At 53.5% G+C, this 57,671-nt stretch carries 44 protein-coding genes and 6 tRNA genes (2 of these 50 running past the window's edge); 33 read left to right on the top strand and 17 right to left on the bottom strand.

What is annotated here, in order from left to right:
- The 4 genes from B5G10_RS03740 to B5G10_RS03755 form a co-directional block, all read right to left on the bottom strand.
- Positions 1-304: the beginning of a peptide chain release factor 3 gene (locus B5G10_RS03740; RefSeq protein ID WP_087423416.1), read on the bottom strand. It extends 1,277 nt beyond the left edge of the window; only the first 304 of its 1,581 coding nucleotides appear in the window; the start codon lies at positions 302-304; its stop codon lies off the left edge, out of view.
- Between the two features lie 4 nt (positions 305-308).
- A complete protein-coding gene (rfbD, locus tag B5G10_RS03745) occupies positions 309-1,175 on the bottom strand; it encodes a dTDP-4-dehydrorhamnose reductase (RefSeq protein ID WP_087423417.1) in 867 nt (288 codons plus the stop codon).
- Between the two features lie 15 nt (positions 1,176-1,190).
- Entirely contained in the window at positions 1,191-1,742 is a 552-nt protein-coding gene (locus tag B5G10_RS03750; protein WP_087423418.1) for a DUF4924 family protein, read from the bottom strand.
- Positions 1,743-1,971: 229 nt separating this feature from the next.
- A complete protein-coding gene (locus B5G10_RS03755) occupies positions 1,972-2,463 on the bottom strand; it encodes a TlpA disulfide reductase family protein (protein ID WP_087423419.1) in 492 nt (163 codons plus the stop codon).
- Between the two features lie 526 nt (positions 2,464-2,989).
- On the opposite strand from B5G10_RS03755, the gene serB reads away from it, so the two are divergent.
- The 4 genes from serB to B5G10_RS03780 all read left to right on the top strand — a co-directional run bounded on the left by serB (position 2,990) and on the right by B5G10_RS03780 (position 6,879).
- Positions 2,990-4,216, top strand: a complete 1,227-nt coding sequence (serB, locus tag B5G10_RS03765; protein ID WP_087423421.1) for a phosphoserine phosphatase SerB — start codon at positions 2,990-2,992, stop codon at positions 4,214-4,216.
- Positions 4,217-4,258: 42 nt separating this feature from the next.
- A complete protein-coding gene (locus tag B5G10_RS03770; protein ID WP_087423497.1) occupies positions 4,259-6,547 on the top strand; it encodes a patatin-like phospholipase family protein in 2,289 nt (762 codons plus the stop codon).
- A 124-nt stretch (positions 6,548-6,671) separates the two neighbouring features.
- Positions 6,672-6,745 (top strand) — tRNA-Arg (locus B5G10_RS03775).
- 57 nt (positions 6,746-6,802) lie between these two features.
- Positions 6,803-6,879, top strand: a tRNA-Arg gene (locus B5G10_RS03780).
- A gap of 129 nt (positions 6,880-7,008) precedes the next feature.
- Here the strand turns inward: B5G10_RS03780 and B5G10_RS12895 are convergent.
- Positions 7,009-7,131: a hypothetical protein gene (locus B5G10_RS12895; protein WP_255375257.1), complete on the bottom strand. Its 123-nt coding sequence runs from the start codon at positions 7,129-7,131 to the stop codon at positions 7,009-7,011.
- Between the two features lie 222 nt (positions 7,132-7,353).
- Between B5G10_RS12895 and ung the strand changes: the two genes are divergently transcribed.
- Together ung and B5G10_RS03790 are read left to right on the top strand one after the other, a co-directional pair.
- Positions 7,354-8,016, top strand: a complete 663-nt coding sequence (gene ung, locus B5G10_RS03785) for a uracil-DNA glycosylase (RefSeq protein ID WP_087423422.1) — start codon at positions 7,354-7,356, stop codon at positions 8,014-8,016.
- A gap of 156 nt (positions 8,017-8,172) precedes the next feature.
- Positions 8,173-10,551 (top strand): TonB-dependent receptor, encoded by a 2,379-nt coding sequence (locus B5G10_RS03790; RefSeq protein ID WP_087423423.1) that lies wholly within the window; start codon positions 8,173-8,175, stop codon positions 10,549-10,551.
- Between the two features lie 7 nt (positions 10,552-10,558).
- Here the strand turns inward: B5G10_RS03790 and lpxK are convergent, their stop codons facing one another.
- From lpxK to B5G10_RS03805, 3 genes are all read right to left on the bottom strand, one after another.
- Entirely contained in the window at positions 10,559-11,668 is a 1,110-nt protein-coding gene (lpxK, locus tag B5G10_RS03795) for a tetraacyldisaccharide 4'-kinase (protein WP_087423424.1), read from the bottom strand.
- A gap of 13 nt (positions 11,669-11,681) precedes the next feature.
- Positions 11,682-13,427, bottom strand: coding sequence for a signal peptide peptidase SppA (gene sppA, locus B5G10_RS03800; protein ID WP_087423425.1), 1,746 nt, complete (start codon positions 13,425-13,427; stop codon positions 11,682-11,684).
- 277 nt (positions 13,428-13,704) lie between these two features.
- Entirely contained in the window at positions 13,705-16,587 is a 2,883-nt protein-coding gene (locus tag B5G10_RS03805) for a PD-(D/E)XK nuclease family protein (RefSeq protein ID WP_087423426.1), read from the bottom strand.
- Positions 16,588-16,967: 380 nt separating this feature from the next.
- Here B5G10_RS03805 and B5G10_RS03810 point away from each other — a divergent pair, with 380 nt between their 5' ends.
- Both B5G10_RS03810 and B5G10_RS03815 read left to right on the top strand, forming a co-directional pair.
- Positions 16,968-18,944 carry an ABC-F family ATP-binding cassette domain-containing protein gene (locus B5G10_RS03810; protein WP_087423427.1) on the top strand — a complete coding sequence of 659 codons (1,977 nt, stop codon included), beginning with the start codon at positions 16,968-16,970 and terminating at the stop codon, positions 18,942-18,944.
- Positions 18,945-18,967: 23 nt separating this feature from the next.
- The gene (locus B5G10_RS03815) at positions 18,968-20,998 is read left to right on the top strand and encodes a M13 family metallopeptidase (protein ID WP_087423428.1); all 2,031 of its coding nucleotides are present in this window, start codon (positions 18,968-18,970) and stop codon (positions 20,996-20,998) included.
- 674 nt (positions 20,999-21,672) lie between these two features.
- On the opposite strand, the gene B5G10_RS03820 is transcribed toward B5G10_RS03815, so the two are convergent.
- Together B5G10_RS03820 and B5G10_RS03825 are read right to left on the bottom strand one after the other, a co-directional pair.
- On the bottom strand, positions 21,673-22,497 hold the full coding sequence (locus tag B5G10_RS03820; RefSeq protein WP_087423429.1) for an META domain-containing protein: 825 nt from the start codon (positions 22,495-22,497) through the stop codon (positions 21,673-21,675).
- Between the two features lie 60 nt (positions 22,498-22,557).
- Complete coding sequence (locus B5G10_RS03825; protein WP_087423430.1) at positions 22,558-23,847, bottom strand: NAD(P)/FAD-dependent oxidoreductase; 1,290 nt, start codon at positions 23,845-23,847, stop codon at positions 22,558-22,560.
- A gap of 182 nt (positions 23,848-24,029) precedes the next feature.
- Here B5G10_RS03825 and B5G10_RS03830 point away from each other — a divergent pair, with 182 nt between their 5' ends.
- The 14 genes from B5G10_RS03830 to B5G10_RS03895 all read left to right on the top strand — a co-directional run bounded on the left by B5G10_RS03830 (position 24,030) and on the right by B5G10_RS03895 (position 34,720).
- On the top strand, positions 24,030-26,114 hold the full coding sequence (locus B5G10_RS03830; RefSeq protein WP_087423431.1) for a tetratricopeptide repeat protein: 2,085 nt from the start codon (positions 24,030-24,032) through the stop codon (positions 26,112-26,114).
- A 168-nt stretch (positions 26,115-26,282) separates the two neighbouring features.
- Complete coding sequence (gene thrS / locus B5G10_RS03835) at positions 26,283-28,223, top strand: threonine--tRNA ligase (RefSeq protein WP_087423432.1); 1,941 nt, start codon at positions 26,283-26,285, stop codon at positions 28,221-28,223.
- Between the two features lie 56 nt (positions 28,224-28,279).
- Positions 28,280-28,810, top strand: a complete 531-nt coding sequence (gene infC, locus B5G10_RS03840; protein ID WP_087409423.1) for a translation initiation factor IF-3 — start codon at positions 28,280-28,282, stop codon at positions 28,808-28,810.
- A gap of 60 nt (positions 28,811-28,870) precedes the next feature.
- A complete protein-coding gene (gene rpmI / locus B5G10_RS03845) occupies positions 28,871-29,068 on the top strand; it encodes a 50S ribosomal protein L35 (protein ID WP_087409424.1) in 198 nt (65 codons plus the stop codon).
- A 123-nt stretch (positions 29,069-29,191) separates the two neighbouring features.
- Positions 29,192-29,536, top strand: coding sequence for a 50S ribosomal protein L20 (rplT, locus tag B5G10_RS03850; RefSeq protein WP_008860709.1), 345 nt, complete (start codon positions 29,192-29,194; stop codon positions 29,534-29,536).
- A 610-nt stretch (positions 29,537-30,146) separates the two neighbouring features.
- Entirely contained in the window at positions 30,147-30,695 is a 549-nt protein-coding gene (locus B5G10_RS03855) for a DUF1599 domain-containing protein (protein WP_087423433.1), read from the top strand.
- Positions 30,679-32,187, top strand: coding sequence for a BT_3928 family protein (locus tag B5G10_RS03860; protein ID WP_206396545.1), 1,509 nt, complete (start codon positions 30,679-30,681; stop codon positions 32,185-32,187). The genes B5G10_RS03855 and B5G10_RS03860 overlap by 17 nt, the downstream gene beginning before the upstream one ends.
- 35 nt (positions 32,188-32,222) lie before the next feature.
- Positions 32,223-32,978, top strand: a complete 756-nt coding sequence (gene tpiA, locus B5G10_RS03865) for a triose-phosphate isomerase (RefSeq protein ID WP_087423434.1) — start codon at positions 32,223-32,225, stop codon at positions 32,976-32,978.
- A gap of 82 nt (positions 32,979-33,060) precedes the next feature.
- Positions 33,061-33,576 (top strand): SPOR domain-containing protein, encoded by a 516-nt coding sequence (locus B5G10_RS03870; protein ID WP_158098768.1) that lies wholly within the window; start codon positions 33,061-33,063, stop codon positions 33,574-33,576.
- A 27-nt stretch (positions 33,577-33,603) separates the two neighbouring features.
- Positions 33,604-34,191 (top strand): GTP cyclohydrolase I FolE, encoded by a 588-nt coding sequence (gene folE / locus B5G10_RS03875; RefSeq protein ID WP_087423498.1) that lies wholly within the window; start codon positions 33,604-33,606, stop codon positions 34,189-34,191.
- 111 nt (positions 34,192-34,302) lie between these two features.
- Positions 34,303-34,375: transfer RNA gene (locus tag B5G10_RS03880), tRNA-Gly, on the top strand.
- Between the two features lie 48 nt (positions 34,376-34,423).
- Positions 34,424-34,499: transfer RNA gene (locus B5G10_RS03885), tRNA-Gly, on the top strand.
- Between the two features lie 25 nt (positions 34,500-34,524).
- A tRNA-Leu gene (locus tag B5G10_RS03890) sits at positions 34,525-34,609 on the top strand.
- A 24-nt stretch (positions 34,610-34,633) separates the two neighbouring features.
- A tRNA-Leu gene (locus B5G10_RS03895) sits at positions 34,634-34,720 on the top strand.
- A gap of 499 nt (positions 34,721-35,219) precedes the next feature.
- Here the strand turns inward: B5G10_RS03895 and B5G10_RS03905 are convergent.
- Complete coding sequence (locus tag B5G10_RS03905; RefSeq protein WP_087423437.1) at positions 35,220-35,954, bottom strand: hypothetical protein; 735 nt, start codon at positions 35,952-35,954, stop codon at positions 35,220-35,222.
- 322 nt (positions 35,955-36,276) lie between these two features.
- Between B5G10_RS03905 and dnaN the strand changes: the two genes are divergently transcribed.
- The 8 genes from dnaN (at position 36,277) to B5G10_RS03945 (ending at position 46,377) form a co-directional block, all read left to right on the top strand.
- Positions 36,277-37,404 (top strand): DNA polymerase III subunit beta, encoded by a 1,128-nt coding sequence (gene dnaN, locus B5G10_RS03910; protein ID WP_087423438.1) that lies wholly within the window; start codon positions 36,277-36,279, stop codon positions 37,402-37,404.
- 28 nt (positions 37,405-37,432) lie between these two features.
- Positions 37,433-38,233 carry a 3'-5' exonuclease gene (locus B5G10_RS03915; protein WP_087423439.1) on the top strand — a complete coding sequence of 267 codons (801 nt, stop codon included), beginning with the start codon at positions 37,433-37,435 and terminating at the stop codon, positions 38,231-38,233.
- A gap of 31 nt (positions 38,234-38,264) precedes the next feature.
- On the top strand, positions 38,265-39,473 hold the full coding sequence (gene coaBC, locus B5G10_RS03920; RefSeq protein ID WP_087423440.1) for a bifunctional phosphopantothenoylcysteine decarboxylase/phosphopantothenate--cysteine ligase CoaBC: 1,209 nt from the start codon (positions 38,265-38,267) through the stop codon (positions 39,471-39,473).
- A 57-nt stretch (positions 39,474-39,530) separates the two neighbouring features.
- Positions 39,531-40,427, top strand: a complete 897-nt coding sequence (locus B5G10_RS03925) for a DUF4835 family protein (RefSeq protein ID WP_087423441.1) — start codon at positions 39,531-39,533, stop codon at positions 40,425-40,427.
- A gap of 10 nt (positions 40,428-40,437) precedes the next feature.
- The gene (gene recN / locus B5G10_RS03930; protein WP_087423442.1) at positions 40,438-42,120 is read left to right on the top strand and encodes a DNA repair protein RecN; all 1,683 of its coding nucleotides are present in this window, start codon (positions 40,438-40,440) and stop codon (positions 42,118-42,120) included.
- Positions 42,107-42,856 carry a 23S rRNA (guanosine(2251)-2'-O)-methyltransferase RlmB gene (gene rlmB / locus B5G10_RS03935; RefSeq protein WP_087423443.1) on the top strand — a complete coding sequence of 250 codons (750 nt, stop codon included), beginning with the start codon at positions 42,107-42,109 and terminating at the stop codon, positions 42,854-42,856. Before recN ends, rlmB begins: the two co-directional genes overlap by 14 nt.
- Before the next feature lie 126 nt (positions 42,857-42,982).
- Entirely contained in the window at positions 42,983-43,534 is a 552-nt protein-coding gene (locus B5G10_RS03940; RefSeq protein ID WP_158098769.1) for a Crp/Fnr family transcriptional regulator, read from the top strand.
- A 218-nt stretch (positions 43,535-43,752) separates the two neighbouring features.
- Positions 43,753-46,377: a hypothetical protein gene (locus B5G10_RS03945; protein ID WP_143241047.1), complete on the top strand. Its 2,625-nt coding sequence runs from the start codon at positions 43,753-43,755 to the stop codon at positions 46,375-46,377.
- 145 nt (positions 46,378-46,522) lie between these two features.
- Here B5G10_RS03945 and B5G10_RS03950 read toward each other — a convergent pair whose 3' ends face one another.
- Together B5G10_RS03950 and B5G10_RS03955 are read right to left on the bottom strand one after the other, a co-directional pair.
- Entirely contained in the window at positions 46,523-47,029 is a 507-nt protein-coding gene (locus tag B5G10_RS03950) for a copper resistance protein NlpE N-terminal domain-containing protein (protein WP_087423446.1), read from the bottom strand.
- A 49-nt stretch (positions 47,030-47,078) separates the two neighbouring features.
- The gene (locus tag B5G10_RS03955; protein ID WP_087423447.1) at positions 47,079-47,648 is read right to left on the bottom strand and encodes an N-acetylmuramoyl-L-alanine amidase; all 570 of its coding nucleotides are present in this window, start codon (positions 47,646-47,648) and stop codon (positions 47,079-47,081) included.
- 218 nt (positions 47,649-47,866) lie between these two features.
- On the opposite strand from B5G10_RS03955, the gene B5G10_RS03960 reads away from it, so the two are divergent.
- From B5G10_RS03960 to B5G10_RS03970, 3 genes are all read left to right on the top strand, one after another.
- Positions 47,867-48,562: a hemerythrin domain-containing protein gene (locus B5G10_RS03960; protein ID WP_087423448.1), complete on the top strand. Its 696-nt coding sequence runs from the start codon at positions 47,867-47,869 to the stop codon at positions 48,560-48,562.
- A complete protein-coding gene (locus B5G10_RS03965) occupies positions 48,559-49,176 on the top strand; it encodes a LuxR C-terminal-related transcriptional regulator (protein WP_087423449.1) in 618 nt (205 codons plus the stop codon). Before B5G10_RS03960 ends, B5G10_RS03965 begins: the two co-directional genes overlap by 4 nt.
- A 202-nt stretch (positions 49,177-49,378) precedes the next feature.
- A complete protein-coding gene (locus B5G10_RS03970) occupies positions 49,379-50,176 on the top strand; it encodes a Cof-type HAD-IIB family hydrolase (RefSeq protein ID WP_087423450.1) in 798 nt (265 codons plus the stop codon).
- 73 nt (positions 50,177-50,249) lie between these two features.
- On the opposite strand, the gene B5G10_RS03975 is transcribed toward B5G10_RS03970, so the two are convergent.
- The 4 genes from B5G10_RS03975 to B5G10_RS03990 all read right to left on the bottom strand — a co-directional run.
- The gene (locus B5G10_RS03975; RefSeq protein ID WP_087423451.1) at positions 50,250-53,015 is read right to left on the bottom strand and encodes a substrate-binding domain-containing protein; all 2,766 of its coding nucleotides are present in this window, start codon (positions 53,013-53,015) and stop codon (positions 50,250-50,252) included.
- Positions 53,016-53,291: 276 nt separating this feature from the next.
- Positions 53,292-54,188 (bottom strand): carbohydrate kinase, encoded by an 897-nt coding sequence (locus tag B5G10_RS03980; RefSeq protein ID WP_087423452.1) that lies wholly within the window; start codon positions 54,186-54,188, stop codon positions 53,292-53,294.
- A gap of 21 nt (positions 54,189-54,209) precedes the next feature.
- On the bottom strand, positions 54,210-55,373 hold the full coding sequence (locus B5G10_RS03985; RefSeq protein ID WP_087423453.1) for an MFS transporter: 1,164 nt from the start codon (positions 55,371-55,373) through the stop codon (positions 54,210-54,212).
- 104 nt (positions 55,374-55,477) lie between these two features.
- Positions 55,478-57,671: the 3' portion of an alpha-galactosidase gene (locus tag B5G10_RS03990; RefSeq protein WP_087423454.1), read on the bottom strand. It continues 2 nt past the right edge of the window; 2,194 of the gene's 2,196 nt are visible here — the last part of the coding sequence; its start codon straddles the right edge of the window (only 1 of its three bases is visible, at position 57,671); its stop codon occupies positions 55,478-55,480.

Raw genomic sequence — 57,671 nt, forward strand, 5'->3', positions numbered from 1 at the left:
TAAGGGTGCGGTAGGTATCCTCGGCAAAATCCTGGTGACCCGGGGTGTCGAGAATATTGATTTTGTAGTCGCCGTAGTTGAAGCCCATGACCGAGGTGGCTACCGAGATACCGCGTTGTTTCTCAATCTCCATCCAGTCGGATGTGGCTGTCTTTTTGATTTTATTCGATTTCACCGCCCCGGCAATGTGTATGGCGCCTCCGAAGAGAAGCAGCTTCTCGGTAAGAGTGGTCTTACCGGCATCGGGGTGGCTGATGATGGCAAATGTTCTGCGTTTACTGATTTCGTCTGTAAGTGTACTCACGATGTCAATGGGTTTCTTGTAAAATTTCGATGCAATGCGACAGGCTTTCGTACCAGTGGGGAATGGTGATGCCGTAGGTCTGTTTTATTTTGCTCTTGTCGAGCACGCTGTAGAAGGGACGGTGTGCCCGGCTGGGATATTCGTCGCTGCGGATGGGGTTCACTCGGCAGGAGATGCGGGCCAGTCGATGGATGGCAACCGTGAAGTCGTACCAGCTGCAGGCCCCTTCGTCGGAGAAGTGATAGATGCCCGGCACGAAGGTCTCGGCCGTGAGCACGGCGAGGATGGCGCGGGCCAGGTCGGCGGCGCAGGTGGGGGTACCTATCTGGTCGGCAACGACCGACAGCTCGTCGCGCTCGGTGCCCAGCCGCATCATGGTCTTCACGAAGTTGTTGCCGTAGGGCGAGTAGAGCCAGGCGGTGCGGATGATGACACTTTGCGGGCAGAGGCTTTGCAGGGCCTGTTCGCCCTCGAGCTTGGTCGATCCGTAAACCGACTGGGGCTCGGGAGTCATATCCTCGGTATAGGGGCGGTATCCCCGTCCGTTGAACACATAGTCGGTCGAGACGTGTATCATGCGGGCTCCGCACGAGGCGGCTGCCCGGGCCAGATTCTCAACGGCCCCGGCGTTGATCTTGCGGCACAGCTCCACGTTGTCTTCGGCTTTGTCCACCTGGGTATAGGCGGCACAGTTCACGATATAGTCCACCCGGTTCTCGGCCACGGCACGATTCACTGCGTCGGCATCGCAGATGTCGAGTTCGGCAACGTCGGTAAAGATACATTCAAAGCGGCTGTCGCCCTCCAGAATGTTACGCATCTCGTGGCCCAGTTGGCCGTTTGCGCCGGTGATAAGTATTTTCTTAGACATGGTTCTATATGTTTTTTATTCGTTTTCGAGTTTCAGTTCGCCCGCCTTGTCCTGCTTGTACTTCTCGGCCAGGAGCGAGAGGAACGACGATATTTGCTGGATGGCCTTCAGGGTATCGGGCTTGATCTCCTTTTTTTGCAGGCGCAACAACAGTACGCCGTAGAGGGCATTGAAGCAGGTCTCCAGTTCGCCCGCCTTTTCGTCGCCCGCCTTGGCCCGCAGCTCCACGATATAGGGCAGGGTCTTGAAAAATGCCGCGCCGTAGAACGGCTCGCGGGTCGATTTGAGCAGCCGCAGGTGCAGGTCGGTGAGGTCGATGAGCACGTTTTTGTTCAGTTGCAGGTGACCCTTCTGTTCCACCCCCTCGGCATGCATCATGTCGATGAGCGACTCGTACCACTCGCGCATTGCCTTCTTCTGCTCAGGCGAGATATCGTAGGGGTCGATAATCTGTTGCTGTATGCGGTCTATGTCCAGCCCGTAGGCCCGTATGAGGTCCTCGATTTGCCACATGTAAAGCAGGTATTCGGCGATATTCTCTTTTTTCTTTTGGCTGGCGATAATCATGTTGTTGCTTCCTTTCCTTGACGGTTGACCCTTCGGGAGCGTCGGCTCGCAGAACATAGCCGGGAGATGCCGTCCCCGAAATCGACCGCAAAGTTAATACAAATCGTTCGCTGTCGCAATGTTACCCGGCAAAAATAACAGCTGCCCGGTTGCCGGGGCAGAGCCGTTGCGGGACCGGCGAAAAAAAGAAAACCGCCGTTGAACAAAAATGGACAGCGGCGGTTTTTGATTATTGACGAATAAGTTTTGTCAAATGTTCTGGATTCGGGTTCTTGGCGATGATAACACCCTCGGGCGAAATCAGATAACTGGCGAATCCTTTGTTCAGACGGTAATCGGCGAATATCTCGGACCGTGAGCCGTCCTTGTCATAGAATTGGGTAGCGGCATCCAGTCCGTCTCGTTTGATAGTCTCTTCAAAGACTTTGCGGTTGGTATCGAACGATACCGATACGAGACTGATGTTTTCGAGTTCGTTCTTGTCGATCTCCCGGGCATATCGTATGTTCTCCATACGCGAGGGGGCATCGTAGCCAGCCCAGAAGTTCAACAGTACGTAGCGGCCTTTCAGCGACTCGAGCGAAACGCTATCTACAGCATTTTGCACGCTCAATTGCGGTGCTTGCTCTCCCTCTTTCAAACCTTTTTTTACCGGGTTGAAGGCCGACGAAAACAATAAAATCAGTGCCAGCATACCAATAACTGACTTTGTTTTCTTCATACTGAAGTGTTATGGTTCATACTAAATCTGACGTTGGGGCGTCACACCGAAACGGCAGACCCCGCTGATTTTCAGCGGTTAGTTCCTCTTGCGCGGGACGCTTCCTTTGCTACCGGGAACCCATAAATTCGACGGCAAAGTTGAGTGTTTTTAGGGAATTAACCAAATATATTTCTGTATTTAACATTGTGTAATTTATAATCGATTGATATACAGGATAATCTTTAAATGTTAATGCCAGAATCTCTCGCTTTTGCCCGAGTCTTGTAGGTGCCTGTTTTTGAGAAATGGGTTCGTGGAAGTTTTTGCTTGTGAACGGGGCCGGCCAGTGGAGGCTGTCGTCTCGGTTTCGAGGAGGGGCAAAGATGGCTCTTGGTTGCAAAGTAAGAAGGCAAATGCTTTGTTTCTGCCACCGATTGCATTATCTTTGTGGCTCTGATTGATGGCAGACGGCGCAGCCCGTGCAGGGTGTATGACTCTTGCCGGGCGGGGCTGGTTTGCGAGATTCGATAGATTCAATAACAACATGAAACCGAAGACCGAAATTATTCTTATCAACATATCGGGTGCCGATAAACCAGGTGTAACCACGGCGTTGACCGAGGTATTGGCGCGTTACGATGCCTTTATCCTGGATATCGGCCAGGCCGACATTCACCACACACTCTCGCTGGGTATTCTCTTCAAGACCGATGAAACCAAGTCGGGCGAGATTCTCAAAGACCTTTTGTTCAAGGCCTATGAGCTCGATGTGAATATCCGTTTCTCGCCCATTAGCGAAGAGGAATACAACAGTTGGGTAGGACTGCAGGGTAAGAACCGTTACATCATTACAATTTTGGGGCGTTGCATTACGGCCCGTCAGATAGGCGAGGTGACCCGTATCGTGGCCGAGCAGGGGCTTAATATCGATGCCATACAACGGCTCACGGGGCGTATCCCGCTCGACGAGAATGTGCGGCCGCCCAAGTCGTGTATCGAGCTTTCGGTGCGGGGTACTCCCAAGGACAAGGTGGCCATGCAGTCGTCGTTCATGCAACTCTCTTCCCAGTTGGGTATCGATATTTCGTTGCAGGAAGATAGCATCTACCGCCGTTGTCGCCGCCTGATCTGTTTCGATATGGATTCGACCCTCATCGAGACCGAGGTAATCGACGAGCTGGCCATGCGGGCCGGTGTAGGCGACGAGGTGAAAGCCATTACCGAGTCGGCCATGCGGGGTGAGATTGACTTCTGCGAGAGCTTTGCCCGTCGGGTGAGCCTGCTGAAGGGGCTGGACGAGTCGGTGATGAAAGAGATTGCCGAGTCGCTGCCGGTGACCGAGGGGGTCGATCGCCTCATGCAGGTGCTCAAGCGGGCCGGTTTCAAGATTGCCATCCTCTCGGGTGGATTTACCTATTTCGGCAACTATCTGAAACAGCGTTACGGCATCGATTATGTCTATGCCAACGAACTGGAGATTGTCGATGGAAAACTTACCGGTCGCTATGTGGGCGATATTGTCGATGGTCGGCGCAAGGCCGAGTTGCTGAAACTCATCGCCCAGGTCGAGAATGTGGATATAGCCCAGACCATTGCCGTGGGCGACGGCGCCAACGACCTGCCCATGCTCAGTGCCGCCGGGTTGGGCATAGCCTATCACGCCAAACCCAAGGTGAAAGAGAATGCCAGCCAGTCGATCTCGACCATCGGACTCGACGGTGTGCTCTACTTTATCGGATTCAAAGATTCGTTTATCTCTGAAACAAAATAACTTATAGTATTGTCGCATCCCTCTGAACTTGTTGCGATTGTTATGAAACGAATTTGGATGCTGCTGTTGGTCTCGTTGTGTGTCTGGACGCATTTGCCGGCCCAGACCGTGGGCTTGGTATTGAGCGGTGGCGGGGCCAAAGGTATAGCGCATATTGGCATCATCAAGGCACTTGAGGAGAACAATGTGCCCATAGATTATGTGGCCGGCACTTCGATGGGCGCTATCGTGGGGGCCTGGTATGCCATGGGATATACCCCCGACGAAATGCTTGATTTGATTCTCTCCGACGACTTCAGCCTGTGGTCACGGGGCATCTTCGACGAGCGGTATGTCTATTACTTCAAGAAACCCGATCCCTCGCCCGAGATTGTTTCGTTCAACGTGGCCCTGCAAGACTCTTCCAAGTTCGAGCCCCACTTTCTGCCCAACAGCCTCATCAATCCCTTCCCCATGAACTATGCGTTCATGAGTCTGTTTGCACCCTATTCGGCCCAGTGCGAGGGCGATTTTGACAAACTGTTCATCCCCTTCAGAGCCGTGGCCTCCGATGTCTATCACAAGCGCGAGGTGGTGTTGCGCGACGGCGATTTGGGCGATGCCGTGCGGGCGTCGATGAGTTTCCCCTTCGTGTTCAAGCCTATCGAAATCGACAGCGTGCTGGTTTACGACGGGGGCATCTACAACAATTTCCCGGTCGATGTGATGAAATCGGACTTCAACCCCGACATTATCATCGGGAGTATCGTAGCCGCCAAAATCGATAAGCCCAAGGAAGACGACCTCATCAACCAGATTGAGAACATGGTCATGCAAAAGAGCGACTATACCCTCGATCCAGAGGATGGAATCTTGATGCGCTTCAACCTGAGTGACGTGGGGCTGCTCGACTTCCCCAAGGCCCGGCAGATTGCCAAGATAGGCTATGACTATGCCATGGAGCTGATGGACTCGATCAAGAGCCGCATTCCCAGGGAGCTGTCGCAAGAGACCCGCCAGTTGCAGCGCATGGTGTTCAAGAGCCAGACTCCCGATCTGGTTTTTAACAGCGTTTCGGTCGAGGGGGGAAACCATCAGCAGCAGGAGTATATCAAGCGGCAATTCGATTCCGACGAGACCTTTACCGACGAGGATGCCAAGGCGGCCTACTACAAGACCATCTCCGACGGGAAGATATCCGACCTCATTCCCCATGCCCGCTACGACAAGGCTACCGGCATGTTCAACCTCGACATCAAAGCCAAGGTGCACGACCAGCTGGCTGTGGGTATGGGTGGCTTTATCTCATCGACCAGTTCAAACCAGATATGCATAGGGGCACACTACCGCACCGTGAGCCTCAACTCGCTCGACCTCGACCTCACCGGGCAAATAGGACAGTCCTACACCTCGGGCATATTTTCGGCGCGGTTCGACCTGAAGACCGCTATTCCCATGTATCTCAAGATGCAGGCAGTCGCTTCGAAACAGAAATTTTATCAAAACGAGACTCTCTTCTACTCCGACCGCATGCCCTCGTTCATCACCCAGTCCGAGCAGTATGTCAAGTTCAGGCTGGGGTTGCCGTTCCTCACCAGTTCGAAAGCCGTCGTGTCGGTTGGCTACGGGTCGATGACCGACAAGTATTATCAGTCCAACACGGTCGATTTCTCGTCCAATGAGCAGGATCGCAGCCGCTACAACCTGTTTATGGCCTCGATGAAGTTCGACCGCAACAACCTCAACAGCTATATGTACCCCACCGCCGGTACCGATTGTTCGGTATTGGGGCTGCTCGCCTACGGCAAGGAGCGTTTCTCTCCCTACGATACCTCTTTGCAAACGGGTCGGACACAGACTCTCTCGTGGCTGCAACTTGAGGGGAACATCCACACCTATATTCCCTTTGGCAACAAGTTCGTGTTGGGCCTCCGCGGCAAGGCTGTCGTCTCGAGCAAAGGGTTACTCAGCAACTACACCTCCACCCTGGCACAGGCTCCGGCATTTACCCCCACGCCTCATAGCCAAACCATCTTCAACCCGGCCTTCCGCTCCACGCAATATCTGGCTGCCGGGGTGATTCCTATCTGGAAAATCCTGAACAACCTGCAATTCCGAAACGAGTTCTACCTCTTCGCCCCCTTCAGGCAGATTTACGAAGGACCCAACTATGAGCCCTATTATGGAAAGGCCTTTACCAAATATCACTTCATGGGCGAGAGTTCGGTGGTGCTCAACCTCTCGTTTGCTTCGATAAGTCTGTATGCCAATTACTACGATTACCCCGCCCGCAACTGGAATTTTGGCATAAACATAGGTTTGTTGGTATTCAGTCCCAGGTTCCTCGAGTAAAAAAAATCTGAGTCTATGCATTTGAAAATAGGAGCGATAGCCATTTCTGTAAAAAAAGACGATAAAAAAACTCACAAAAAAGATACACACGAATAAAATAATTCCTATCTTTGCATCCGCAAACGGCTCCGTAGCTTAACTGAATAGAGCATCTGACTACGGATCAGAAGGTTACAGGTTTGAATCCTGTCGGAGTCACTCAATGCACAGTCGTCCAGGCGAGGACGGCCGATATGAAAAAACAAAATATGGATTGGCTCCGTAGCTTAACTGAATAGAGCATCTGACTACGGATCAGAAGGTTACAGGTTTGAATCCTGTCGGAGTCACCAAAAGAGATAGCCACTCAATCGAGTGGCTATCTCTTTTTTTATACGTGTGTGGGGGGAGGGGCTCAATGTAAAAATCGGCTCAACGTAAAAAACTGAGGGATTCGTTAGATTGAACATAAATTTTGTAGGTTAGGTCAAGAACCCGGCTGTCGAGAAGGAGGGTTGGTAGTTGTCGTTTCCCCAGGAGGGTAGAATCGAGAAAAATGCGGCCAAAAGCAGCAGAAGGGCAGTGCGTTTGAGGTTGTGTTTCATGGTCGTAATAAAAGGGTGGAATTGCCAGAACGACTAACCGTGAGTGGAGCATACTGGCTGTCCCGTTTGTTGAACGTCCAAAAATACATAGAAAGATTGTGGTATGAAACGAATGGACTGCTATTTTTAAGGAGAAAACAAATTTTGGCCGGTTTATATGCGAAGTGGGGAGGGATATTTTTATAATCGATGTGCTATCTTTGCTGTTACATAGTTGAAGCGATGAGAGTAAAAATCGAGGAGAGTTGGCGCCGACGGTTGCAGGATGAGTTTGACAAACCCTATTTCGAGCGTTTGGTTGCCTTCGTGCGGAGCGAGTACGCCCGGGCTCAGGTATTGCCGCCGGGGCATGAGATTTTCCAGGTGTTCAATACCTGTCCGTTCGAGGCGGTGAAGGTGGTCATTCTGGGGCAGGACCCCTATCCCAATCCGGGGCAATATTACGGAGTCTGTTTTTCGGTGCCCGAGGGGGTAGCCATTCCCGGTTCGCTGTATAATATTTTTCGGGAGATTGAGAGTGATTTGGGCAAGCCTGTTCCGTCGTCGGGCAATCTCGACCGCTGGGTGCGGCAGGGAGTATTCCCCATGAACTCGGTACTCACCGTGCGGGCCCACGAGACCGGTTCGCATCGCAACAGGGGGTGGGAGACCTTTACCGATGCCGTTATCGGCAAGTTGAGTGCCGAGCGCGAAAATCTCGTCTTTATGTTGTGGGGGAGCTATGCCCGGGCAAAAGCGTCGCTTATCGATACCCGCAAACATCTGGTGCTTACGGCGGCACATCCGTCGCCCCGCTCGGCCGACCATGGTTTTTTCGGCTGTCGCCACTTCAGTCGGGCCAACGCTTTTTTGCAAAGCCGGGGCATGACGCCCATCGACTGGTGAGGTCGTAGGTCTCATCTCCTTCCTCTCCTCTTTCCCTATTCCCGTTTCGGCCCATGAGGTTCGCTTGGTGTATGAACAAAAGGGGTGGCCCGTTTGTATATTTCCTGTGGTGGCTTGCGGTTTGGTCGTGAGCTCCTCATAGGGAATCGACGAGCTATGAAGCGATTGTATTTACTGATTGTGTGTTGTGTGTGTATGGTGGTTTGTGCCTGGGGGGCACAGACTTATGCCGTGAAGGGTAGGGTAGTCTCGCAGGCTACCGGCGAGGGTATCCCCTTTGTGAGTGTAGCTGTCTGGAACTCTTCGCGGGGAACGACTACCGATTCTTTGGGCAATTACCGCATGGGCAATTTGCCGCCGGGAGCCTACCGGGTGCAGGTCTCGTCGGTAGGATACAAGACCTACGTGTCGCCCGAGTTTCGTATTACCTCCTATGACTATACGCTCGATATCGCTCTCGACGAGTCGCAGGTGTCGCTTGGCGAGGTGAGTGTCGTGGCGGCCCCGTTCCGCAGCTCGGTCGAGAGCCCCATTGCCCGTCGGGTCATCGGGGTGCAGGAGATTGAGAAGAGTCCGGGGGCCAATCGCGACATTTCGAAGGTGGTCAATGCTTTTCCCGGGGTGGCTACCGTCGCGGGTGGCGGCTATCGCAACGACCTGATGATACGGGGTGGTGGCCCTGCCGAGAATAAGTTCTACCTCGACGGGGTGGAGATTCCCAACATCAACCACTTCAGCACGCAGGGGGCCTCGGGCGGTCCGGTAGGAATTATCGATGCCGACCTCATCCGCGAGGTCGATTTCTATACGGGTGCCTTTCCGGTGAGCCGGGGCAATGCGTTGAGCTCGGTTTTCGATTTCAAACTTCTCGACGGCACTCCCGACCGTTATACCTTCAAGGGCACTGTGGGAGCCTCGGAGCTGGCGTTGGGTTCCAAGGGGCATATCGGCAGCCGCACCACCTATGTGGTGTCGGTGCGGCAATCCTATCTGCAACTGCTCTTTTCGTTGCTCGATATGCCGTTTCTGCCCCAATATACCGATGCCCAGTTCAAGATAAAGACCCGTTTCTCGCCGGCGCACGAACTCACCGTGCTGGGGCTGGGCGCCATCGACGACATGAAACTCAATACCGAGACCGACCCTGCCGACGAGTCGAAACAGTATCTGCTCAACTACCTGCCTACTATCAAGCAGAATACCTATACGTTGGGGACCGTTTACCGGCACTATGCCGGCAATCACACCCAGACGGTGGTTCTGAGCCGCAGCTACATGAGCAACAGCAACGTGAAATATCGTGACAACGACGAGTCGGCGGCCGAGAACCTGACGCTGCGTCTCAAATCGACCGAGACCGAAAATCACCTGCGTTTTGAAAACCGATCGTTGCTGGGAGCTTTTGACATCACGGCCGGACTCAATCTCGATTATGCCGTCTATACCAACCGCACCTTCCAGCGGGCATTTACCCGGGAGCCTCGCGAGATACGCTATTCGACCGATTTGGGCCTGTTCCGATGGGGCCTCTTTGCCACGGCGGGATATAAGTCGCCCAACGAGCGGTTCACCGCTTCGTTGGGCTTCCGCCTCGATGGTTGCGACTACTCCTGGCGCACCGACAATCTGTGGGACCAGTTTTCGCCCCGGCTCTCGCTCTCCTACAACGTGGTGGGCAACCTCTATCTGAACGGGAGCATAGGCCGTTATTACCAGCTGCCCGCCTACACGACAATGGGGTATCAGGAAGACGGCGTGCTTGTGAATCGCCCGCGTCTTTCATACATCCGTTCCGACCAGGCGGTAGCCGGGGTGGAGTACTACATCAATCGCTGGGCCCGGCTCACGGTCGAGGGCTTTTACAAGAGCTATGCCCACTCGCCGCTCTCGCTCACCGACAGTATCCCGCTGGCCTGTAAGGGTACCGACTACGGGGTGTCGGGCAACGAGGCTGCCGCTTCGACGGCCTGGGGGCGGGCCTATGGTGTTGAGGTGATGCTTCGCTGGATGGGAATGGGGCGTTTCACGGCACTGGCCTCTTATACCTGGTATCGCAGCCAGTTCAAGAATCCGGTTACCGGTCGTTACCTCCCCTCGGCTTGGGACTACCGCCATCTCTTCACCCTGTCGGGTACCTACAAGTTGCCCAAGAACTGGGATATTGGCATGAAGGTGAGGCTGATGGGCGGGGCTCCCTACACGCCTTACGACGAATACATCTCGTCGCTTGTGCCGGCCTGGGATGCCACGGCACGGCCCTACTACGACTACGGCCGGTACAATACGGGGCGTCTCAAGACCTTTTACGAAATCGACTTGCGAGTCGATAAGTCGTTCTATTTCAAAGGGGTGATGTTGGGTTTCTATGTCGATTTACAGAATCTGCTGAATTTCAAGTACGACAACCAGCCGCTGCTCATCAGCACGGGCGAAACCTATGTCGATGAGGCCGGTGTGGAGCGTTACCGCATGAAATACATAGCCCAGCAGAGCGGGGTAATTCTGCCTACCTTGGGAATAACGGTCGAGTTTTAGACTCTTCTCATGCCGGTTTGCGGGGATGCTTTACCCGGCGGTTCTTGTAAATCGTGCCCAGTATTTTCTCGTCGAACGAGGTGCCGGCATACTGCATGAAGCGCACCCGTATGGGCAGGTAATAGAGCCTTTGTGCTACCGCGTCGTCGAGCGAAGCCGACCGCAACCGGGCCGCATCTTTTTCGGTCGTGATGAGGTAGTTTGTTTCGCCCTTCAGAGTCTGGAACCGACGGGCGATTTCGCGCAGGTCGTTGTCGGTAAAGTGGTGATGGTCGGGGTATTGCAATTCCTCCTGCGGGGTGCAGAACCGGGCGAGGTACTGCTGCATGGGGCGGGGATTGGCGATACCTGTGAGGGTCATCACTCCCGCTTGGGCAGGCAACTCGTTCAAATCGAGTTCGCGGGGAGTGCACTTCTCGGGAAATACCGCCTGCAACTTGCCATAGTCGAGGGTGGTGAAGTAGAGGTGCTGGTAGGGGAAGAGGTGCAGCCAGCGCGAGATAATGTTGTATTCGATGGGTTTCATGTCGGCCGGGCATTTGGTCACGATCACGATGTCGGCACGCGACAGTTCGTGACGCGACTCCCGCAGGCGGCCGGCCGGCAACAGCTTGTCGAGGTGCAGGGCCCGGTTGTAGTCGGTGAGTACGATCGAGGTCAGAGGCGATACATAGCGATGCTGAAAGGCATCGTCGAGCAGCACGACGTCGAGGTCGGGCAGCAGCTCTTTCAACCGCTTGATACCCCGGCGGCGGTTGGCATCGACAGCTACGGCTATGTCGGGGAATTTCCGTTTGATCTGGTAAGGCTCGTCGCCTATGTCGCGGGCCGTCGATGAAGCGTCGGCCAGGACGAATCCCCGGCTCTTGCGCTTGTATCCCCGGCTGAGTACGGCCACCCGGTATTTGTGCTGCAGCAACTCGATTAAATACTCGATATGGGGAGTCTTGCCGGTACCGCCCACTGCCAGGTTCCCCACCGATATGACAGGAATGTCGAACTCTTCGGCCGGGAGTATGCCCCAGTCGAAGAGTTTGTTCCTGATTCCCGTCCCGAGGCCGTAGAGCCAGCTGAGCGGGATGAGCCAACGGTTTATCTTAATCGATTTGCCGTACATGTGAAATCGGGTGTTAATAGAGTTCTATATCCTCCATGCGATATTGTATGGGGTCCATCTCTTTGCACTGCTCGATGGCTTGCAGGTATTTGTAGTTCTCGCCCAGATACGCAGCGGCGATGCGGGCCCGCACGTTTGTGTTCAGTGTCGAGAGCAGTTGTTCCATGGCCGTTTTCTGTTTGGGGTAGTCGAGTGTCTTGTAGTTCTCGAGGTTGGCCTTTTGGGCAGCCCAGGCGATGGCGGCATCGAGGTCGCCCAGTTCATCGACCAGACCTATCTTGAGGGCCGTTTGTCCATCCCATACGCGCCCTTCGGCAATCTTCTTGATGGCTTCGAGACTCATGCCACGGCCCTCGGCGCAACGGGTTGTGAAGAGTTCGTATCCCCGCTCGATATAGTGTTGCATCTGGTTGCGTTCGTCGGGGGTCATGGCGCGGTTGAAGCTCCCGAAGTTACCGTAGCGGTTGGTCTGCACCCCGTCGAAGGTGACACCCAGTTTGCCCGTTACCAGCCCTTCGAAGTTGGGAATCATGCCATAGATGCCAATCGAGCCGGTGAGTGTTGTGGGGTTGGCAAAGATGCGGTCGGCGTTGCACGAGATGTAGTATCCGCCCGAAGCGGCTACGTCGCCCATCGATACCACTACCGGTTTGCCGGCAGCCTTGATAGCCTCGATGGCGGCCCATACCTGCTCCGAACCGTAGGCGCTTCCACCCGGTGAGTTCACCCGCAGAACCACGGCTTTTATATCGTCGTCTTTCTCAATCTCGGTGAGGTCTTCGACCAGCTCGGCCGTTTGGATGCCCGAGGTTTTGTCGAGGTCTATGCCCCCTTCGGCATACACAACGGCAATGGCCTCTTTGGCCTTGTTTTTGGATTGCTTGATGGAAGCCACGTCGTTGGCCGAGGCGAAGATGAGGTCGTCGTCGGGGTCAATGCCGGCTTTGGCTTTGAGGAACTGATCCATCTGCGGACGGTACATGAGGCTATCGACCAGCCCTTTGGCTACCAAGTCCTTGGCATCGACGGTAATCAGCAGGGTGTCGGCCAGGCTGTTCAGTTGCTCTACGGTGAGGTTGCGGTCTTTCGACAGTTGCTCCAGCAGGTGATTCCAGATAGGCGTCATGTAGGCCATGGTCTGCTCGCGGTTGGCGTCGCTCATCTGCGTGTTGATATAGGGCTCGACGGCCGATTTGTAGGTGCCCACCTTGAGGACCTGCATTTCGATACCCAGCTTGTCGTAGAGTCCCTTCATGAACATTATCTGGCTGGCCAGACCTCTGAAGTCGATGGCCCCCACGGGGTTGAGCATCACGCTGTCGGCGGCGGCACTCAGCAAATACTCGCGTTGCGTGTAGGTGTCGGCATAGGCATAGACAAACTTACCGCTCTCTTTGAAGTCGAGCAGAGCCCGGTGTATGCGGTCGAGCGTGGCGATACCCATGTTCATGCCACCGGCATCGATATAGATACCGGCAATGTTTTTGTTCTCCTTGGCCGTTTCGATGGCTTTGATTATGTTGTTGAGCCCGTCGCTCTTTTGCGAGTTCCCCAGCAGAAATCCCACGACATCTTCCTGGCTGCGCTCGGTCACGGTGCCCAGGTCGAGTTTCAGTATGGTGTGAGGTTGCGGGGTATATGTGGTCTCGGTCGAGGCTACTATGCCGGCCAGGACTATGATCGAGAGGAACGACAGAACCACGCCGGCAATAAATACGCCCAATACACAGGCGAATGTCGTGATGAAAAATTTTTTCATTGTTTTATCTCTTTGTTTAATGGTTTTTGTTTCATTCGGTTTGACAAAGATAAACTCTTTTTCCAAAGAAAAAGCTCATGAGTCGTTTATCTTCGATTTTTAGATAGGGCAAACGTACGTATTAAATTTGAAATATCCAAGTAAATCAATAAAAAATTATCGTTTTTCGATAAAACAATTTTCCCGACAGACCTTCTGTTACGGTGTCGAAACTTTTGCCGGACACGACAGACGCTTGCATTGCGCGGGCTCTTGAGTCGGTTTCCGGGTTGGCCGGTTATCGTTTGCACAGCAGTTTGAAATCGCAGTATTGGCAATGCTTCTCTTCGGTCGTCTGTGTGAAGGGGCGGTCGAGGTCGAATATCTCCTTGAGGCAATCCGTGAGGCATTGGTCAAACTCCTCTTCGACCCGGGAAAAATCGGTGAAGGGTTCTTTTTCGTACCGAATGTTCCACTCGAATTTGTCGAACAGGTTGCGTATGATATAGATGGCCGGATAGACCGGTGAGCCCGGATGATACTTCATCTTGTACAGCTTGCAGTAGAGCAGCACTTGCAGAATGGCTTTGCGGCGCTCGGTGGCCGTGCTGTCGAAGAGCTCCTCGACCGATTTGAAGTCGAGCCGTTCTTTTCCCGTTTTGTAATCGACGATGCGTATGCGTCCGTTACACTCGTCCACCCGGTCGATAAAGCCCTTTAGCTGCACGGCCCGATTGTTGCCGATGGGGGCCTCGCCCGTGATGCGCAGCTCGGAGGCCCGATAGATGAACGGGGTGAGGGCCCGGTCCTTCTCGAGAGTCTTGTCGATGAGCTTGAGGATAATCTCGCCCGTGAGGTAGTCATACCCCGTGAGCACCTTGGGGTGCTGCGGGGTTTTGTAGTAGTCGCGGGCGAAGCACTCCTCGAGATATCGGGTGAGCAGCTGTCGGTCCTTGCGTATGGCCTCGATGTGGTCGGCCGTGACGGTCACCTGCTCGCGGTCGCCCTCGATGCGCTCGTAGATGCGTTGCATCATGCCGTGGTAAATGCTGCCGAAGGTACCGCTATCGACGCTCTCGGCCACTTCGTCGGGACGTTCGAGCCCCTCGATGTATTGCAGGTAGAATTGCAGCGGACAGTTCAGATAACGGTTGATGGCACTCGCCGACAGGGCACTGTTGCCTCCCGCGAGGAAATCGGCCAGTTTCTGCTCGATGCCATACTGGTGCTTATCGACCGTGATGGTTGTGGGAGAGAAGGTGGCGATGTCGCAGTTGACCTGAATCTCCCGTATGGGTATGCGGTAGTGATACTTCAGCTGGTAGATGTAACGGCTCACCTCGCCGCTCTTGAGCCCTTCGGCCCGACTGTCGTAGAGCAGGAACACCCGTTTGGCCCGACTTATCATGCGGTAGAAGTAGTAGGCATAGATACTGTCCTGGTGCTCGGTAGTGGCCATGCCGAACCCTCGTCGCAGGTTGTAGGGGATGAACGAGGCAGCCACCTTCTTCACCGGGAATACCCCCTCGTTCATCGAGAGGATGATGAGGTTTTCGAAGTCGAGTGCCCGGGTCTCGAGCACACCCATGATTTGCAGGCCCGAGAGTGGTTCGCCCCGGAAGGGTATCGAAATCGAAGCGGCCATCTTGCCCAGCAGGCGGAAGAAGGTATCGACTCCCATGGCGATGTGCTGCTCGGTCATGACGTCGCGCAATCGCTTGATGGTGATGTAGTAGTGGTACATGAACTCTCGCTCTACGGCCGAGAAACCCACGGGCGAGTTTTCGTCATCGGGGCTATCGGTCGCCTGCCCGGGAACGGCATCCTGTTGCAGATATTCGAGCAGCCGGGTAAGATAGTCGGCAGCCTCGTCGGCCGTGGCGGGGATGGTGAAGAGCAACTCGACCAGAGGGTGGTGTCCCAGTTCGCCTGGCGAGACAAAGGCCCGGTTGTTGCCGTTGATGAAGGCCGTGATGCGTTGGGCCTCGTCGCCCAGACGCGAAGCGATGAAGCGATGCCCCAGCAACTGCTTCACGTCGATGTGGTAGAAACGCGGCTCACCTTTTGCGAAGCGCACGTGACGCTGCATCTGGAATACCGCCTCCATGAGAGCTGCCACGGTAGTGTGTTGCAGCGTGTATCCCATGGTGATGTTGACTGTCGAAATCTCGGGCGGGATGGAGTAGAGCATGGGGAGCAGCAGCTCCTCGTCGGGCAGGACGATAGCTGTGTCGATGGCCCGTTCGGGCGACAACCGCTTCTCGTCGATGAGCTGTTGTAGAATATCGGCTGCCTGTTTGGCCTGGCCCACGGCCGAGGGAATCGAGATGAGCTCGATTTGGGGTGTCTCGTCGATGTGTTCGTCGATATCGATTTTCGAGGGGAACCGCCGTTTGTTGTCGTTCAGGAAGAAAGCCGCCTTGTTGTACGGGTCTTGCAGGGTAGGGGCGTAGTAGTCCCAGTAGAAGTCACCCAGCCCCGTGTCGCGCAGATACTCCATGAACACCCGTTCGGCCTCGGTAATGGCATTGAACCCCACGAAAACCACCTGCGTGTAGGGCAGGTCGAGCGATTCCTTGCGGCGACAGCGTTCGGCCACGTCGCGGAAAATCATTCCCTCATAAGCCTTGTTCTGTGCGGCCAGGTCGTTGCGCAGCCGGGTATAGAGGTCGAAGAGAATCTGCCACAGCTGGATGAACTGCTGCTTGTTCTCGCTCTCGGTCGAGGGGAAGAAGAGGTGCCCCCAGAAGCGTTTGATGATGGCAATCTGCTCGTCGGTGAGGTAGAACTCGTCGATCTCTTTCAGGTCGTGAATATTGGTATAGAGCTGTCGGGCATCGACCATGTATTTGTCCACGTCGTCGAAGTCGCCCAGCAGCATGTCGCCCCAAAAGACAAAATTGTCGAACGTCTCGTCGCTCTGCCGCAACTCGATGTATCGCTTGTAGAGCATCACCAGCAGGCTGATGCGGTCGATCGAGGTGTAGGGCGACAGTTCGGCCATGAGGTCGTTGATGGTCGTCACCCGGGGAGAGAAGAGCGGTTTGCCCGCCACCTCGGCCAGGTATTTCTGAAAGAAGATGCCGCTTCGTCGGTTGGGAAAGACGAAGGCCAGTTGCGATATCTCGGAGCCGTAGCGTTGGTAAAACGCCTGGGCTATGCGGTACAGGAAAGGAGTCATAAGGGAACGTGCGATTTACGCTTACAAGTTTACGGCTTTTTATCCACATTCCGAAATCTGAGTGGGAAAATGAGACTCGATATCGGCTTTTTCATATACCTCATTACCTCTCGTCGAGCAGGGTGACGGGGTCATTCCGCACCTCGATGCGGAATCCGGGGAGCTTTCTCTTTCACAATTTTTATGGGAAATAGGAGTCGGCTCGGTATCGTCCAACTTTGAAAACCTCATTTTTCGTTTGTCTCTGCTCTCACCTTTCACTATCTTTGCATGCTGCGAAAATAGGATGCGGTTCGGCAAAGTGAAGGTTGAAAACTTCGTTTCCCCTTTCCCTTTGCTCTCACCTTTCACTATCTTTGCACACCGATAAAACGAGAAATATGATATCGATAGAAGGACTTTCGGTTGCATTTGGCGGAAATACGTTGTTCGACAACATCACTTATGTCATCAATAAGCGGGATCGCATTGCCCTGGTCGGGAAGAACGGGGCCGGCAAATCGACCATGCTGAAGATTATTGCCGGTTTGCAGGCGCCTACATCGGGCAGTGTGAATATGCCGAAAGATCTCACCATCGGTTATCTGCCTCAGCAGATGAATCTCACCGACACTCGCACGGTGATGCAGGAGGCCGAGCAGGCTTTTGCCCACATCTTTGAACTACAGGCGCGCATCGAGCGCATGAACAACGAGCTGGCCGAGCGCACCGACTACGAGTCTCCCGAATATCAGGAGCTCATCGAGCGGGTATCCAATGCCAATGAGCAACTCTCTCTCATCGGGGCATCCAACTACCAGGCCGAGATTGAGAAGACCTTGATTGGTTTGGGATTCACCCGCGACGATTTCAATCGCGACACCTCGGAGTTCAGCGGTGGCTGGCGCATGCGTATCGAGCTGGCCAAACTGCTGTTGCAACGTCCCGACGTGCTGTTGCTCGACGAGCCCACCAACCACCTCGACATCGAGTCGATACAGTGGCTCGAGAATTTCCTGGCCACGCGGGCCAATGCCGTGGTGCTGGTTTCGCACGACCGTGCCTTTATCGACAATGTGACCACCCGCACTATCGAGATTTCGATGGGGCGCATCTATGACTACCAGGTCAACTACTCCCGCTACGTGGTGTTGCGGCAAGAGCGTCTCGAGCAGCAGCGCCGTGCCTATGAGAACCAACAGAAACAGATACAAGACACCGAGGCCTTTATCGAGCGATTCCGCTACAAGGCCACCAAATCGGTGCAGGTGCAGTCGCGCATCAAGCAACTGGCCAAACTCGAGCGGGTCGAGGTCGATGAGGTCGATACTTCGCACCTCAATCTCAAGTTCCCGCCCGCACCCCGTTCGGGCGACTATCCCGTCATTGCCGATGGGGTGAGCAAGAGTTATGGCGACCATCTGGTTTTTGCCAATGCCACCTTTACCATCAAGCGGGGCGAGAAGGTCGCTTTCGTAGGTAAGAATGGCGAGGGTAAATCGACGATGGTCAAGTGTATCATGGGTGAGATACCCTATACCGGTACCCTCAAGATAGGGCACAACGTGAAGATTGGCTATTTTGCCCAGAACCAGGCGAGTCTGCTCGACGAGTCGCTCACCGTTTTCGACACCATCGACCGGGTGGCCGTGGGCGATATACGCACCAAGATACGCGATATCCTGGGAGCCTTCATGTTTGGCGGCGAGGCCTCCGACAAGAAGGTGAAGGTGCTCTCGGGTGGCGAGCGCACCCGGTTGGCTATGATACGGTTGTTGCTCGAGCCGGTCAACCTGCTCATTCTCGACGAGCCCACCAACCACCTCGACATGCGCACCAAGGATGTGCTGAAACAGGCCATCCGCGACTTCAACGGCACGGTCATTGTCGTCTCGCACGACCGTGAGTTCCTCGACGGACTGGTATCGAAGGTTTATGAATTTGGAGGCGGACGAGTGCGGGAACACCTGGGTGGAATCTACGATTTTCTCGAGAGCCGCAAACTCGAGTCGTTGCGGGAACTCGAGCAAAGCACCACTACTCCCGCTTCCGACAAGAAGGTCGCCTCGCCGAAAGTCGAGGCTGCGCCTGCCATTTCGACCGCAAACGAGGGATCGAAGCTCTCGTATGAGGCTCAAAAGGAATTGGCACGTCGTTTGCGGAAAGCAGAAAAGGAGGTGGCCGATACCGAAAAGGCAGTGGCCGAACTCGAGAAACAGATCGCCGAACTCGAAGAGAAACTCTCTACCCCCGAGGGGGCTGCCGATACGGCACTCTATGAACAGCACGGGCAGTTGAAAAAGCAACTCGACGATACCATGTGGCGGTGGTCCGAGGCCTCCGAGGCATTGGAACGGTTGCAAAAACAGAGTAAATAAAGACACATATAATATATAGTAAAATGAAAAAAGTAATGATTTTATCGTTTGCAGCAGCCTTGATGGCAACAGGCTGTACGAGCAAATCGGTGACCAAAACGCCGGGTATCGACCTCTCCAACCTCGATACGACGGTAGCTTGTGGCGACGATTTCTATGAGTATGCCTGCGGCGGGTGGATGAAAAATAATCCGTTGAAACCCGAGTATGCCCGTTATGGCTCTTTCGATCAACTGCGTGAAAACAACCAGGAGCAGATACGTCTCCTCTTCGAAGACCTGGGCAAGCAGAAAGCCGAACCGGGTAGTGTCGCCCAAAAGATAGGCGACCTCTACAACATGGGGTTGGACAGTGTGCGACTGAACAAAGAGGGTGCCGCTCCTATTGCCGACGAACTCAAACGCATCCAGTCGCTCTCGGGCAAAGAGGCCGTGAGTGCCATGATCGGTGAGATGCACCGCACCATGTCGGCTCCGTTCTTTGCCATCTATGTCGATGCCGATGCCAAGAACAGCTCGATGAACATTGCCGGGTGGTATCAGGCCGGTATGAACATGGGCGACCGCGACTACTATGTATCCGACGACGAGAGCAGCCGCAAGATTCGCGACAGCTACACCAACTATATCAAGACTCTCTTTACCCTGGCCGGCTATAGCCAGGAGGCTGCCGAGCAGGCTGCCGCCACGGTGCTCAAGGTAGAGACGGCTATCGCCAAGGCTGCCTTCACCCGTGAAGAGCTGCGTGACCCTCAGGCCGGTTACAACGTGATGACTGTGGCCGATTTGAAGAAACAGTACGACGGCCTCGACTGGGATGTTTACTTCAAGACCGTAGGTCTCGACAGTGTACAGAAAATCAACATTGGTCAGCCCCGTACCCTCAAGGCCGTGAACGACCTGCTCAAGACGTTGAGCGAGCAAGAGATGCGCGACTATCTGGCCTTCAACTGCATCGATGGTGCCGCTCCCTATCTGAGCGACGACTTCGTAAACGCCCGCTTCGATTTCTATTCCAAGACTCTCTCGGGCAAAGAGCAGATCGAACCCCGCTGGAAACGGGCCCTCAACGTGCCGAACAGTCTCTTGTCTGAAGCCGTGGGCGAAATGTATGTAGCCAAATACTTCCCCCCCGAAGCCAAGGAGCGCATGGTACAACTCGTGGCCAATTTGCAGACCGCTCTGGGGCAGCACATCGACAGCCTCGAATGGATGAGTGCCGAGACCAAAGCCAAGGCTCACGAGAAACTCAATACCTTCTACGTAAAAATCGGTTACCCCGACAAATGGCGCGATTACAGTGGCCTGACTATTGACCCGAAAGAGAGCTACTACGCCAACGTGCGTCGTGCTGCCGAGTTTGAGACGCTCTACTCGCTCAAAGACGAGGGTAAACCTGTCGATAAGGCCAAATGGTACATGAGCCCGCAAACGGTGAATGCTTACTATAACCCCAGCTCCAACGAGATTTGCTTCCCGGCCGGTATTCTGCAACCGCCTTTCTTCAACTTCGATGCCGACGATGCCGTGAACTACGGTGCTATTGGTGTGGTTATCGGTCATGAGATGACTCACGGATTCGACGACCAGGGCCGTCAGTACGACAAGGATGGTAACCTCAACGACTGGTGGACGCCCGAAGATGCCGAGCAGTTCAACCAACGGGCCGAGATTCTGGCTAAACAGTACGACAATATCATCGTGCTCGACACGGTTCATGCCAACGGTCACTTCACACTGGGTGAGAACATAGCCGACCACGGTGGTCTGCGCATTGCCTACACGGCTTTCCGTAACTCGCTCAATGGGGTAGAACCTGCCTTGATCGATGGTTTCACAGCCGACCAACGCTTCTACCTGTCGTATGCCAACCTGTGGGCCGGCAACATCCGCGATGCCGAGATTCTGCGCTTGACCAAGATCGATCCCCACTCGCTGGGTCGCTGGCGTGTAAACGCTGCCTTGCGTAACATCGATACCTTCTTCAAGGCATTCAATATCAAAGAGGGCGATCCCATGTTCCTGGCACCCAAAGATCGGGTAGTCATCTGGTAATCGTCATCCCGCAAGTATAATCAAGAGGGCCAACCGACAATCGTCGGTTGGCCCTCTTTGTTGTGTGGTTGCTTTTCCCTTATTTCTCGGTGGCCGACTTTTTTTCGGTGGTGATGGACTGGCAGTAGAGTCTCATTACCTTTTTATAATCGGGTACAAAGATCGATAGCATTAGTTTGGAGAAGAACGATTTTGATTTTGTGGGTCGTGCAGATTTTTCCATAATTTTAGATGTCTATATAGATGAAACTTTTGCTCCCTGTCGGTCTCAAAAGTCTCTTTTGGGGAGTTACTATTGAATATAATATCTAAAGCGATTCAAAAGTAACGAATAGATTTGAATAAAAAGAGTTAATCGATTTACTTTTTTAAGAGATGATTTTTATTCTTTTTAATAATCTTATTTAAATAGTCTAATAAAACTATTTAAATAGTGTTTCCGCGATGCCTTTCTTCATTGGCACGATATCTTGGCCTGTGCGAGAGTGGCAGACTGTGATAACCTCGCTGTTCTGGAGGGGGCTCGATAGAGTGGGGCGGTTGTCGTCTGTCCCCCGTCGTTGTAGGGGATGGCAGAACCCGGTAAAAAAACAGGGGACCAAAAGCTATTCTTGACTTTTGGCCCCCTGTTCCCTATGTCTTTATACTTTGCTTGACGTGTCTGTTTGAAAAGTTTATAAACCCTTTTCGAGGGTAATGAGCGGGATATCGGGCTGTTGGTACAGCACTACGTGAGTGTTGTCTATCGGGGTGAAGCCGGTCACCTTTTCGAGTGCCGAGAGAAATTTTACCTCGGTCTCTATCTCGGGGCATGTCATGCGAGAGGAGGCAACCTGAGTAAAGGAGATCCCATAGGCCGTCCCATCCAGAGCGATGTTCCCGAATATGCGGTTGCAGCCGGCGAATCCCGAGAGCTTGGCTTCGGGAATGTCGATAACCAGTTTGGGTTGCTCGTCGGTAATGGCAGTACCCTCGATGGCAGTCACTCGCCAGGCCCCGTTCAACTCATCGACCATCCGTTTTTCGAGGGTCATGATTGTGCGTCCCCGGCGGTCGCACAGCCTTAGTTTCAACTCATCTCCGTGAGCCCGCTTGTAGGAGCGGGTGTTGGCGAGGGCCCGCAGTACGGCCCGGTCGGTCACCTCGGGGGCACACTCCTTTTGGGTCGAGATGAGCGACCCGAACTGCAACTCGTTTTCGTCGCCCAGGGTAAAGGTGCCGTTTACGAAGTTGCAACCATCGAAACCATAGATGCGGCTGTTGGTCAGGTCGAAGGTGATCTCGACCGGCGATTCACCCACAACCTCTTTCCGCTCGGCCCTCTTGACAATCCAGGTTCCGTCGAATTCTTCACGAGGTATGGTGGGTACTTTGCTCACCACAGCGGGGGCCTCGGGTTCCTCTTCCTCTTGGGGTGCTGCACTTTTTTGAGTCGTCTTGCACGATGATATCGATAGTGCGAGGAGCATCCCCAGAGAGGTAAGCCATATTTTTTTCATTGTTCGTTGTTTTTGGGGTAGGACTATAATAAGTTACATCTCGAGCCGTAGCGGTTACGGTTATTCTTCGTTCCGCTTCGGATATCGGGTAGGGCGTATCAACAGTCGCAGCGTGGCATTGTAGGTAAAGTAGTACCAGCACCAGTTGAGCAGCGTGATGATTTTGTTTTTCATGCCCAGGATCGAGATGAGGTGTATTCCCATCCAGGTAAACCAGGCGGGGCGACCGTAGAGTTTCAGATGAGGCAGATCGGCCACCGCCTTGTTGCGGCCGATGGTGGCCATGTTGCCTTTGTTTTTATAGCGGAAGGGGGTATCAAAACTCCCCTTGTTCAGGTTCTGGGCCAGCAGTTCGCTCTGCTGGATAGCCACTTGAGCTACCTGGGGATGCCCCTTGGGGTAATTCTTTTCGGTGAGCAAGGCAATATCGCCGATGGCAAAGACGTGTTCGCACCCCTTCACCCGGTTGTACTCGTCGGTAATGATGCGTCGTCCCCGGGCAATGGACTCCTCGGGGATACCCGGCAGGGGTTCACCGGTGATTCCGGCAGTCCAGATGAGGGTGTGGCATTTGATCTTCTCTCCGTTGTCGAGGCTTGCCACATAATCCTCAAACGACTTCATGGTGTGGCCCGTCATCACCTCGACCTCGAGCTCTTCGAGGTATTGGCGCGATTTGGTCGAGGCCTCGTCGCTCATATTCTGCAAGAGCCGGTCTGAACCTTCAACGATCACGACGCGCATATCGCAAGGACTGATTTCGGGGTATTCCCGAGCCAGAATGTACTTCTTCATTTCACCCAAAGCACCCGCAATCTCTACACCGGTGGGACCACCCCCTACAACGGTAAAGCAGAGCAGCGTGCGGCGCGATTCGGGATTGGTGCAGGTACAGGCCCGCTCCAGGCAGAATAGTATTTCGTTTCTCAATCTAATGGCTTCGGCAGTCGATTTGAGGGTATATACCCGCTCTCGCAATTCGGGCATGTTGAAAAAGTTGTTGGTCGTCCCGGTGGCCAGTACCAGGTAGTCATACCCGATGTTGCCCGTGTTGGTCACCAGCACCTGTTTTTCGGTATCGACCGAGAGGGCCTCGCCCATGTGAAATCGCACATGGCGCAACTTGCGCAACTCTTTTCTGAAGGGGAAGCAGATGGCTGCCGGCTCCAGACCCGATGAAGCGATTTGATAAAACAGGGGAGGGAAGGCGTGGAAGTTTTTCCGATCGACCAGGGTTACCCGGTATTGCCGATGGTCGATTCGCTTCGACAGCAGGAATCCGGCAAAACCGCCTCCCACGATTACAAGATGTTTCAATTCTTTGTCGATTGTATGTTTGTCTGTAGTCATGTCTGTGCAGATTTGGGGCGTAAAGATAGTAAAAAGTTTCTTCTCTTTCTATATAAGACAGTCGGTCGTAAAAAATGTTCACTCACCGGAGCTGAAAAGAAAAAACTTATAAAAATTTCACCCCCTTGCGATGATTTCTTATTATTTGCGTACATTTGTCTGATAATCATGATACGCGTTGAATGAAACTTACGATCAAGTCCTATACCATACTGTTATTGCTGTCGTTTTCCTCTCTTTGGGCAGTGGCTCAGATTAACACCGATAGGGTGATGAATATCGGGCGCAATGCGCTCTACTTCGAGGATTACATCTTGTCGATGCAGTATTTCAATCAGGTCATCAAAGTGAAGCCTTATATGGCCGAACCCTATTTCTACCGGGGGGTGGCCAAGTTGAGTCTCGACGATTTCAAAGGCGCCGAGGAGGATTGCTCGCTTTGTATCGAGCGCAACCCTTTCATAGTGAATGCCTATCAGGTGAGGGGTATTGCCCGGCAGAATCTGGGCGACTACCAGGGGGCTATCGACGACTATACCCAGGGATTGCGCTATGCTCCTGAAGATCGCACCTTCTTGAACAACAAAGCAATAGCCGAGGTGCAGTTGAAAAAGTATGACGAGGCTGCGAAGAGTTTCGATAAACTCATTGCCTTGCATCCCAACTACTACAACGGTTACATGAGTCGGGCTCAGTTCTATCTCGAGACAGGCGACACGATCAAGGCCATGGCCGATATCGATAAAGCCATCTCGATCGACAAGTATATATCGGGAGCCTATGCCCAGCGAGCCATTATCAAGGTGCTGCACGATGCCGATTACGACTCGGCTCTGGCCGATATGAACGAGGCACTTCGGCTCGACCCCAAGGAGGTGTCGTACTACTTCAACCGGGCCCGCATCAAGTATCACCAGGACGACCTGCAGGGAGCCATGGACGACTATGACCACATTCTGCAACTCGACCCCGGCAACACGATGACCTACTACAACCGGGGACTCTTGCGCATGCAGGTAGGTGAGCGCAACAAGGCCATTTCGGACTTCTCGGAAGTCATCAAGGCCGAGCCCGACAACTACTTTGCCATTTACAACCGGGCTTTGCTCTACGACATGATAGGCAGCTACCGCAAGGCAATTGCCGACTTCGACGTGGTGCTGGCACAGTACCCCGATTTTGCCGCCGGCTTCTTTGCTCGCTCCGAATCGAAGCGAAAGATGGGCGACATGAAGGGGGGCGAAAAAGACTTCATGCTGGCACTCGACTTGCAGAAAAAGACCAAGTACGAACCCATCGACGAGGCTACGGCCGCTGCCGGTACGACAAGCCAATCGTCGGGCCGGGCTGCCGACGAACGTTCCGAGTCGGACAAGAATATCAACAAGTTCAATCAGATACTCGTGGCCGATGCCCACACCGAGTACAAACCCGAGTATGAAAACAAGATACGCGGTCGGGTACAAGACCAGAATGTGCAGATATCCATCCGCCCCATGTATGTGCTCACCTACTACGAGCGCCCCGATGCGGTGCGGCAGAATATCTACTATGTCAAAGAGCTGGAAGAGCTCAACGATACCCGCGTCTTTACCAAGAAGCTGCTGCTTACCAACTCCGAGGCAGCCCTGCTCTCCGACCAGGTCAACTATCACTTCTCCTCGATCAACGATTTCTCTCGTCTCATCGAGATTAATCCGGCCAATCCGTTGGCCTACTTTGGGCGAGCCCTCGACTTCATGCTGGTGCAAGACTTTGCCAGTGCGCTCGACGACCTCAATCGGGCCATCATGACCAGTCGCAACTTCACCATGGCCTACTTCCTGCGGGCTGTCGTGCGAGCCAAGCAAATCGAGTATGAAATCTCTTCGGCCTCGGCACAGAATCTCGATTTCCAGGCACAACGCAAGAAAGAGTCCAACGATTTTGGCTCGATAGGCTTCTCTGCGTTGGGGAACGAGAACCTCAAGATGGAGTATGAGATGGTGTTGCGCGACTACGAAAAGGTAATTGAAGACTCCCCCCGTTTCATCTATGCCTACTACAACCGCGGTAACCTGCGTTGCTCGCAGCAAGACTATCGGGGAGCCATAGTCGATTATACCAAAGCCATCGAGTTGCGTCCCGATTTTGGCGATGCCTACTACAACCGAGGGCTCGTCTATCTCAAGCAAGGCAATACCACCGCCGGGAAGGCCGACCTGAGCAAAGCCGGGGAATTGGGTGTCGTAGCCGCCTATAATTTGCTGAAACGACTGAGTGATTAAAAGATTTTCATAATTATCCGTATCGGTAATAAAATAATTATTACTTTTGTGCCTTGGAAAAAAGGGACACGGCACAGTGTCGCCTCACACCGTATAAAATATGAAATAATTGCGTACAATATATAAAACGTTTTTCAAGAATTGTTGAAAAGATAAAGGATAGAAAAGATGATTAAGATTACGTTTCCCGATAATTCGGTAAAGGAATTTGAGTCTGGCATTACCCCTTTACAAATCGCCGAGAGCATAAGCCCCCGGTTGGCACAGGACGTTCTTGCCGCAACCGTCAATGGTCAGGAGTGGGACCTTACCCGCCCTGTGACTACCGATGCAGCTATCAAACTGTTCAAATGGGACGACCCCGAAGGCAAACATGCTTTCTGGCACTCTTCGGCACACTTGTTGGCCGAAGCCCTGCAGGAACTCTATCCCGGTATCAAATTTGGTATCGGCCCGGCTGTTGAAAATGGCTTCTACTACGACGTAGATCCGGGCGACGCTACCATCACGGCAGCCGATTTCCCCACCATCGAGGCCAAGATGCTCGAGCTGGCCGGTCACAAAGACCCCATCGTGCGGAAAGAAATCTCCAAAGCCGATGCCCTCGAGATGTTTGGCAAACGCGGCGAAGAGTATAAAGTCGAACTTATCAGCGAACTTGAAGACGGAACCATTACCACCTATACGCAAGGCGCATTTACCGATTTGTGCCGCGGCCCGCACTTGCCCAACACCGGGCTCATCAAGGCCGTGAAGATTACCTCGCTGGCCGGAGCCTACTGGCGCGGCGACGAAAAACGCAAACAGCTGGTACGCGTCTATGGTATCTCATTCCCCAAGAAGAAGATGCTCGACGAGTATCTCGTCTTGCTCGAAGAGGCCAAGAAACGCGACCACCGCAAGATAGGCAAGGAGATGGAACTCTTTGCATTCTCGTCCAACGTAGGTCCCGGTCTGCCGTTGTGGTTGCCCCGGGGTACCCAGTTGCGCGACCGCCTCGAAGCCATGCTTCGCAAGGTGCAGAAACGTTTCGGTTACTTGCAGGTAATCACCCCTCACATCGGTAACAAGATGCTCTATGTAACCTCGGGCCACTATGCCAAATATGGCAAAGACTCGTTCCAGCCCATCCACACTCCCGAGGAGGGCGAAGAGTATCTGCTCAAACCCATGAACTGCCCGCACCACTGCGAAATCTATAAAGTATCGCCCCGCTCATACAAAGACCTGCCTCTGCGTTTCGCCGAGTTCGGTACGGTATATCGTTATGAGCAGAGCGGCGAGCTGCACGGTTTGACCCGTGTGCGCTGCTTCACGCAAGACGATGCCCACATCTTCTGCCGTCCCGACCAGTTGAAAGAGGAGTTCTTGAAAGTAATGGATATCATCTTCATCATTTTCAAGGCTCTGAAGTTCGACAACTTCGAAGCTCAAATTTCGTTGCGCGACCCCAATCACCGCGAGAAATACATCGGTAGCGACGAAAACTGGGAGAAAGCCGAGCGCGCCATCGTCGAAGCCTGCGAAGAAAAAGGATTGAAAGCCCGCGTAGAATATGGCGAAGCCGCCTTCTACGGTCCCAAACTCGACTTCATGGTAAAAGATGCCCTGGGCCGTCGTTGGCAGTTGGGTACCATCCAAGTCGATTACAATCTGCCCGAGCGTTTCGAACTCGAATATACCGGCAGCGACAACCAGAAACACCGTCCTGTCATGATACACCGTGCTCCCTTCGGTTCGATGGAGCGTTTCGTAGCCGTGCTCATCGAGCACACCGGCGGTAAATTCCCCTTGTGGCTCACCCCCGACCAGGTAGCCGTGCTGCCCATCAGTGCCAAGTTCAACGACTATGCACAGAAGGTAGCCAGCGAGTTGGCCGAGAAAGATATCCGCGCCATTGTCGATGACCGCAACGAAAAGATAGGCCGTAAGATTCGCGACAACGAGATGAAGAGAATCCCTTATCTGCTCGTTGTAGGTGAAAAAGAGGCTGAAAATGGTGAAGTTTCTGTAAGAAAACAGGGCGAAGGTGATAAAGGTTCGATGAAAATTGCTACCTTTGCCGCAAATTTAAATGCCGAAGTAGAAGAATTACTCAAAGAATGGTAATCTGAATGGAGAAAAAACCACAACCACAACCGCAGTCTGGTAGGCCTAACAGACCTATGCCTGCAAAAAAGAATGACATCAAAGATCAATATCGTGTCAATGAACGTATCCGCGCAAAAGAGGTGCGTCTGGTCGGCGATAATGTAGAGCAAGGTGTATATACCATACAGGAAGCTATGCATATGGCCGACGAGCAAGGTCTCGATTTGATCGAGATTTCGCCCAATGCAGTGCCGCCGGTATGCAAGATTCTGGATTATCAGAAATTCCTCTATCAGCAAAAGAAACGGCAGAAGGAGCAGAAGGCCAAATCGACCAAGATTGTGGTGAAGGAGATTCGCTTCGGGCCGCAGACCGACGATCACGACTACAACTTCAAGTTGAAGCACGCCATCGGTTTCCTCAACGAAGGCGCCAAGGTGAAAGCCTACGTCTTCTTCAAAGGCCGTTCGATTCTGTTCAAGGAGCAGGGCGAAGTGCTGTTGCTGCGTTTCGCCAACGACCTCGAAGACTATGGCAAGGTAGAGATGATGCCGGTGCTCGAGGGCAAGCGCATGATTATCATGATAAGTCCCAAGAAAAAATAATAATAATAATAAGAGATAGGACAGACTATTCATTCAATTATAAAATTAAAATTTAGTAAAATGCCAAAGATTAAAACTAATTCCGGTGCCAAAAAGAGGTTCGCCCTTACCGGAACAGGAAAAATCAAGAGAAAACATGCTTACAAAAGCCACATTCTGACGAAGAAGACCAAGAAGCAAAAGAGAAACCTCACCCACATGACTACCCTCAAGACAGTCGATGTGAACAATGTAAAAGCATTGCTGGGTCTGAAATAAGATTCTACGGGTTTCAAAAGTTTTCTCACAAACAAAAGAGTAGTTTCAAAATTTATTAACCGAATGTTTTTAGCTTGAAGTTTACCTTGAACGGTAGCGCTAACATTCAAAACAAAAAAAACTATGCCAAGATCAGTAAATCACGTTGCTTCTAGAGCAAAAAGAAAAAAAATCCTTAAACTCACCCGCGGTTACTATGGTTCGCGCAAAAATGTATGGACCGTTGCCAAGAACACTTGGGAAAAAGGTTTGACCTATGCCTATCGTGACCGCAAAAACAATAAACGTAACTTCCGCGCATTGTGGATTCAACGTATCAATGCCGCCGCTCGTCTCGAAGGCATGTCCTATTCGAAGCTGATGGGCGCCCTGCACAAAGCCGGCATCGAAATCAACCGCAAAGTTCTGGCCGATTTGGCTATGAACAACCCCGAAGCTTTCAAGGCTATCGTCGAGAAAGTAAAATAAGAGAGATACGCATAATCTTCTTTTATAGTAAATTTAGGGATTCCAGCGATGGAGTCCCTAAATTTTTTCTGCGAAATATTTTGATTTCTCACAGGAATTATATAGCTTTGTAACAAAGAGAAGAGAAAGCCCGGTCGTATCAGAGTAGATTGGGAAACTCATCAAAAATTATGAAATGCCGAGACACGCTTTCCGTTCCAATGGCGGGCCACAACCTTTCGAGGTTTGCTTTGCACGGTGGATTACAAAGGGGCGGAGGCCCTCAAATCCTGTCTTTCGGAGTTTCATCGCATCCTTTGATACGACCCCTTATATAGCCCGGTCATTCCAATGAATCCGGGCTTTTTCATGCCCACCATCGACGGGGGAAACGCCGGTGGCAGAGGGCCGATAGAGCCGTGCCGTGAGATGGGCAGAAGTCAATGGAGGCATGAGAATAGCCGGGGCGACTCTCACAGGTAGAGAGATAGCCCCAATATCAATCGATTTTTGCATGCAAGTATTTGGAATAAAGTTGTAACTTTGCAGAGCTAAAGCCGAGCACGGGGAGCCGGTTATGAAAACCGCTCGTTTGAGCCTGGTGAAAAGCTCAACAAAAACAGAAGTAGTCATGGCAGATACAGTAGCACAATTTGAACACGTGATATCTATTTGCAGAGATTTGTTTGCCAAGAAGTTGAAAGACTATGGTGCCTCGTGGCGCATCCTGCGTCCGCAGTCGCTCACCGACCAGATTTTTATCAAGGCAAAACGGATAAGAAGCATCGAGACAAAGGGCGAAAGCAAAATCGACGAGGGCATACGGTCGGAGTTTATAGGTATCGTCAACTACGGTATTATCGGCCTCATCCAGTTGCATCTCGGTTATGCCGATAACGAGGACATCACCCCCGACGAGGCACTGGCTCTCTACGACAAATACATGACCGAGACCAAAACTCTCATGTATGCCAAAAATCACGACTACGACGAAGCCTGGCGCAGCATGCGCATCAGCTCCTATACCGACCTCATATTGACCAAGGTGTGCCGCACCAAGCAAATCGAAGACAACGGCGGCAAAACTTTGGTATCGGAGGGTATCGATGCCAACTATATGGACATGATCAACTACTCGCTGTTTGGTCTCATAAAGATAGAGTATGGAGAAGACGACTAACGAGAAGCGTAAAGCCCTTTTGATTCAGTGGCTTGTTTTTCTCTCCCGCCTGATTGTGGGTGGGACATTCGTCTTTTCGGGTTTTGTGAAAGCCATCGACCCGTATGGCACGGTCTATAAGTTTGAAGACTATTTTGCCGCCTTCCACCTCGAGTTTCTCTCGTCGTTTACCATGTTCTTTGCGGTAGGGCTCGCCGTAGTCGAGTTCCTGCTGGGCGTGCATCTGCTGTTCGGGTCGTACCGCAAGTCCACCCCGCGGCTTGTCTTCCTGTTCCTTTGCGTGATGACCCCCCTCACGCTCTATCTGGCCATCGCCAATCCCATATCCGATTGCGGATGTTTTGGCGATGCCGTCCATCTGAGCAACTGGGCCACCTTCTTCAAAAATGTAGTATTGCTGGGTATTGTCATTTTCCTGCTCTATACCAACTCCCGGCTGAGAGGGTTGTATAACCAGCAAGTGCAGTGGCTCACGGGTCTCTATTCGCTGGTCTATGTACTCTTCTTCTGCTATATCGGGGTCAACTATCAGCCCTATCTCGACTTCCGTCCCTACAAGATAGGGGTGAATATTCCCGAGGCTCTTTCCGTGGGAGAACCCGAGCGAGAGTTTATCTTTATTTATGAAAAAGAGGGTAAGAAAAAGGAATTCTCGCTCGACAATCTGCCCTCCGAAGAGGAGGGGTGGACTTTCGTCGATCGCTACGAAAAAGTGCTCGATGCACCCGAGCCCGCAACTCCCACTATCGATGAGTTTACCATTTACAGGGGAGCTACCGATATTACCGAAGAGATTCTCTACGACGAGAACTATCACATCTTGCTGCTCTCGCCCGACCTCGAGAAGGCCGACGACAGTGAGGTCGATCGCATCAACGAACTCTACGACTACTGCATGGAGCGGGGGTATGGCTTTGCCTGTGTCACCGCTTCGACTCCGCAGGGGGTAGTGATGTGGCTCGAAAATACCGGTGCCGAGTATCCCTTCTACTTCATGGACAAGACCGCCATTCGTACCATCGCCCGGGGTAATCCCTGTGTGTTGCTGCTCAAGAACGGTACTATCTTGCGCAAAACGGCCCCCTCGCAACTGCCCGACGAGACACAGCTCACCAAGCCTCTCGACCAGTTCGACTATGGCCGGGCCGAAATATACAGGCCGCAGCGTCGCATAGGCTTCATCGTGCTGCTCTATCTTGTGCCCATGCTCTTTTTGCTGCTGACCGAGAAGACCGTGGCGATGGTCATTGGGCGCATCAAGTTGTGGCGACTCACCCGCATACGTCGGCGCCATCATGCCGAGCGCGAGGTGCGCGAAGCCCTGGCCAAGGAGAAAGCCCTCCAGGCAGCCCGGTCCGGGTCGGCATCGAGTGCCGGTTCGCCGGGTCGGAACAAGGGCACCGAGTCACCGGGTGATACCGGCTCATCCGACCTCTCTGCGGCACCGTCGCCTGGCGAAGGGTCCAAATCGGAAGAAGAGAACAAAGAATGATCATATAATTTTTAACCCATAAAAATTTTTTTAGTATGAGAAAGAACATTGTTGCAGGAAACTGGAAAATGAACACTACCGTCCAAGAGGGCGTAGCTTTGGCTAAAGAAATCGATGCCGCTCTGGCCGGTGTAACTCCCAAATGCGATGTAATCATCGCCACGCCGTTTACCCACCTGGTATCGGTTGTAAACGCTATTGATACCAACCGCATAGGGGTAGGTGCCGAGAACTGTGCCGACAAGACCGAAGGTGCTTTCACCGGTGAAGTTTCGGCCAAGATGGTTGCCTCGACAGGCGCAAAATATGTAATTCTGGGTCACTCGGAGCGTCGTGCCTACTATCACGAGACTCCCGAAATCTTGAAAGAGAAAGTCCTCTTGGCTTTGGCCAACGGTCTTACTCCCATCTTCTGCATTGGCGAAGTACTGGAAGAGCGCGAAGTCGGCAAACACTTCGAAGTAGTAAAAGCACAGGTAGAAGGTTCGCTGTTCAACCTCTCGGCCGAGGATTTCGGTAAAATCATCCTGGCCTACGAGCCGGTTTGGGCCATCGGTACCGGTAAAACCGCTACGGCCGATCAAGCCGAAGAGATCCACGCCTTCATCCGTAAGACAATTGCCGACAAGTATGGCAAGGAAGTAGCCGAGAATACCTCGATTCTCTATGGCGGAAGCTGCAAACCCAGCAACGCTCCCGAGCTCTTTGCCAAACCCGATGTAGATGGCGGTCTTATCGGTGGTGCTGCCCTGAAAGCCGATTCGTTCATGGGCATTATTACCGCATTCTGATAAAATAGATTTTCATAGAGGCTGCAAAAGTGGGAATTAATTCTTATTTTTGCAGCCTCATTGTTTTTGAATGGATGTAGTTATGCGCAGCTTACGTACCTTTACTTTTATCGTGGCTCTGGCAATGACAGGGGCGATAAGCGGGATGGCTCAAGCCCAGCAGGTAGCCGTTTCCGATACATCGATAGTCCAGTATCTCGAGCGACCCGAGACCGGAGGCAAAGTCAAAGTGGTGCAACCGGCCGAGTTGGCCCGGCGGGTAAGCCGAGCCGAAGGTGTCATCAAATACGATGGCAACAAGGGGTATGCCCAATCGTCGGGGTATCGCATACAGGTATTCTCCGACAACGACTACCGCACGGCCAAAAACAATGCCCTCTATAAAGAGGGACTCATTCGCCAGGCTTTCCCCGAGATGGAGACCTACGTTACCTTTACCTCGCCCTTCTGGCGGTTGAGGGTAGGCGATTTCCGCTCCTACGAAGAGGCCAGCCATGCCTTGAGGTCATTAAAGGACGAGTTCCCGCAAATGGCTCGGGAGATGCGTATCGTGCGCGATAAAATACATATACAGATACATCAGGGATTTACAGAATAATTTTGATTCATGGATGAACAGGTTGTCATGAGCCCGGAGGAACAACAACGGGTTTGCAAAGAATTGGCCGAGCACTATCGGGCCATTATCTCTTTATTGGGCGACGACCCCGATCGCGAAGGGATGCGCAAGACACCCGAGCGGGCTGCCAAGGCCATGATGAAATTGACCAAAGGTTATCACCAGTCGGCACGCGACATTATATCCTCGGCCGTCTTCGAGCACACCGGTTCGCGCATTGTCATTGTGCGCGATATCGAGTTTTATTCGTTCTGCGAGCACCATTTGCTGCCCTTTTTCGGCAAGGTGCATGTAGGCTATATCCCCACCAACGGCATTGTGGGGCTCAGTAAGGTGGCCCGTGTGGTCGATGCGTTTGCCCGTCGTTTCCAGGTGCAAGAGCGCCTCACGGCACAAATCTGCCAAAGCCTGGCCGAAGCCCTGGCTACCGAGGGAGTTATGGTGATGGTCGAGGCCCGTCACTTGTGCATGCAGATGCGCGGTGTCGAAAAGCAGGGTGCCGTGACTGTTACCTACGATTGCACCGGCAAGTTTGAACAGGAAGAGTGGCGCCGCGAATTTTATTCGCTCATTGGCAAAAATTCTTGTCAATAATAACCCTCTATTTATCAAATGATAATCGGTAAAGTCGAAAATGTTTGGTAAAATTTTTTAGCGAAGCGCTTGCATAAATCGAAAAGTCCGTTTATCTTTGCACTCGCAATTGCGAAAATAGCTCAGTTGGTAGAGCACAACCTTGCCAAGGTTGGGGTCGCGGGTTCGAGTCCCGTTTTTCGCTCAGACAATCCCCGAAAGCGTTCGGGTGAAGCAATTGAAATCTTGATTTGCGAAAATAGCTCAGTTGGTAGAGCACAACCTTGCCAAGGTTGGGGTCGCGGGTTCGAGTCCCGTTTTTCGCTCCATCGGTATCTCTATCGATGAATAAATGCCCAGGTGGCGGAATTGGTAGACGCGCACGTTTCAGGTGCGTGTGTCGAGAGGCATGCAGGTTCGAGTCCTGTTCTGGGCACCAAGAAAAGAAGTAGAGATACCGTATGTCCGGGTGGTGGAATTGGTAGACACGCTACTTTGAGGGGGTAGTGGGCGTTGGCTCGTGTGAGTTCGAATCTCATCTCGGACACCATGAAAAGGTCGGTAATCGTTTTGGTTACCGACCTTTTTTATTTTTCACAATTTCCCCGCTCGCGTGTATGGTGCGGTGGATTGGTCTCGAAGAGTCGGGTGAGGAGTGGGCCTGCAAAGAATAAGCAGGGTGAAGGAGAAAAAACTCGACGGCGGCTTTGATATTTTATAAATTGCTGTATATTTGCATTATTAAACATCGCAAGGAGGGGAAGACTACCGGGGATAAAGTTGCGTTGCAGCAAATCGAAATACCATGTATAATCAAGAAAAACATCAAATCTGTTGTAACATTCTTGCCGAAGTTCGGGAAGCATCTCCCTTTTTTGTTTGTGGCGATGTTGTCGGGTAGATACATCCGGTTTGTCTTGTAAAAGAGCCGAGGTGGTATGGCCCATTTGGAAGAAGAATGAGTAGAAGAGTGTGAGAAACGATATCGAGACTCAGCCGTTTTTTAGGAACACACCGGGATAGACGTCCAACGGCTGTCCCGGGCAGTGTCAGCCCGCAGTCCCGTTCCCTTTGGTAGGGGGCGGGACGCTTTTTGTTTCGGGCGGTAGGTCGGGCGATGAGGCGGCAGTATCCCGAGGTGCGGTTGTGCGGGGATAAATATTCGCACCACGCCAGCGTCCCGAACTGCGGTAGCCAAAGTCGTTGACCTGTTGCAACAGTCGGGCGGAGGCTTGGGGGGCGAGGCTGTGCAGGGCGTGGGTGAATTGTTCGCGGAGGGCAAGTACATCGACCGTTTGTAAAGCCTCGTTGAAGAGGTCGGTTCCAAATGAGAAGGCCATGGTGCCCGGGGCCGATAAGGTGTGCAGGAAAGTTCCGTTTTGCAAGGCATAGTGGCGCACGGTTGTCGGGCCCGAAGTCTCGCTCACGGGGTGGTAATTGTTCGAGAGCAGGTGTGGAAGTTCGCCGTTCAGCCTCTTCTGTTCCTGCCGTGAGGCCCGATACCACAAAGCAACCTCGTCTTCCCGGGTAAATGATAGTATGATGGTGTCGATTGGGGGAAGCCCTGCGGCCGAGCGAATCTCTTGCCAGAGGACCACGAGAGTGCGGGCTTGTTGCTGGTAGGGCAGGGCTGCAGTCGAGTCGAGGGGCAGGGAGGGTGTGGTCTCGAGTATTGCCTCAATCTCTCCCGCCGGGATATAGTCATAGGGAGCGGCCTTCTTATATGCCTGGTCGAGCAGATAATTTTGCCGCAGAATATAACCTCCCGCGAACACTATGCACAAGGCTATACAGATGAAACTGATATGTCGGGGACTTACCCTATTTGCCTGCATGATTGACAAATATAACAATAAAATTTGAAAAACCGGTCTCCGCAAGAGCGAAATCCCGAAGAGTTTTTGCTGCTCTCCGGTCGGCGGTGTTGATAACTTCTTTATTTATTCTTGCGAATTAGTCGGCCGAGCCAAAAATTTTCACTACATTTGTTCGTTAAAGAGTTAGGTAGCAGACTGCCGTAGCGGTGAGCTGCACCCTCCCTGGAGGCGGTGAGCCTTTTGTGACGGGAGAAAGAGCTAAGAAACAAATAAACAAAAAGATATATCTATGAAATTTATCGTATCCAGCACCTTGTTGCTATCACATTTGCAGACTATCAGCCGGGTAATTAACTCGAAAAACTCGATGGCTATTCTCGACAATTTTCTGTTCCGTCTCGAAGGCTCGCGCCTCTCGATGACCGCATCGGATCAAGAGACCACCATGACCACGGCTATCGACGTGATGGAGGCCCAAGGCGAGGGCGTTTTCGCCGTGAATGCCAAGATCTTGCTCGAGCCGCTCAAAGAGTTGCCCGACCAGCCGTTGACTTTCGAAATCGACGACAACAACCTCGAGATTTTCCTCTACTTCCAGAACGGACGTTACAACTTCATCGGCGTGAATGGCGATGAGTATCCCACCAAGATGCCTATGGACAGCTCGGCCGTATCGATTTCGCTCGACGCCCAGCAACTGCTCAACGGCATTGGCTGCACATTGTTTGCTACGGCCGAAGACGAGCTCCGTCCCATCATGAATGGTATCTATCTCGACATCTTCGAAGATAGCATCTCGTTTGTCGCCTCCGACACCCACAAGCTGGTACGCTATAAGAACCAGGCGGTTGCTCCCGGGGTGCGGGCTTCGTTCATTCTGCCCAAGAAACCGGCCAACCTGCTGAAGTCGATTCTGCCTAAGGAGAATGGCAACGTGGAACTCTCGTTCGACTCGAAGAACGCCTGCTTCAAACTCTCTGACTTTGTGCTCAACTGCCGTCTCATCGAGGGAAATTATCCCAACTACAACTCGGTAATCCCCACCAGCAATACCAACCGTCTCATTATCGACCGCGCCCTGTTTGTGAACGTGCTGCGTCGTGTGTCGGTATTTGCCGATGCCGCTTTGGGTCTGGCCAAACTGCAGTTGAAGAATGGCGAGCTGCTCGTTTCGACCGAGAACAAAGACTACTCCATCTCGGCCGAGGAGAAGGTAGCCTGCAACTACACGGGCGATAACCTCACGATTGGATTCAAGGCCTCGTTCCTCATCGAGATACTCAACAACATACCCGCTAACGAGGTACTGGTCGAGCTCTCCGATCCCACGCGTGCCGGCATCATCGTACCGCTCGAGAACAAGGAGAACGAAGACCTGCTGATGCTGTTGATGCCTATGATGCTCAACGATTTCTAAATCAACACAAGCTATTGAACTACCCGAAATGCAATTGAACCTGAAGAATCCCCTCGTTTTCTTCGACTTGGAAACGACGGGTACCAATATTACCTCCGACCGCATCATCGAATTGGCCTACGTCAAGGTATTCCCCAACGGCGAGGTGGAAGAGAAGGACATCTTTGTCAATCCCGGTATGCCCATTCCTCCGGCATCGACGGCCGTGCACCACATAACCGACGAGATGGTGGCCGACAAGCCCCTCTTCAAGGACGTGGCCCGCAACATTGCCAAGGTGTTTGAGGGGGCCGACATCGCCGGCTTCAATTCCAACCGTTTCGATGTGCCGTTCCTCATCGAGGAGTTGCTGCGTGCAGGAGTCAATCTCGATATCTCGAAACGCAAGTTTGTCGATGTGCAGACCATCTACCACATCATGGAACCCCGCACTCTCAAGGCAGCCTATAAGTTCTATTGCGGCGCTCCACTGGTCGATGCCCACTCGGCGCTGGCCGACACTCGGGCTACCTACGAGGTATTCAAGGCCCAGCTCGACCGCTATACCGAGGCTGCGAAAGACGAGTATGAGGGGAAATACCTCACCAACGACATCGACTCGTGGGTGTCGTTCTCGACCCAAAACCGCAACGTCGATTTTGCCGGACGCATCATCCTCAACGAGCACGATGTGCCGGTGTTCAACTTTGGCAAGTACAAAGGCCGTTCGGTCGAGGAGGTGTTCCAGCTCGAGCCCAGCTATTACAGTTGGATGATGCAGGGCGATTTCCCCCTGAATACCAAGAATGTCATAACCGAGATATACACCCGCGCACGCCGTCGATTCTGACAGTCTGTGTGCCAAGAAAGGCGTTGAAACCATGTTGAAAGGCAAACATATCATACTGGGCATTACGGGTAGCATCGCTGCCTACAAAGCCGCCTACCTGTTGCGGTTGCTCATCAAGCAGGGTGCCGAAGTACAGGTGGTGATGACCCCGGCCGGCAAAGAGTTTATTACCCCCGTTACCCTCTCGTCGTTGAGCGGAAAACCGGTGGTAAGCGAGTTCTTCACGGCCAATACCGGCGAGTGGCACAGCCACGTCGATTTGGGCCTGTGGGCCGATGCCATGCTTGTTGCTCCCGCTACCGCCTCGACCATCGGCAAGATGGCCCACGGTATCGCCGACAACATGCTCGTGACCACCTACCTGTCGTGCAAGGCGCCGGTATTTGTGGCTCCGGCTATGGATCTCGATATGTATGCCCATCCTTCGACCCAGCACAATCTCGATTTGTTGCGTTCCTATGGCAACCACATCATCGAGCCGGCGAGTGGCGAACTGGCCAGTCACCTCACTGGTAAAGGACGCATGGAAGAGCCCGAGAATATCGTGGCCGTGCTCGACCGCTTCTTTGATCATCCCCAGCCGTTGGCCGGGAAAACGGTGCTCGTTACGGCCGGGCCCACCTACGAGAAGATAGACCCCGTGCGCTTCATCGGCAACTACTCGTCGGGTAAGATGGGGTTTGCCCTGGCCGAGGCCTGTGCCTGTGCCGGAGCCCGGGTGATACTGGTTGCCGGTCCCGTAGCCCTGCAGACCTCCAATGCGGCAATAAGCCGCATCGATGTCGAGTCGGCCAACGAGATGTATCGGGCCGCTGTCGAGGCTTATGACCGGGCCGATATCGCCATTATGTGCGCGGCCGTAGCCGACTATGCTCCCGAGACCGTGAGCGATGTGAAACTTAAGCGTAGCGGCGAGGAGCGTGTGTTGCGCCTCAAGCCCAACCCCGATATTGCCGCCGAGCTGGGTCGCCGCAAGCGTGCCGGTCAGTGTCTGGTAGGTTTTGCCCTCGAAACCAACGACGAGGAGAGCAATGCCCGCCTGAAGATGGAGAAGAAAAACCTTGACTTCATTGTGCTCAACTCGTTGCGCGATGCCGGTGCCGGTTTCCGTTGCGACACCAACAAGGTGACCGTGATCGGGCGCGAGGGCGAGACGGTCGAGATACCCTGTAAACCCAAGACCGAGGTAGCTGCCGATATCGTCGATATCGTGGCTCGGCACCTGGCTGGCAATGCCTGAAGAGCCGGGGCGTGGATGAAATCCCGGTCGCATGAAAATTTTCAATAAAGAGATGATATGAAACGAAATGTCTTGTATGTGCTGTTCCTCCTTTTTCCCCTCCTGTCGGTTGCGCAGGAGCTTAACTGCCGTGTCGAGGTGAACAGCGATCAGATACAGGGCACCAACAAAGAGGTGTTTACCACCCTCAAAGAGGCCATTACCGAGTATATCAACGACCGCAAGTGGTCCACGGCGCAAATCTCGCCCATCGAGCGGATAGACTGCTCGATGCTCTTTACCGTGAAGGAGTATGCCGATAACCGCTTTGTGTGTGACCTGCAAGTACAGTCGCGCCGGCCGGTCTATAACAGCTCCTACACTACGACACTTATCAACTTCAAAGATACCCAGGTCGAGTTCAACTACCAGGAGTTCGAGCCGCTCGTCTTTTCCGAGACCAGCATCGAGAGCAATCTCACGGCCGTAATCAATTTCTACGTCTATATGATTCTCGGCATCGACTTCGACAGTTTCTCGCCCATGGGCGGGACCCCTTTCTACGAACTGGCCCGCCAGGTAGTCAATCTGGGGCAGTCGTCGATGGAGGCCGGCTGGAAAGCCTTTGAGGATAACCGCAACCGCCATGCGTTGCTCTCGGCATTCGTCGAGCAAAGCACCTCGGGCTTCCGTCAGTTGTGGTACGACTACCATCGCGGTGGTCTCGACGAGATGGCCTTGAGTGTCGATAAGGGGCGGGCCAAAATTACCGAGGCCCTGCAACAGCTGCAAAAGGTCTATGAAGCCGCCCCCATGTCGGTAGTCATCACGCTGTTCCGAGACTCCAAACTCGACGAGCTGGTGAATGTCTATTCCAAGGCTCCCTCCTCCGAGAAAGAGACGGTCTATGACATATTGACCAGCATGTATCCTACCGATCGATCCATCATCGAAAAGATTCGTCAGACCGAATAAAGAAAACGTTATGATCAAGCAATTGAGTGTCTCCAACTATACGCTCATCGACGAGCTCCACATCGACTTCTCGGCCGGTTTTTCGGTCATCACGGGCGAGACGGGAGCCGGAAAGTCCATCATCCTGGGGGCTTTGTCGCTGATTCTCGGCCAGCGGGCCGACCTGAAGTCGTTGAGACGTGCCGACGAGAAGTCCGTTATCGAAGGAGTATTCGACATCTCGTCGTATCATCTGCGCGACTTTTTTGAGGAGAACGAACTCGACTACGACGAGGGCGAGTGCATCTTGCGGCGCGAGATTCTCCCCTCGGGCAAATCGCGGGCTTTCATCAACGACACCCCGGTTTCGGTCGCTCAGTTGAAAACCTTGGGCGAACAGCTCATCGACATACACTCCCAACACCAGAACCTCCTGTTGGCCGACTCGCGATTCCAGTTGCGGGTGGTCGATACCATGGCCGGCGACGCTGCCTTGCTTGCCGAGTACCGGGAGCACTACCACCGGTGGCGCGAGCGCCTGCAGGCCTATGCCCGGCTTCAGGACGAGAACCGGTCGGGGCGCGAAGAGGAGGATTACCTGCGCTATCAGCTGGCCCAACTCGATGAGGCCCAGTTGAAAGAGGGTGAGCAGGAGGAGCTCGAAGGCGAATTGCAAACCCTGCAACACGCCGAGGAGATTAAAACCGAACTGGGCACGATTCAAGCCTATCTGCACGGCGAAGAGACCGGCGTCGTATCGTTGTTGAACATGACTCTGACGCGGGTGAAATCGCTCGCGCGCCTCTATCCCGAGGTCGATGAGTGGATAGGGCGTCTCGAGTCGGACTATATCGATTTGAAAGACATTGCCACGACCGTCGATCGCTCGCAAGAGAATCTCAATATCGACCCCGAGCGGCTTGCCTGGGTCGAGAATCGCCTCGACACCTACTATTCGTTGCAGCAGAAACACCGGGTAGCAAATGCCTCGGAGTTGCTGGCTCTGCGCAACTCGTTTGCCGAGCGGCTGGCCCGCATTGAGAACTACGACGAAGAGTTGGCCGCCCTCAAGCACGAGGTCGAGGTCGAGGAACAGCAGGTGCGCGACAGCGCCGCCCGGCTCACACAGGTGCGCAGGCAGTCGGCTGCCGATATTTCGCACACCCTCACCGAGCGGGTAAAGCCATTGGGCATGCCCCATTTGCAATTCGAGATTGAGGTCTCGCCCCGCCCGCAGTTCGACGAGACAGGGGGCGATGCCATCCGGTTCCTCTTCTCGGCCAACAAGAACCAACCCCTGCAACCGGTGTCGGAGGTCGCCTCGGGCGGTGAAATATCGCGGTTGATGCTTTCGCTCAAGGCCCTGTTAGCCCATGCCATGGCCCTGCCCACCATCGTGTTCGACGAGGTGGATACCGGTGTGTCGGGCGAGATTGCCGACAAGATGGCCCGCATCATGCGCGAGATGTCCCGGTGCATGCAGGTAATCAGTATAACCCATTTGCCCCAGGTGGCTGCCTGGGGACAGACCCACTATCGCGTGTATAAAAGCGATACCGATACGGCTACGGCCACCCATTTGGTGCGCCTCACCGACAGCGAGCGGGTCGAGGAGATAGCCCGCATGCTGAGCGGGTCGTCGCTCACTGCGGCTGCCCTCGAGAATGCCCGTGAATTATTGAAACGAAACGAATTGAACGATGGAAAAGAATGAGATGATTTTTGGTATTCGGGCCGTAATCGAGGCCATCGAAGCCGGGAAAGAGATCGATAAGATATTGATACGCAAAGAGCTGCAAGGCGATCTGGCCAAGGAGCTTTTCGACCTGATAAAAGGTCGGGGATACCTGGTGCAGCGGGTACCGGTCGAACGGCTCAACCGCATCACCCGCAAGAATCACCAGGGGGTGGTTGCCTTCATTTCGTCGGTTGCCTACCAGCGGCTGGGCGATATTGTCCCCACGCTCTTCGAAGAGGGCAAGGTGCCATTCATCGTGCTGCTCGACGGCATAACCGATGTGCGCAACTTCGGAGCCATAGCCCGCACCTGCGAGTGCACGGGTGTCGATGCCATTGTGGTGCCCGAGCGGGGCAGTGTGAGTGTCAATGCCGATGCCGTGAAGACCTCGGCCGGAGCTCTGTTGCACATTCCCGTTTGTCGCGAGCGGTCGATACACAGTGCCATCCGTTACCTCAAAGATAGCGGCATACGGGTGGTAGCCGCCTCGGAGAAGGCTGCTCTCAATTACACCCGGGCCGACTATACCCTGCCGGTAGCCTTGGTGATGGGAGCCGAGGATACGGGTGTCGATGCCGGCAATCTGCGCCTGTGCGACGAGATTGTAGCCATTCCCCAGGTAGGGAATATCGGGTCGCTCAACGTGTCGGTTGCCGCCGGTGTAATGATGTATGAGGTGGTGCGTCAACGGATGGCCGAAGCAAATGCCTGACGGGTTGCCGTTGTGTTGTAATGCCAATCGGTACTTGCCGACAGGCATTTTTGAAAATGCAGAGATAAAAATAAGTAATTCAATAAATAGATGCAAATGGTTCGGGAAGAGATAAAAAGTTTGTTTTTGAACGACTATCATGTGAGTGAGGAGGATTTCGAATTGCTCTTGTCGAAATCTCGCCGTATCGAACTTGAGAAAGGCGAAATTATTATTGCGGCCGATAAGTTGTCCGACGAAGTTTTTCTGGTCGAGAGCGGCCTCACCCGAGGCTATTTTGGGGATACCAAGGGAAACGAAGTCACCGAGTGCTTCGGGGTAAGTGGCGATATGTTTACCGCAATGTTCTGTTATTTCAAGGGCGAACCTGCATTCCTGCAATACGAGGCGGTAACTCCCATGGTACTCTATGCCATTCGCAAGGACGAGTTGGAGCGCTTGTGCATGCAGAGTCTCTCCATCGCCAATTTCTTCCGCATTGTCTGTATCGAGCAGCTCTATTGCCTGGAGCGCAAGTGCAAGATTTTCGGGAAAGACGATGCCCTCAACCGCTACATCAGCCTCATAAAAGTGCGTCCGCAAATTGTCAAGGAGGTACCGTTGAAACACATAGCCTCCTATCTGGGCATCACCCAGCAGTCGCTGAGCCGTCTGCGCGCCTCGATCAGAAATCTCTAAAGGGGGGGGGAGGAGAAAGAGTGTTCCATTATTGACCCAATTGTACCTCCCGTGAGGGAGGAGATACCATTTTGCAGAATAAATTTTTTCTTTCAAATAGGCGTGATAAATATCTTTTTTATCATAGGTTAACTGTTTTTCCGGTTATTTTCTTTTTATTTGTAAGAAAGTATTAGTTTTTGTAAAAAATCATAGGGTTGAACTAAATTGATTGGATTATGAGGAAATTTTATCTACTGGTACTTTTCTCTGTGTTTGCGTCAATTCCGTTTGTGGCCAATGCAAATTCGGGGAAAAGGCTCGATCATGTAATCGTGTATGCAGGCGACGAAGTGAGTTCAAAGACTATTTATATCTATAACAGCGATGGTTCTTTGAAGCAGACCGAAACGCTGATGCCCGACAACAATGGAGAATTGGCCAATAACTCTCAAGAAGTGTATGGCTATGATTCCGAGGGGCGCATCACCGATTACGAGAGCTATGTGTGGCATGCCTCGTCGATGACCTGGCGGGGTAATACGAAAGATGGAGCCAAGACTCATACCACTTACGATACCGAAGGCCGTGTAGCCGAGGTCGATTACTACAAGTGGGACTCCTCTATCGAAAAGTGGGGCGAGCACGTCTATATGCATGGGGTCTATACCTATAAAGACAACACCGCTACCGAGGATCGTGAAAAGTGGCTGAACAACCAGTTTTCTGTGGCCGACCGTCGCTGCTATGTGTATGACGACCAGGGGCGCACAATCAACCTGGTGCGGTACAACTACAAGTTTAGTTTCGAGGCAGGCGATTACATCTACGAAGCTACCGACAGCATCTGCTACAGCTACGACGACCACAACAACATCACCGAGCAAAGTTCGTTCATGAATCTGGGCGACGGTACATGGATGTTGGGCGAGAAAATGAAATATGAATATACCTATGACGAGTATGACAATATTGCTACTCAAACCAGCTATCGTTGGGAAGACTGGACCAGCAGCTGGATGTCGGGTTCGACCTTGACCTACGAGAATCACTACCTGGCCGATACCGACACCTACGACCTGCCCTACACCTGCGATTACTCGCAAGAGGGAGCCCTCGAGGGTACCAGCACGGTCGATGGCAATGCCGACGGAAATACGTGGAGCCTCGAAAACGGTGCCTTGGTTTGTACCTCGACAGTAGCCTCCGAAGCTCCCGATATCCTTTATACGCCGGCTTTGAACATGTCGTCGGCTACCGAGGTCAAGGTGGCTTTCAATGCCCGATTGGCCAACGATTGCGACTCGGCCCAAATACAGATGATCCTGTGCAGCAACGACGAAGATCTTACTCCGCAGGGCGCTATCGGCAACATTCGCACCATCAGGCCTGGCGAGGGTTCCGAGATTGTAGGCTATGTTGTTGCACCGCAAGACGGGGCCTTCCGCATAGGTATCTGCTTCAACAATAATCTGCAAGGGGCCAAGGTCGCCATCGATACCCTGTCGGTTTACAACTATCGCCCCTCCAATACACCTATGGAGCCCTACGGAGTGAGTGCCATTGCTGCCAACGACCAGTCGTTGCAGGTACAACTCGACTTCTATGCTCCGGTCTATACGATTGCCGGCGAACCTCTGGGTAGTGTCGATAAGATGGAGGTTTACCGCAACGGATCGGAAGAGCCGGTCTATACGACCGGCGCCGTAGGCTCTTCGCTGGTAACTCGTTGGATCGACACCAATGCCGTGAAGGGTGAGAATACCTACAAGATATATGCCTATGCCAATGGGCAGAAGAGCGACCCGGCTACTATTTTGGTTGTGGCCGGTTATGCTCGTCCCGCCGAGGTGAAGAACCTCTCGATTGTCGAGCAGGCCGACTGCTCGTGCATCATCTCCTGGGACAAACCCGAGGGTATCGATGGCGGCGAGATGTATGACTGTCCCATCTATTATACGGTAATTCGCAACAACGAAACAATTGTGGCCGATGCCGTTACCGAGACATCGGTAGTCGATAATACCATCTCGTGTGAGTATGGCCAGACTCCTGTGTTCTATGTGATTCTGTCGAGCAACCTCTCGGGCGAGGGGCACCGCACCTACTCAGACCTCTATTTCGTAGGTGTTCCCTACAACGCTCCCATGGTCGAGTCGTTTGTCGGTGGAAACATGAGCTACCTCTGGTTGACCGATAAGATCGAAGGTCTCGACAGCGGTTGGGGTATAGGCAATCAGGCCTATTCGCCCGACGCGCAACCGCAGGATGGCGACGGGGGGCTCGCTTCGTTCATGGCCACAAATGTGAGCGAGGGAACCAAGACTCGCCTCACCAGCGCCAAGATCAATATCAGCAACCTCACCGAACCGGCTTTGGGATTCTACGTGTACCAGACTACGGGCGAGAAGAGCGGCGATAACCTGGTTGTAGAACTGTCGAGAAACAACGGGACCTTTGAGGCCGTGACCGAGCCCATTTACATCTCGGGCAACGAGACCGAGGGTTGGGTGAAGAAAATCATCCCGCTCGACGCCTACAAGGGCGAGACGGCATTGCGCCTGTCGTTTGTGGGCGAGGCTGTCGATGGAACAACCAATATCAACCTCGATCACATCATGATTCAAGAGCGCTCGGTAGTAGGTGTGGCCGAGCACACGGCCGACAAGCACCTGGTATATGCCACGGCCGACGGTCAGATTGTAGTCAAGACTCAGGCCGGCGATGAGTGCCCGATCGATATCTATAACCTGAGTGGGCAGAAGGTCTATGCCACCCAAGGTGGCGAGGTGGTTGTCGATATCGAGCCCGGAATCTATGTTGTCGATGTGGACGGTGCCCGCTACAAGGTAGCCGTGCGATAATTGTCGAGTCAATTCCTCCAGAACGGGTAGGGCGTCGATAGGCAACTATCCGTTGGAAATAGAAGAAAAAAAGACGGGAGGCCCGGTCGTTGCAGACCGAGACCTCCCGTCTTCCTCTCTATAAACCTAAAACAATATTGCAAGATTACATTTTGTGCTTGTGGTGTTTCACCGCTTTAAGGCGGTGTTTTTCGGGTTTGGCCGGAGCCTTCATCTGGTCGTCGAGGAGTACGACAGTCGTGTCGCTCTCGACCCACAGGTTCACCGTTTGGTTCGAACCGCTGTCGGGTACCAGTTTATAGACTTTGGCCGCCTTGTTCTGAGGCGTGCCTCGCTGGAACATCTTTTTACCCTTGCTGCTCATCTGTTTGCCGGTTTGGCCATCGGCCGTCACATAGGTCTGGGTCATTTGATATACCCCGTTTACCGTGTCGATTTGCTGGGTGATGATTACCAGATAGTCGATGCTGTCGGTATTGCCCGACTCCGAAGGCACTACACCCTCATAGGCAAAGACCTCCATCATGCCGGTCGAGTCGGCACCTACGATTTCGACGGCTTCGCCCTCGTCGATCATTTGATTCTGTTTATTGTTCGATTGGCAGGCGATGAGGGCCGCCGCAGCGAGAACTGTAAAAACAATTTTTTTCATATCGTTGTATAATTGGTTTTCTCCTATAACATGTGTCGGGAGAAAAAGTTTATCGCGAGGAATAAAATTGTTGCAGAATCTGTTGTATCGAATCGACGTGCCAGCGGGCAATCGTGTCGCGACCCTCGGTCGAGAGCAGTATCTGGCAGTCGCTCTCGTTGTCCATGAACAGGTTTTCGGTGAGCAGGGCGGGGCAGATGCTCTCGCGCAGGATGGCAAAGTTGGCCTCTTTGCAGCCCCTGAAGCGCAGGTGGGGGAAGGCGAAGGGCCACCGCTGGCCGAATATGCGGGCATACTCGAGGCTGCGTGCGGCTCCCGGATAGGTGAATACTTCGCCGCCGCTTCCGCCACCGGCGTTGGCATGAACCGACACGAGCAGACAGTCGCCCTGGCGGGCCAACTGGTTGGCCCGCCGACAACGCTCCGCAAGCGCAATGTCGTTCTCCTCGGGTACCAGGCGGTGGCAGGCAATACCCGCCTCGTCGAGTCGGTGAGCTATGCGTGCCACGATGTCGCGGTTGAACTCCCATTCGAGCAGTTGGCGCCCGTCGGGCCACACGGGCGATTTTTTCCCCGGCGTATTGTTGCCGTGGCCGTTGTCAAGAAGAATAGTAAGCATGGCAGGGTTGTTTTTTACGGTGTAAAAGTAGGGTGGGAGAGCCTTCGGTTTGTGGCATCACGATACAAACTCACCATATTTAGGTAGGGAGCAACGTCGGTTTCACCGAAAAAGGGGATTGCACAGGTGTCGCAAAAGCTGTTTCTTTGTACTGTCGAAAAGCAACGACGATTTATATATGTATCTTTGCCTGAGTAATGAACGAAAAAGAAAATAAAATGTATAAACTGGGAGCCTATAGCCGAGACAACCAAATGAGCGATCTGGTGTGTGACAACTATCCCGTGTTGCTGGTCATGAGTCGCTTTGGCATTGCCCTGGGGTTCGGCGATAAAAGCATAGGGCAGGTGTGCGAGGAGAACGGTGTGCACACCGGGACCTTCCTGGCCGTGGTCAATCTGTTGCTCGATGAGGGTGAGCCCGATGATTACAAGGGCGACATATCGGTAAGTGCCCTGTTGGGGTATCTGCACAACTCGCACGACTATTTCCTCAACTTCAGACTGCCGGCTATCCGGCGCAACCTGCTGGGAGCCATCGATTGTGGCGAGAAGGATATAGCCATAGCCATCCTGCGCTTCTTCGACGAGTATGTGGCCGAGGTACAGAAGCACATGCGATACGAAGAGACCACCGTCTTCCCCTATGTTACGGCTCTGTTGAGCGGTGTGCAGCCTGCCGGTTACAGCATTGACATCTTCAGTAAACGGCACGACCAGGTCGAGTCCAAGTTGACCGAGTTGAAAAATATACTCATCAAGTACTATCCGGCCTCGAGCAGCAACGAGTTGAACAGCGTCTTGTTCGATATCTTTACCTGCGAGCAGGATCTGGCCTCGCACAACTATATAGAAGATTACCTGTTTGTCCCGGTCATTCGGGAACTGGAAGATAAAATAGAGAAAACGCGATGAAGCCTGTTGTAAAAGTGATTGTAGCCGAGCCCTCGTTGATTATCCGTAAAGGGCTGCTCTCGGTGTTGAAGAAATTGACCACCATCAATATCGAGACAACCGAGGTGGACGACATGCAACAACTCACCGCCTCGCTGGCCTGGCGTCGGCCCGATGTGCTCATTGTCAATCCCGGTCTGGCGGGCGTCGTGTCGGTCGTGCAAGTCAAGAAGGGAGCCGAAGGGGCCGCCCCCAAGTGCATCGCGTTGCAGAATTCGCTGGTCGATGCCTCGGTCTTGAAGATGTACGACGAGGTGATCTCGGTCTATGACTCGGCCGAGCAGATAAGAGAGAAGTTCGACCGGCTGGTACACGCCGCCCCCGAAGAGCCGGTGCGGCAAGAACCGCTCACCGAGCGCGAGAAAGAGATCATTATAGGCGTTGTCAAGGGAATGACCAACAAGCAGATAGCCGAGCAGTTGTGCCTGTCGGCCCATACCGTCATCACCCATCGGCGCAATATCGCCAGCAAACTGCAGATACACAGCCCGGCAGGTCTCACGATCTATGCCATTGTCAACAAGTTTGTCGATATCAACGATATAAAAGATTCTATTTATAACCGTGAGGAGTGATTACTTCGTTATATAAGTTATTTGATGTTGTTTTTGGAAAAATCTGCCTATCGGTTAGGCAGATTTTTTTCTTCTTCTTTGCCTCTGCGTTCGTCTTTCACGGTCTTTGCATCGTGCGAAAATAGGAGTCGGTTCGGCAGAGATAAAATTGAAAACTGCGTTTTCCTTTGCCTCTGCCCTCACCTTTTAGTATCTTTGCACTATGGAAAAGAAAAGGGATATTAAAGCGCTGTTCTTCGATATCGACGGCACGCTTGTCAGCTTCAATACTCACCGTATTCCCCGTTCTACCATCGAGTCGCTCGAGGCGGCCCGGCAAAAGGGAATAAAGATTTTTATTGCTACGGGCCGACCGCTGGTCTATATCAACAACCTCAACGATATTGCTCATCTCATCGATGGCTATGTGACCACCAACGGTGCCTGCATTGTTATCGACGGGCAGGTGATTGCCTGCCATGCCATACCCGATGCCGATGTGCGCACGATGATGCGTTTCTGTGACGAACGTAATTTCCCCTGTATCCTGGTGGGCGAGACCGATGCTCTGCTCTATCGTGGCACGCACGAGGTCGAGGAGTTTTTCCATCGTCTGCTCGATTTGCAGCAGGTGTCGAGTCCTGTATCGCTCGAGGTGTTGTTGCAACAGCGCATCACCCAGATGACTCCCATCATTACGGCCGATGTCGAGGCCGAGATTATGCCGCATCTTCCTTCGTGTGTGTCGAGCCGTTGGTATCCGGCTTTTGCCGACGTGACGGCTCGCGGAGTCGATAAGGGCGAGGGCATAAAGGCGGTGGCCAGCCACTTCGGCTTTCCCGTCGAGGCGACCATGGCTTTTGGCGACGGCGGTAACGATACCCGCATGTTGCAGGTGGCCGGTATCGGGGTGGCCATGGGTAATGCCAACGACCCGGTCAAAGCGGCGGCCGACTATGTGACTACCTCGGTCGATGACGACGGGGTGAAGCACGCCCTCGAATATTGGGGCGTGCTGTAATAGCGTGCACGATATTGTCTGTCGCCCCTCTCATCTGTCGGGAGGGGGAAGGATAGGAGTAGGTGAGGACAAATCAGTTCTCGCCTTTTTTACGTTTGAGAAACTCGGTAGGATTCTCTCCGAAGTACTCTTTGTAGCATTTGGTAAAGTAGGAGGGCGAGCTGAACCCCACCTCGTAGGTAATCTCGGCTACTGTCTTTTCGGTCGAGGCCAGCAGTGTGGCGGCCCGTTTGAGTCGGGCGATGCGCAGCAGTTCGTTGGGCGAATAGCCATAGAGAGCCTTGGTTTTGCGGTAGAGTTGTACACGGCTCAGTCCAATCTGTTCGCCCAGCTCCTCTACGCTGAAGTTGGGGTTCGACAGGTTCTCGTCGATAAGGTGGCGCAGTTTCTCGGCAAAGCCTTTGTCCACCTCGTTGACAGTCACCTTCGATGCCGAGAGCGGTGTAGCGATATTCTCGGTGAAGAAGTTTTGCAAACGGCGGCGGTTGTCGATGAGGTTGTGCAGGCGCACGGTGAGCAGTCGGGCACTGAAGGGTTTCGATATGTACGAGTCGGCCCCGCACTCATAGCCCTTGATTTTCTGCTCGTCCATGGCATAGGCGGTGAGCATCATTACGGGGATGTGCGAGGTTTGCAGTTCCGATTTCAACCGTCGGCAACACTCCATGCCGTCCATCACGGGCATCATCACGTCGCAGATGATGGCATCGGGCACATACTTCATGGCCAGTTGCAGACCCTCCTGTCCGTTGGCCGCTTCGATTATATGGTATTCGTCTTGCAAAACCGATCGCACATAGTCGCGTATGTCCTGGTTGTCGTCGATGATGAGTACACTCTGTTTATCGTTTTGGCTTGTTTCGTGGGGTGAAGCCTGCAACGACTCCTGGTCGGCTGCCAGCACGGCGCCCTCCTTCAGGTTGGTGAGTACGGCACTGCGGGTGGTATCGGGATCGAGAGTTCCCGATTGACGGGCCGGCATCTCGATCGTAAAGCAGGTACCTTGCCCCTCGGTGGTCTCGACGCTTATCTTGCCGTGATGCATCTCGACAAAGGCTTTGACCAGAGCCAACCCGATACCCGATCCGGCATGATGGACGTCTATCTGGTAGAAGCTGTCGAAGATATGCCGCACATGCTCGGCGGGCATACCCACACCGGTATCGGCCACCTGCAGGCGCAGGTAGGGTTCTCCGGCTTGGTCGTATCGGGTGAGGATGACCCGGATGGTCCCGTTTTCGGGGGTAAACTTGAAGGCGTTGGAGAGCAGGTTATAGACAATGCGTTCCAGTTTTTCGGCATCGGCCGTAACGGTAAAATCGGTTTTTTCGTCGGCCTGAATCTCAAAGCGGATATGCTTGCGGTAGGAGAGGGTGCGGAAGGCGTCGGTCCACTCGGCCAGCGAGGTCCGCAAGTCAAACTGGCTCAAACGCAGTTGCAGCTTGCCGTCTTCGAATTTGCGGAAGTCGAGCACCTGGTTGATGAGTCGCAGCAACACGGTCACATTCTTGTGGATGATGTTGAGCAAGAACCGTTCGTGCTTGTCGAGGTTGCGACTTTGGGCGAGCTGATCTACCGGGTCGGCAATGAGTGTGAGCGGCGTGCGAAAGTCGTGCGATACGTTGGTAAAGAAGGCCAGCTTGGCGTGGGTGGCATCTTCGAGTTGGCGCGACAGGGTGATGAGCTGGTCGCGCTGCTCCTCGAGCTGCTGTTTTTGGCTCGACAACTCGGCATTGAGCCGGTTCTTGGTCCAGAAGGCCCGTACCAGGATTACGAGCAGGATGCCTACCAGTACCAGAATCACGATGCAGGCATAGAGAAACATCCGTTGTGCCGAGTAGCGCATCAGAAATGAGTCGAGCTGGCTGTTGAGCCGCTCTATCTTTTCGTCGAGGGTACTTATGTGCGAGGTCTGCATCTGCATGATACGGGCGTTCTGATGGTTGACCAGGGCGGTCGATAACAGCGTTTCGCGCGGGTAGTCGCGCCCCTCGAGAATATCCATGGCCACTTGCATGACTCGGTCGCCTCCCGTGGGGTAGATAAAGGTAGCATCGAGTATGCTGTCGGTCACCATTTCCACACCCTGTCCCTGTCCCGAGAGAGCGTCAACCCCAACGAAAAGCATGTTGTGGGCTCGTCCCTCCTGCACGGCGGCTTCGTGAGCCCCCGAGGCCATGCGGTCGTTGTGTGCAAAGACCAGATCGATGCGGGGGTGTCGGGCAAGGATGGAGTCGAACGCCTTTTCGGCCGACTGCTGGAACCAGCCCGCATCGGCTGTTGCCACGATGTGTATGCCGGGATCATCGGCCAGGGCATCCATGAGCCCCCGATGACGGTCGCGTGCCGGGGTTGAGCCTCGTAGCCCGGTGAGCTCCACGATATTGCCTTTTCCGTGCAATCGACTGGTTATGTAGGTACCTATCTGGTAACCCATGTCATAGTTGTCGGCACCGATGTAGGCGGTGTAGTGGTCCGAGTCGATTCGTCGATCGACCAGCACCACGGGTATTCCCTGGTTGTAGGCTTTCTCTACGATGGGGGTTATGGCCTCGGCCTCGTTGGGCGCCACCACAATGAGGTCGGCCCCCTCGTCGATGAAGTATTCGATGTCGGCAATCTGCCGTTGATTGTCGTCGTGGGCCGATCGAAACTCTACATTTACACCGGGATAGAAGAGCGCCTCGCGAGCAATCTCCTTGTTCATTTGTGTGCGCCACGCGTCGTCGCTGCATTGCGAGACCCCTATGAGAAAATGTTTTTTCTCTTGGTTGCAGGCTGTGAGCAACAGAAAAGTGGAGCAGATGATGAGGAGAATAAGGTTAGGTAGGCGTCTCATAGCTTCTCGTTTTGCTGGATTAAGATAGGCAAAGATAAAAAAATTAATGGGAAGAGGACGCTTGGGAGAGGAAAGTTTTCGGGCGAAGTCTCATCTTTGCGCTTTCGGAGAGATGAAAGTGGGTCGATTGAAGAGAAAATACCCCCGCCGGCCGGTTCGGCTACCGGTCTCTTGCAGGGAGTAACCCCGGAGCTCCCAGGTTAAACGACAAGGGCGACCCTGGCCGGATAAACCGGTCGTGATCGCCCTTGAAAAATGAGGGGAGGAATAGAACTGTCAAGCCAATCGACTGGTCAGACTCTCGGGCAGCACGGGCATGGCCCCTTGTTGCGTGCATACGAAAGCCGAGGTATCGACAGCCAACTGGTGAGCTTCACGCACCGAGCGGCCGCAGATGATGGCGGCGGTAAAGGCGGCGGTAAAGGAGTCGCCGGCCCCTACGGTATCGGCCACCTGTACCTTGGGCGTCTCTACAAACGACACATGACCCGGGGTAAAGACATAGCTGCCGTTTACACCACAAGTGAGGATGAGCATCTTCAGGTTATACTTGGCCAGCAAAATCCAGCATTTGTCCTGCAGGTCGATGCCGGGGTAACCAAACAGCCGGCTCACTGTAACCAGCTCCTCGTCGTTTATCTTCAACACGTTGCAACGACTGAACGATTCGCACAGAATCTCTTTGGTGTAGAAACTCTGGCGCAGGTTGATGTCGAATATCTTGAGCGTGTCGGGGGTATCGGGCATGGTGTCGAGAAATCGGGCGATGGTTTCGCGCGAAACAATGCTGCGCTGGGCCAGTGACCCGAAGCATACGGCCTGAGTCTGGTGTGCCAGCTGGTCGAGTTCCTGGGTATAGGGGATATTGTCCCAGGCCACCCCCTCTTTGATATCGTAGCAAGGAACTCCCTCGTTGTCGAGCGTAACCTGTACCGTACCGGTGGGATAGGGTACCGTTTCGATAATACCGTGCAGCTGTTTCTGCTTGAAGTTGTCGAGAATCTCCGAGCCCAGTTTGTCTTGGCCCACAGCGCTGACCACACGGCTGTTCAGTCCGAATTGTGACACATGGTATGCAAAGTTGGCCGGGGCACCTCCCAGTTTCTTTCCTTCGGGCAGCACGTCCCACAGGGCCTCGCCCATTCCTACGATGATATTGTTGGTCTTATTCATAGTCTTAAGTTTGTCGATGGATTATTTTTTCAGTTTCAGTGTATAGAAAATCAGATAAATGACACCTACCGTCATCACGGCTACGGCGCCCGTTTGCCCTATGGCATCGCTGGCAATGCCCATGAAAAATGGGAATATGGTGCCGCCGAAGAGACCCATGATCATGAGTCCCGAGGCTTCGTTCTTCTTGTCGGGCACGGTCATGAGAGCCTGGGCGAAGATGATGGAGAATACATTGGAGTTACCAAACCCGATGAGGGCGATGCAGATGTAAATGATGGGGAGTAAATCGGTCGCCATCAGTCCAATCATGGCAACCAGCATGCAGGCTACGCTCACGGCCAGGAACTTGCGCCCTGGGAGGTAGCGTAGGATGAAGGAGCCCAGCAGACATCCGGCAGTACGGAAGATGAAGTAGAGACTGGTGGCGAAGCCAGCTTCTTCGAGGCTGAAGCCCACCCGCTCGATCAGCAGTTTGGGGGCCGTAGTGTTGGTACCTACATCGATGCCCACGTGGCACAAGATACCCACGAAGCAGAGCAGGATAAAGGGCTTGTTCAGCAGACGCAGGCACTCCCGAAATCCCGACGCCTTGTCGGGTTTCTCCTCTTCGATGGGGGTCGATGAAAGCCACAGGATGGCAATGATGGCAATTACCATATAGATGGGGAAGAGCACGCGCCATCCCAGCCCGAAGGTAGGCATGGCTTGCGAGGCGCCCCACATGGCGATGTAGGGAGCCAGGAACGAGGCGATGGCCTTGACAAACTGCCCGAAGGTAAGCGAGCTGGCCAACCGGTCGCCCGAGATGATGTTGCTCAGCAGCGGGTTGAGCGAGGTTTGCATCAGGGCATTGCCGATACCCAGCAGCGAGAAGGAGCAGAGCATGAGGAGGTAGCCGTCGCCAAAGAGCGGCAACAGCAGCGACACGGCCGTGACGATGAGACTCAGTATCACGGTGCGCTTGCGACCTATCCGGTTCATCAGTATTCCCGTGGGTACCGAGAAGATGAGGAACCAGAAGAAGACCAGCGACGGGAAGATATTGGCCTGGGTGTCGGTCAGTTTCAGGTCGGCCTTTACATAGTTCGAGGCGATGCCCACCAGATCGACGAAGCCCATTGCAAAGAAGCAGAGCATGACGGGAATGAGTCGCCCGTATTTCAGTTGTTGTTTAGCAGTCATAATATATCGTATAGTAGTTCTTGTCGTTTTGGAGGAGGGGGAGAGATCCGCGCACCTGAGTACTTGAGTGCCACTCGTCTCTCGGTCCCCCTTCTTAATATACACTAATCTATCGCGGTGAGTTCTATCACATGACTTTGCATGGGCAAGAATCCCATCACCTCAAGCCCCACCTTCATCAGGTAGTCGCCCGAGAGTACCTTGCCGTTGGCTGCCAACGCAGAGTCGGTTCCCGGCATGAGGTTTATCTCTTCGATCTTGTAGCGCTTGTGCGGGTCGAGTCCCTGCAACTTGACAGGCAGCAGTTTCTCTTGATAGCGCGGGTAGAGGTCATAGGCAAAGAGCACCGCCTTGCGGCTGTCGTCGCTCACATAATTCACGGCCATGTGGTTGCTCTCGTAGGGCGAAACCAGGCGGTACTGACTGCCGTCGAGGATAGTCGGTTGCAGCCGTTCCCAGTTGGCTACCGCCTCTTGGCAGTAGAGCAACTCGTCGGCACTCAACTCTTTCAAACCCAGGTCGAAACCCAACTTGCACATCGAAGCTACATCGGTGCGGAATTTGACCGATGCCGTTCGGTTCCAGCTTGTTACATGGGCACACATGGCCTTGGCCGGGAAGAATTGTGAGAATCCCCATTGAATATAGAGCCGTTCTACGGGGTCGGTATTGTCGCTGCACCAGAACTCGGTGAAATACTTCAGCGCCTCGTAGTCGCAGCGGGCACCGCCGCCCGAACAGAGCATCATGGCTACCTTGGGGTAGTTGTCGCGAACCCGTTTCATCACCCTATAGATACCCCGCACATGGTCGATGTAGAGTTGTCCCTGGTCGGCCTTGAGGTAGGGCGAGTAGATATTGGTGATGGGGCTGTTGCAATCCCATTTGAAATAGGCGATATCGGGGTTCTCTTTGAGCAGTTTGTCGATTACGCCATAGACATACTCCTGCACGGCAGGGTTGCTCATGTCGAGTACCAGCTGGTTGCGGTAGTAGTAGGTCTCGCGGTTGGGGTAGTGGATGGCCCACTCGGGGTGACGCTCGAAGAGCTCGCTCTTGGGGTTCACCATTTCGGGTTCGATCCACAGGCCAAACTTTACGCCGGCTTCGCGGGCGGCCTTGGTCAAGGCCTGGATACCGCCCGGCAACTTGTCGCGCGTGGGCTCCCAGTCTCCCAGCCCGGCGCGGTCGTCCTTGCGGGGATATTTGTTGCCAAACCAGCCGTCGTCGAGCAGAAACATATCAACTCCCAGGTCTTTCGCCTCGCGCATCAGTTCGGCCAGCGTCTCCTGATCGAAGTCAAAGGCTGTGTTCTCCCAGTTGTTAAGCAGCGTGAGGCGCGGGCTCATGCCGTCTTTCAACTGGTACTTGCGGGCCCACTCCTGCAGGTCGCGGCTGCCCTGTCCCATACCCTCGGTGCTGAGGGTGAAGATAAACTCGGGCGTGGTGAAGGTCTCGTTGCGCTTGAGCTTGTAGGCCGAAGCGTAGGGGTTGATGCCGGGGATGATGCGCAGGTTGCCCACGTTGTCCACCTCGAAGGTGAAACGGAAGTTGCCTGTCCAGGCCAGTGTGCCCATGAGCACCTCGCCCTGTCGCTCCTGAGCCGGTTGGTCGAGCCCCACGATAAAGAAGGGATGGGTGTGCATGGCTGCCCGGCTGCCCAACTTGGTGTCGAGTACCTTTTTGCCGAATTGCAGTGGTTGGGTACTCATCTGCGCCTCTTTGGCCCAATCGCTGCTAAACTCGGTCAAGTAGTAGGCCGGGCGGCAGAAGTAGAGCATTGTCGAGGCGTAGGTCGAGAGCACGATGGGGTTCTTCTCCTGGTGGCGTATGTCGCTCCAGGTCTTGATTACATTCTCCTTGGGGTAGGCCACATAGTGCAGGGTCACCTCTACGGGATACTGGTCGTCGCGCAGCACGATATCGGTCTGCACGCCCCCTTCGACCGGGTGGGTCGAGGAGGATACGTAGTAGAGCCACGTCGAGGGGTTGCCGTCGTTGTGGGTGATGGCCAGGGCCGGTTCGAAGAAATCTTCGTTGCCCGAACCACTGTAAACCTCCCAGCCCCGCCGGCTTACACTGCCGTCCGAAGCAGCGTGCACGCTCCATCCCAATTCCTTGAGGTCGGCCTCGTTGAGCAGCTTTTCGCCGAAATAGCTCTGGTAGAGGCGGCCGTTCTCGGCAACTTGCAGCACGAGGTCGGTGCGGTCGGTCGAGATGCGAATCTGTTTCATCTCACTGGCATTCAGTGTCGTTATGGCAAGCAGGGAAACTGCTGTCAAAACAAGGTTGTGTTTC

Source organism: Barnesiella sp. An55 (assembly GCF_002161555.1).
GTDB classification, from domain to species: Bacteria; Bacteroidota; Bacteroidia; order Bacteroidales; family Barnesiellaceae; genus Barnesiella; species Barnesiella merdipullorum.

Bases quoted from the DNA above. Each gene is read 5' to 3' on its own strand.
- thrS (WP_087423432.1), top strand. From the start codon at position 26,283: ATGATTAAGATTACGTTTCCCGATAATTCGGTAAAGGAATTTGAGTCT.
- B5G10_RS03825 (WP_087423430.1), bottom strand. From the start codon at position 23,847: ATGACTACAGACAAACATACAATCGACAAAGAATTGAAACATCTTGTA.
- B5G10_RS03980 (WP_087423452.1), bottom strand. From the start codon at position 54,188: ATGAATAAGACCAACAATATCATCGTAGGAATGGGCGAGGCCCTGTGG.
- recN (WP_087423442.1), top strand. From the start codon at position 40,438: ATGATCAAGCAATTGAGTGTCTCCAACTATACGCTCATCGACGAGCTC.
- tpiA (WP_087423434.1), top strand. From the start codon at position 32,223: ATGAGAAAGAACATTGTTGCAGGAAACTGGAAAATGAACACTACCGTC.
- rplT (WP_008860709.1), top strand. From the start codon at position 29,192: ATGCCAAGATCAGTAAATCACGTTGCTTCTAGAGCAAAAAGAAAAAAA.
- B5G10_RS03925 (WP_087423441.1), top strand. From the start codon at position 39,531: ATGAAACGAAATGTCTTGTATGTGCTGTTCCTCCTTTTTCCCCTCCTG.
- B5G10_RS03820 (WP_087423429.1), bottom strand. From the start codon at position 22,497: ATGAAAAAAATATGGCTTACCTCTCTGGGGATGCTCCTCGCACTATCG.
- B5G10_RS03790 (WP_087423423.1), top strand. From the start codon at position 8,173: ATGAAGCGATTGTATTTACTGATTGTGTGTTGTGTGTGTATGGTGGTT.
- B5G10_RS03855 (WP_087423433.1), top strand. From the start codon at position 30,147: ATGGCAGATACAGTAGCACAATTTGAACACGTGATATCTATTTGCAGA.
- B5G10_RS03750 (WP_087423418.1), bottom strand. From the start codon at position 1,742: ATGATTATCGCCAGCCAAAAGAAAAAAGAGAATATCGCCGAATACCTG.
- B5G10_RS12895 (WP_255375257.1), bottom strand. From the start codon at position 7,131: ATGAAACACAACCTCAAACGCACTGCCCTTCTGCTGCTTTTGGCCGCA.
- ung (WP_087423422.1), top strand. From the start codon at position 7,354: ATGAGAGTAAAAATCGAGGAGAGTTGGCGCCGACGGTTGCAGGATGAG.
- infC (WP_087409423.1), top strand. From the start codon at position 28,280: ATGCCTGCAAAAAAGAATGACATCAAAGATCAATATCGTGTCAATGAA.
- B5G10_RS03970 (WP_087423450.1), top strand. From the start codon at position 49,379: ATGGAAAAGAAAAGGGATATTAAAGCGCTGTTCTTCGATATCGACGGC.
- B5G10_RS03945 (WP_143241047.1), top strand. From the start codon at position 43,753: ATGAGGAAATTTTATCTACTGGTACTTTTCTCTGTGTTTGCGTCAATT.
- B5G10_RS03870 (WP_158098768.1), top strand. From the start codon at position 33,061: ATGCGCAGCTTACGTACCTTTACTTTTATCGTGGCTCTGGCAATGACA.
- serB (WP_087423421.1), top strand. From the start codon at position 2,990: ATGAAACCGAAGACCGAAATTATTCTTATCAACATATCGGGTGCCGAT.
- B5G10_RS03950 (WP_087423446.1), bottom strand. From the start codon at position 47,029: ATGAAAAAAATTGTTTTTACAGTTCTCGCTGCGGCGGCCCTCATCGCC.
- B5G10_RS03960 (WP_087423448.1), top strand. From the start codon at position 47,867: ATGTATAAACTGGGAGCCTATAGCCGAGACAACCAAATGAGCGATCTG.
- B5G10_RS03975 (WP_087423451.1), bottom strand. From the start codon at position 53,015: ATGAGACGCCTACCTAACCTTATTCTCCTCATCATCTGCTCCACTTTT.
- B5G10_RS03805 (WP_087423426.1), bottom strand. From the start codon at position 16,587: ATGACTCCTTTCCTGTACCGCATAGCCCAGGCGTTTTACCAACGCTAC.
- sppA (WP_087423425.1), bottom strand. From the start codon at position 13,427: ATGAAAAAATTTTTCATCACGACATTCGCCTGTGTATTGGGCGTATTT.
- folE (WP_087423498.1), top strand. From the start codon at position 33,604: ATGAGCCCGGAGGAACAACAACGGGTTTGCAAAGAATTGGCCGAGCAC.
- rlmB (WP_087423443.1), top strand. From the start codon at position 42,107: ATGGAAAAGAATGAGATGATTTTTGGTATTCGGGCCGTAATCGAGGCC.
- dnaN (WP_087423438.1), top strand. From the start codon at position 36,277: ATGAAATTTATCGTATCCAGCACCTTGTTGCTATCACATTTGCAGACT.
- B5G10_RS03955 (WP_087423447.1), bottom strand. From the start codon at position 47,648: ATGCTTACTATTCTTCTTGACAACGGCCACGGCAACAATACGCCGGGG.
- B5G10_RS03770 (WP_087423497.1), top strand. From the start codon at position 4,259: ATGAAACGAATTTGGATGCTGCTGTTGGTCTCGTTGTGTGTCTGGACG.
- B5G10_RS03965 (WP_087423449.1), top strand. From the start codon at position 48,559: ATGAAGCCTGTTGTAAAAGTGATTGTAGCCGAGCCCTCGTTGATTATC.
- lpxK (WP_087423424.1), bottom strand. From the start codon at position 11,668: ATGTACGGCAAATCGATTAAGATAAACCGTTGGCTCATCCCGCTCAGC.
- B5G10_RS03860 (WP_206396545.1), top strand. From the start codon at position 30,679: ATGGAGAAGACGACTAACGAGAAGCGTAAAGCCCTTTTGATTCAGTGG.
- B5G10_RS03755 (WP_087423419.1), bottom strand. From the start codon at position 2,463: ATGAAGAAAACAAAGTCAGTTATTGGTATGCTGGCACTGATTTTATTG.
- B5G10_RS03830 (WP_087423431.1), top strand. From the start codon at position 24,030: ATGAAACTTACGATCAAGTCCTATACCATACTGTTATTGCTGTCGTTT.
- B5G10_RS03815 (WP_087423428.1), top strand. From the start codon at position 18,968: ATGAAAAAAGTAATGATTTTATCGTTTGCAGCAGCCTTGATGGCAACA.
- B5G10_RS03915 (WP_087423439.1), top strand. From the start codon at position 37,433: ATGCAATTGAACCTGAAGAATCCCCTCGTTTTCTTCGACTTGGAAACG.
- B5G10_RS03810 (WP_087423427.1), top strand. From the start codon at position 16,968: ATGATATCGATAGAAGGACTTTCGGTTGCATTTGGCGGAAATACGTTG.
- rfbD (WP_087423417.1), bottom strand. From the start codon at position 1,175: ATGTCTAAGAAAATACTTATCACCGGCGCAAACGGCCAACTGGGCCAC.
- rpmI (WP_087409424.1), top strand. From the start codon at position 28,871: ATGCCAAAGATTAAAACTAATTCCGGTGCCAAAAAGAGGTTCGCCCTT.
- coaBC (WP_087423440.1), top strand. From the start codon at position 38,265: ATGTTGAAAGGCAAACATATCATACTGGGCATTACGGGTAGCATCGCT.
- B5G10_RS03985 (WP_087423453.1), bottom strand. From the start codon at position 55,373: ATGACTGCTAAACAACAACTGAAATACGGGCGACTCATTCCCGTCATG.